38 protein-coding genes (2 of these 38 only partly in view) are annotated in these 57,671 nt (G+C 56.8%); 13 read left to right on the forward strand and 25 right to left on the reverse strand.

Features of this window, described 5'->3' with window-relative positions; genetic code table 11:
* Positions 1-1,875 carry the 5' portion of an efflux RND transporter permease subunit gene (locus Y5S_RS08450; protein ID WP_035232163.1) on the reverse strand. The gene continues 1,323 nt to the left of window position 1, outside the view, so only the first 1,875 of its 3,198 coding nucleotides appear in the window; it begins with the start codon at positions 1,873-1,875; the stop codon falls past the left edge of the window.
* Between the two features lie 108 nt (positions 1,876-1,983).
* A complete protein-coding gene (locus tag Y5S_RS08455; protein WP_035232164.1) occupies positions 1,984-3,183 on the reverse strand; it encodes an efflux RND transporter periplasmic adaptor subunit in 1,200 nt (399 codons plus the stop codon).
* 690 nt (positions 3,184-3,873) lie between these two features.
* Between Y5S_RS08455 and Y5S_RS08460 the strand changes: the two genes are divergently transcribed.
* Complete coding sequence (locus Y5S_RS08460) at positions 3,874-4,830, forward strand: AraC family transcriptional regulator (RefSeq protein WP_035232165.1); 957 nt, start codon at positions 3,874-3,876, stop codon at positions 4,828-4,830.
* A 134-nt stretch (positions 4,831-4,964) separates the two neighbouring features.
* Here the strand turns inward: Y5S_RS08460 and Y5S_RS08465 are convergent, their stop codons facing one another.
* Genes Y5S_RS08465 through Y5S_RS08475 form a run of 3 tightly spaced genes read right to left on the reverse strand, consistent with a single transcriptional unit; the run spans position 4,965 to position 7,345 of the window.
* Positions 4,965-5,726, reverse strand: coding sequence for an ABC transporter permease (locus Y5S_RS08465; RefSeq protein WP_035232245.1), 762 nt, complete (start codon positions 5,724-5,726; stop codon positions 4,965-4,967).
* 2 nt (positions 5,727-5,728) lie between these two features.
* Positions 5,729-6,682, reverse strand: coding sequence for an ABC transporter ATP-binding protein (locus tag Y5S_RS08470; RefSeq protein WP_197055116.1), 954 nt, complete (start codon positions 6,680-6,682; stop codon positions 5,729-5,731).
* A gap of 60 nt (positions 6,683-6,742) precedes the next feature.
* Positions 6,743-7,345 (reverse strand): NADPH-dependent FMN reductase, encoded by a 603-nt coding sequence (locus Y5S_RS08475; RefSeq protein ID WP_197055117.1) that lies wholly within the window; start codon positions 7,343-7,345, stop codon positions 6,743-6,745.
* A gap of 79 nt (positions 7,346-7,424) precedes the next feature.
* Here Y5S_RS08475 and soxR point away from each other — a divergent pair, with 79 nt between their 5' ends.
* Together soxR and Y5S_RS08485 are read left to right on the forward strand one after the other, a co-directional pair.
* The gene (gene soxR, locus Y5S_RS08480) at positions 7,425-7,874 is read left to right on the forward strand and encodes a redox-sensitive transcriptional activator SoxR (protein ID WP_156107659.1); all 450 of its coding nucleotides are present in this window, start codon (positions 7,425-7,427) and stop codon (positions 7,872-7,874) included.
* A 139-nt stretch (positions 7,875-8,013) separates the two neighbouring features.
* Positions 8,014-9,027 carry an isocitrate dehydrogenase gene (locus Y5S_RS08485; RefSeq protein ID WP_035232167.1) on the forward strand — a complete coding sequence of 338 codons (1,014 nt, stop codon included), beginning with the start codon at positions 8,014-8,016 and terminating at the stop codon, positions 9,025-9,027.
* A gap of 93 nt (positions 9,028-9,120) precedes the next feature.
* Here the strand turns inward: Y5S_RS08485 and Y5S_RS19130 are convergent, their stop codons facing one another.
* The 8 genes from Y5S_RS19130 to Y5S_RS08525 form a co-directional block, all read right to left on the reverse strand.
* Positions 9,121-10,761 (reverse strand): hypothetical protein, encoded by a 1,641-nt coding sequence (locus tag Y5S_RS19130; RefSeq protein ID WP_156107661.1) that lies wholly within the window; start codon positions 10,759-10,761, stop codon positions 9,121-9,123.
* A 159-nt stretch (positions 10,762-10,920) separates the two neighbouring features.
* Positions 10,921-11,568, reverse strand: coding sequence for a helix-turn-helix transcriptional regulator (locus tag Y5S_RS08495; RefSeq protein WP_035232168.1), 648 nt, complete (start codon positions 11,566-11,568; stop codon positions 10,921-10,923).
* A 149-nt stretch (positions 11,569-11,717) separates the two neighbouring features.
* Entirely contained in the window at positions 11,718-12,812 is a 1,095-nt protein-coding gene (locus tag Y5S_RS08500; RefSeq protein ID WP_035232169.1) for a hypothetical protein, read from the reverse strand.
* 42 nt (positions 12,813-12,854) lie between these two features.
* Positions 12,855-13,253 (reverse strand): hypothetical protein, encoded by a 399-nt coding sequence (locus Y5S_RS08505; protein WP_035232171.1) that lies wholly within the window; start codon positions 13,251-13,253, stop codon positions 12,855-12,857.
* Positions 13,254-13,324: 71 nt separating this feature from the next.
* On the reverse strand, positions 13,325-13,684 hold the full coding sequence (locus Y5S_RS08510) for a hypothetical protein (RefSeq protein WP_035232173.1): 360 nt from the start codon (positions 13,682-13,684) through the stop codon (positions 13,325-13,327).
* A gap of 71 nt (positions 13,685-13,755) precedes the next feature.
* Entirely contained in the window at positions 13,756-14,121 is a 366-nt protein-coding gene (locus tag Y5S_RS08515) for a hypothetical protein (protein ID WP_035232175.1), read from the reverse strand.
* A gap of 137 nt (positions 14,122-14,258) precedes the next feature.
* A complete protein-coding gene (hemH, locus tag Y5S_RS08520) occupies positions 14,259-15,338 on the reverse strand; it encodes a ferrochelatase (RefSeq protein WP_035232178.1) in 1,080 nt (359 codons plus the stop codon).
* A 357-nt stretch (positions 15,339-15,695) separates the two neighbouring features.
* Complete coding sequence (locus Y5S_RS08525) at positions 15,696-16,100, reverse strand: acyl-CoA thioesterase (RefSeq protein WP_035232180.1); 405 nt, start codon at positions 16,098-16,100, stop codon at positions 15,696-15,698.
* Positions 16,101-16,285: 185 nt separating this feature from the next.
* Here Y5S_RS08525 and Y5S_RS08530 point away from each other — a divergent pair, with 185 nt between their 5' ends.
* Positions 16,286-17,875, forward strand: a complete 1,590-nt coding sequence (locus Y5S_RS08530) for an ABC-F family ATPase (RefSeq protein WP_035232183.1) — start codon at positions 16,286-16,288, stop codon at positions 17,873-17,875.
* A 71-nt stretch (positions 17,876-17,946) separates the two neighbouring features.
* Positions 17,947-18,255: a DUF1244 domain-containing protein gene (locus tag Y5S_RS08535; RefSeq protein ID WP_035232185.1), complete on the forward strand. Its 309-nt coding sequence runs from the start codon at positions 17,947-17,949 to the stop codon at positions 18,253-18,255.
* Between the two features lie 208 nt (positions 18,256-18,463).
* Here the strand turns inward: Y5S_RS08535 and Y5S_RS08540 are convergent, their stop codons facing one another.
* From Y5S_RS08540 to Y5S_RS08555, 4 genes are all read right to left on the reverse strand, one after another.
* Complete coding sequence (locus Y5S_RS08540) at positions 18,464-20,347, reverse strand: choice-of-anchor I family protein (RefSeq protein WP_035232187.1); 1,884 nt, start codon at positions 20,345-20,347, stop codon at positions 18,464-18,466.
* 224 nt (positions 20,348-20,571) lie between these two features.
* Complete coding sequence (locus tag Y5S_RS08545; RefSeq protein WP_052041476.1) at positions 20,572-22,137, reverse strand: flavin-containing monooxygenase; 1,566 nt, start codon at positions 22,135-22,137, stop codon at positions 20,572-20,574.
* Positions 22,138-22,203: 66 nt separating this feature from the next.
* Positions 22,204-23,136, reverse strand: a complete 933-nt coding sequence (locus Y5S_RS08550; RefSeq protein WP_035232189.1) for a ferritin family protein — start codon at positions 23,134-23,136, stop codon at positions 22,204-22,206.
* 22 nt (positions 23,137-23,158) lie between these two features.
* Entirely contained in the window at positions 23,159-23,992 is an 834-nt protein-coding gene (locus tag Y5S_RS08555) for an SDR family NAD(P)-dependent oxidoreductase (RefSeq protein WP_035232190.1), read from the reverse strand.
* Between the two features lie 113 nt (positions 23,993-24,105).
* Here Y5S_RS08555 and Y5S_RS08560 point away from each other — a divergent pair, with 113 nt between their 5' ends.
* Together Y5S_RS08560 and Y5S_RS08565 are read left to right on the forward strand one after the other, a co-directional pair.
* On the forward strand, positions 24,106-24,717 hold the full coding sequence (locus Y5S_RS08560) for a TetR/AcrR family transcriptional regulator (protein ID WP_035232192.1): 612 nt from the start codon (positions 24,106-24,108) through the stop codon (positions 24,715-24,717).
* 31 nt (positions 24,718-24,748) lie between these two features.
* Positions 24,749-25,243, forward strand: coding sequence for a DUF4282 domain-containing protein (locus tag Y5S_RS08565; protein ID WP_035232194.1), 495 nt, complete (start codon positions 24,749-24,751; stop codon positions 25,241-25,243).
* Here Y5S_RS08565 and Y5S_RS08570 read toward each other — a convergent pair.
* Both Y5S_RS08570 and Y5S_RS08575 read right to left on the reverse strand, forming a co-directional pair.
* Positions 25,212-25,751 carry a hypothetical protein gene (locus Y5S_RS08570; RefSeq protein WP_156107662.1) on the reverse strand — a complete coding sequence of 180 codons (540 nt, stop codon included), beginning with the start codon at positions 25,749-25,751 and terminating at the stop codon, positions 25,212-25,214. The genes Y5S_RS08565 and Y5S_RS08570 overlap by 32 nt on opposite strands.
* Before the next feature lie 94 nt (positions 25,752-25,845).
* Positions 25,846-27,345 (reverse strand): flavin-containing monooxygenase, encoded by a 1,500-nt coding sequence (locus Y5S_RS08575; protein ID WP_035232197.1) that lies wholly within the window; start codon positions 27,343-27,345, stop codon positions 25,846-25,848.
* A gap of 539 nt (positions 27,346-27,884) precedes the next feature.
* Here Y5S_RS08575 and Y5S_RS08580 point away from each other — a divergent pair.
* On the forward strand, positions 27,885-28,127 hold the full coding sequence (locus Y5S_RS08580; RefSeq protein ID WP_035232199.1) for a hypothetical protein: 243 nt from the start codon (positions 27,885-27,887) through the stop codon (positions 28,125-28,127).
* 50 nt (positions 28,128-28,177) lie between these two features.
* Here Y5S_RS08580 and Y5S_RS08585 read toward each other — a convergent pair whose 3' ends face one another.
* From Y5S_RS08585 to nudE, 3 genes are all read right to left on the reverse strand, one after another.
* Positions 28,178-29,062, reverse strand: a complete 885-nt coding sequence (locus Y5S_RS08585; protein WP_035232201.1) for an alpha/beta hydrolase — start codon at positions 29,060-29,062, stop codon at positions 28,178-28,180.
* Positions 29,063-29,181: 119 nt separating this feature from the next.
* A complete protein-coding gene (gene cysQ, locus Y5S_RS08590; protein ID WP_035232205.1) occupies positions 29,182-29,997 on the reverse strand; it encodes a 3'(2'),5'-bisphosphate nucleotidase CysQ in 816 nt (271 codons plus the stop codon).
* 475 nt (positions 29,998-30,472) lie between these two features.
* Positions 30,473-31,018 (reverse strand): ADP compounds hydrolase NudE, encoded by a 546-nt coding sequence (gene nudE / locus Y5S_RS08595; protein WP_035232207.1) that lies wholly within the window; start codon positions 31,016-31,018, stop codon positions 30,473-30,475.
* A gap of 64 nt (positions 31,019-31,082) precedes the next feature.
* On the opposite strand from nudE, the gene yrfG reads away from it, so the two are divergent.
* The 5 genes from yrfG to Y5S_RS08620 all read left to right on the forward strand — a co-directional run bounded on the left by yrfG (position 31,083) and on the right by Y5S_RS08620 (position 36,515).
* Entirely contained in the window at positions 31,083-31,736 is a 654-nt protein-coding gene (yrfG, locus tag Y5S_RS08600) for a GMP/IMP nucleotidase (RefSeq protein WP_035232209.1), read from the forward strand.
* Positions 31,737-31,766: 30 nt separating this feature from the next.
* On the forward strand, positions 31,767-32,153 hold the full coding sequence (locus Y5S_RS08605; protein ID WP_035232212.1) for an RNA-binding S4 domain-containing protein: 387 nt from the start codon (positions 31,767-31,769) through the stop codon (positions 32,151-32,153).
* Between the two features lie 41 nt (positions 32,154-32,194).
* On the forward strand, positions 32,195-33,049 hold the full coding sequence (gene hslO, locus Y5S_RS08610) for an Hsp33 family molecular chaperone HslO (protein ID WP_035232213.1): 855 nt from the start codon (positions 32,195-32,197) through the stop codon (positions 33,047-33,049).
* A gap of 368 nt (positions 33,050-33,417) precedes the next feature.
* A complete protein-coding gene (locus Y5S_RS08615) occupies positions 33,418-34,962 on the forward strand; it encodes a phosphoenolpyruvate carboxykinase (protein ID WP_035232215.1) in 1,545 nt (514 codons plus the stop codon).
* Positions 34,963-35,222: 260 nt separating this feature from the next.
* Positions 35,223-36,515: an NAD(P)/FAD-dependent oxidoreductase gene (locus Y5S_RS08620; protein ID WP_035232216.1), complete on the forward strand. Its 1,293-nt coding sequence runs from the start codon at positions 35,223-35,225 to the stop codon at positions 36,513-36,515.
* A 181-nt stretch (positions 36,516-36,696) separates the two neighbouring features.
* Here Y5S_RS08620 and Y5S_RS08625 read toward each other — a convergent pair whose 3' ends face one another.
* From Y5S_RS08625 to Y5S_RS08635, 3 genes are all read right to left on the reverse strand, one after another.
* On the reverse strand, positions 36,697-49,938 hold the full coding sequence (locus Y5S_RS08625) for an isopeptide-forming domain-containing fimbrial protein (protein ID WP_156107664.1): 13,242 nt from the start codon (positions 49,936-49,938) through the stop codon (positions 36,697-36,699).
* A 434-nt stretch (positions 49,939-50,372) separates the two neighbouring features.
* Complete coding sequence (locus tag Y5S_RS08630; RefSeq protein WP_156107668.1) at positions 50,373-55,565, reverse strand: OmpA family protein; 5,193 nt, start codon at positions 55,563-55,565, stop codon at positions 50,373-50,375.
* On the reverse strand, positions 55,565-57,671 hold the 3' end of the coding sequence (locus tag Y5S_RS08635) for an isopeptide-forming domain-containing fimbrial protein (RefSeq protein WP_035232218.1). 2,630 nt of this gene lie beyond the right edge of the window; 2,107 of the gene's 4,737 nt are visible here — the last part of the coding sequence; its start codon lies beyond the right edge, outside the window — the gene reads right to left on this strand; it ends in the stop codon at positions 55,565-55,567. The genes Y5S_RS08630 and Y5S_RS08635 overlap by 1 nt, the downstream gene beginning before the upstream one ends.

Below are 57,671 nucleotides of genomic sequence, written 5' to 3' on the forward strand. Positions count from 1 at the left end.
AAACTGCAACGCGTTCAGGCCCGGAAATGCCACTGAGTGCGCCACGCCTTCCGTGCTCATGGCGATGTCGGTGACTTTTTGCAGCAGTTGATCAGTACGCTCCAGAGAGGCACCTTCCGGCAATTTCACCCCGGCGATCAGATACATCTTGTCCTGTACCGGAATAAACCCTGGCGGCACAATCTTGAAGATCAGACCGGTGCCAGCCAGCAACAAGGCGTAGATGACAAAGACCGCGCCACGGTGCCGCAGGGAACGGCCGACGCCATTCTCGTAACGCCCGGAACTGGCATTGAAGAAACGATTGAACGGACGGAACAACCAGCCAAACAAGGCATCAATAATACGACTAAGGCGATCCTTCGGCGCATCGTGTGGCTTGAGCAACATGGCCGCCAAAGCGGGTGACAAGGTGAGCGAGTTGACCGTGGAAATCACCGTGGAGATTGCGATGGTAACGGCAAACTGGCGGTAGAATTGCCCGGTCACCCCTGACAGAAATGCCATGGGAATAAAGACCGCACACAGCACCAGACCGATGGCGATAATCGGGCCGGAAACCTCTTTCATGGCCTGATGTGCCGCCGCCAGCGGCGTCAGCCCTTCCTCGATATTTCGCTCCACGTTTTCCACCACCACGATGGCATCGTCCACCACAATCCCGATGGCGAGCACCAGACCGAACAGGGTCAGGGTGTTAATGGAATAGCCCAGCATATACAGCGCAGCAAAGGTACCGACAACGGAGATGGGCACCGCCAGCAACGGAATAATCGAAGCACGCCAGGTCTGCAGGAACAGGGTGACAACCAGCACCACCAGCAAGATCGCTTCCAGCAGCGTCTTGACTACTGAACGAATGGAATCACTGACAAAGATTGTCGTGTCATAAACGGTTTCGTATTGCACCCCTTCCGGGAAACGGGTGGCCAGCTCATCCATGGCCGCGATCACGGTGTCACGAATTTCCAGCGCATTGGCATTCGGCGCCTGGAAGATACCGATGCCCACCGCATCCTTGCTGTCCAGCTGGGAGCGCAAGGTATAGTCACCGGCCCCCAGTTCCAGGCGCGCCACATCAGAGAGACGGACAATTTCTCCATCAGCACCGCTCTTGAGAACGATGTCGTTGAATTCCTCCACGGTGCGTAGTCGACCCTGCGCATTAATCAAGGTCAGGAAATCGCTGCCCGGCATGGGCTCTGCCCCCAACTGACCAGCAGACACCTGGATATTCTGTTCGCGCATGGCGGCCACAACGTCGCTGGCGGTCAGTCCCCGTGATGCTACCTTGTCCGGATCCAGCCAGGCACGCATGGCATAATCACCACCGCCAAAGACCTGAGCCTCCCCAACGCCATTGATACGCGCCAGCACATCACGCACATGCAGGCGTGCATAGTTGCGCAGGTACAGCGTATCGTAGCGGCCATCGGGTGACGTCAGGTGGACCACCATCAAGAACGTAGGGGATTGCTTCTGGGTGGTGACACCCTGCCGACGCACGTCTTCAGGCAAACGTGCCAACGCCTGGCTAACCCGGTTCTGCACCCTGACCGTGGCATCGTCGGCGTCAATTTCCGGACGGAACGTCACCGTCATTTGCAGTACGCCGTCGGAACCTGCCACGGATTTAAGGTACATCATGCCCTCGACCCCGTTGATGGCTTCTTCCAGTGGGGTGGCCACGGTTTCGGCAATGACTTTCGGGTTGGCACCGGGGTACACCGTACGCACCACCACAGACGGCGGCACCACTTCCGGGTATTCACTCACCGGCAGGCTGGGTATCGAGATCAACCCCACCGCGAAGATAATGATCGACAACACCGCCGCAAAAATCGGCCTGTCGACGAAGAAGCGGGAAAAATTCATGGCAAAAAGCTCCTGCCAGCAGCACCTTGTCATTCGGCGCTGCTGCCCTGTGTCGTTCCCAATGGATGCCGGGGTACAGTCCGGCGTGCGTGAATTGCTGCTATCGGATCACGGTTGTACCGCGGCCACCTCACTCGGGGTCTGCATGACCGGAGCTGCGTCCTGATCTTTCATTGCGACTTGCTGCGGTTGCACTGGCATGCCATCAAAAAACACCTTCTGCACACCATTGATAATCACACGGTCACCGCTGTTGAGACCGTCACGGATTACCAACAAATCATCCACCGAACGGCCGGGCGTTACCTGGCGACGGGCCGCCACATTGTCCTGGTTCACCACATAGACAAAACGGCGATCCTGATCCGTCAGCACGGCCTTTCGACTTACCAGCACAGCGGTTTCGAGATCGGCAACCGGCAACTGCACACGGGCAAACTGGCCGGGTTTAAAAATGCCATCCGGGTTGGCCAGCTCGGCCCGGTACTGCAGCGTCCCGGTACTCGCGTTGAGGCGATTGTCGATAAAATCCAGCTTCCCCTGGTGCGGAAACCCGGTCTCCCCGGCCAGCCCGATCCGCACCAGCGGCGACTTCCCCTCGGCAAGCACCTGTTGGCTATCCATGGCGGCCTGTTCATCCGCATCGAAATACACGTGCATCGGGTCCACAGACACCACGGTGGTCAGCAACGTCTGGTTGGCACTGGCAAGGTTGCCACGCGTCACCATAGCCCGCCCGGTACGGCCGCTGACCGGTGCCGTGACGCGGGTGTACTGCAGATCAAGCTGGGCGGTGTACCGTTCTGCATCCGCCGCATTCACCAGAGCTTTAGCGCTGAGAAGTTCGGCATTGCGCTGATCGTATTCCTCACGGGAAATTGCCCGGCTTTCCAGCAGCGACGTCGCCCGTTCAGCTCGACTTTGTGCCAGCGCCAGCTGGCTTCTGGCCTGTGCCAGCTGAGCCTTGGCCGCCTGTAATCTTGCCTCATACGGGCGCGGATCTATCTGAAAAAGCAGATCCCCTGCCTCCACCAGCTCACCTTCGTCAAAGGCAACCTTGTCAATATAACCACTGACACGAGGCCTCAGCTCGACGGTTTCCGGAGCGACGACCCTGCCCGTAAATGACTCCCATAACGTCACGGGCTCTTCGAGCACTTCCGCCACATCCACTTCAGGAGCAGGCATATGACCCTCAGCCTCACTGCGCGCATCGCAACCGGCCAGAAACACCACTGCGGCCAGCATCACTACCAGCCCCCACATCATTCCCGCACCACTGGCGGTCTCACCATTTAAACTTTCCATGCCTATACTCCCGCTGTACCCAGAACATGCTTCTCAGAATCAGTCGAACCCGACGGAGGCGAATCGACACCGTCCAGTAAAAGCCGGTAATAGAAAGCGCCGTCCGCTAGAGCATGCAGACTCTATTTCCTCAACCTAACTTGAGGTCAACTGCTATCATTGCGCGATTTTCCCTATCACCGTCATAGCCATATCGAATGCCGTTTTCTCAAAGAGGGGTCAGCACAAATCAGTGCATCCGGCGATTAACAGGCAGATGGATACAGTAGGGAATCGAGGTCGTGAGGTGATAGCGGGTTACTGCGCAAAGCTTGCCTGATTCTGTATAGCTAACGTCACAAGGGCAGGAAGCCACCCTGTCAGCGGCTTTGTTCCCGTACGATGGCAGTGTGGTTTCAGGCAAGTGACAAGCGGGAGCGCTCGTTGGCAATAGAAATACCTGATGCTCTCCGCCCCTGATTCACCCTTTAATTCAAGCAAATACAGTCGGATAGAGCGGATTGACAAATAGTGCGGAAATCAGCGCGACGCAGAATCCCGCCAGCCTTACAGGGTTGCCGAATCCCCCGCATCCGGCACGCCGGGTTGTCGGTTCCTGCGCAGTGATTGCCTAATTCTGCAGAAAATGTATGAATAACCCCACACCAGGTGGGGTGCAGGCCTATACTGCGCCCAACAGGAGGGCATGTCATGACATCCACGATTCCAGAGCTTCCCAAAAACCTTAGCGCCAGTCCGCAACGACAACTTGCCCAAATTGTTCATCGCTGGACAAGTGGTAATGGCATGCATCATAGCGCCATTGAAGGGGTCGATCTGTTCCGTTCGGATGCCTTGACCAGCTGCGCATCCACCGTTTATGAGCCTTCACTGATCTTTATTATTCAAGGCACCAAAACTGTCCAGCTAGGCGACAGGGAAATCGTCTACGGTCCACTAAGCTATCTGGCCAACTCAGTTCACCTCCCCGTGCTTGGGCAGATTGTGGACGCTTGCCAGGATCAACCCTATCTTGCGGCCAAAGTCGTCGTCGATACCCAGGAAGTGACCGATCTGGTACTCGAGCTGGGTGACAAGGTCGGCAGCTATGACCCCCATACACCCTGCCCGGAAGTCGGCTGCGGCCTGTGTATGTCACAGATGGATGATCGCATGCAGAACGCCCTGTTCCGCTTGCTAAGCTTGCTGGATTCACCGGATGACATCCCTATCCTTGCGCCGCTGGCACGCAGGGAAATTATCTACCGCGCCCTGATCGGTGAAATGGGCCCACGAATGCGCAAATTCGTTGCGGCAGACTCGCAGGCAAACCGCATCTCTCAGGTCATCTCTACCCTGAAAGACCGCTATGCAGAACCGTTACGGGTCAAGGAGCTGGCCGACGAAGCCAATATGAGTGAGTCGAGCCTGTTCCACAGCTTCAAACAAGTGACGCGCATGTCCCCACTGCAGTTCCAGAAGAAGTTACGCCTGCATGAAGCCCGCCGTTTAATGCTGAATGAAGGCTTGGAAGCTGCTACCGCCAGCTACCGGGTTGGTTATGAAAGCCCATCCCACTTCAGTCGTGAATACAGTCGCATGTTTGGCGCACCGCCCAAAGCGGATGTCATCAAACTGCGGGGAGAGCAGCTGGTAGTTAATAATTAATAATGAATAGTTAATAGCTCGCGGTTTTACTCCATCTCGCTTTAAACGCAAGAGGCCGCGCCCACAGGTTGGGCGCGGCCTCTTGCGTTTGAAGACAGGAAAAGTGATCTCGCGGAGTTATTAACTATTCATTATTAACTCTTAAGCCGATATCCCGTCCGAAATATCCACCAAACCAACCCCATGCACACCGCCAGGAAAAGCAATGTCATGCCCAGGCTGATGCCGATATGAACATCCGCTGAGCCAAAGAAGCTGTAGCGGAACCCGCTGATCAGATAAACCACCGGATTAAACAAGGTAACCGTTTGCCAGAAGGCAGGAAGCATGTCGATGGAGTAAAAGCTCCCTCCCAGGAACGCCAACGGTGTAATGATCATTAACGGGATAATCTGCAACTTCTCGAACGTATCCGCCCAAATCCCGATCAGAAAACCAAACAGGCTGAATGTAATCGCCGTCAGCAGCAGAAAACTGATCATCAATAGCGGATGCTCAATCTGATAATCCACAAACAATCGGGCCGTCACCAGTATCAGTATGCCCAGAATAGTGGATTTGGTAGCAGCTGCTCCCACATAACCGATCACGATCTCGACATAGGAAACCGGTGCGGATAGCACCTCATAAATGGTCCCGGAGAACGTTGGCATATAAATGCCGAATGACGCATTGGAAATGCTCTGCGTCATTAACGACAGCATGATCAACCCCGGAATGATGAAAGCGCCATAGCTGATGCCATCAATCTCCACCATGCGCGAACCTATCGCCGAACCAAACACGACAAAGTACAGCGAAGTGGAGATCACCGGAGAGGCCACACTTTGCATCAGCGTGCGCCAGGTGCGGGCCATCTCAAACTTGTAGATGGCGCGGATAGAGTAAATATTCAGTTTCATCCCGCCACCTCCTCAAGCTGGGACGGCTGGCCGTTATGCACCAGATCCACAAAAATGTCTTCCAGAGAGCTTTGCCGTGAGTGCAGATCCTTGAACTCAATACCCACGTCATTAAGTTGTCGCAATAGCTCCGCGATACCAGTGCTTTCCTGATTGGCATCATAGGTATAAACCAGAGAATAGCCCTCATCTGCCAGTTCCAGTGACAGGCCTTGCAGCTCAGCTGGCAGGATCTGCATGGGTTCGGCAAGATGAACCGTCAGTTGTTTACGCCCCAGCTGCTGCATCAGTCGCTCCTTCCTGTCCACCAGGATGATCTCGCCCTTACGGATAATACCAACCCGGTCCGCCATCTCCTCGGCTTCTTCAATATAGTGGGTGGTCAGAATGATGGTGACGCCTTGCTCCCGCAATTGACGAACCATTTCCCACATTTCCCGACGCAGCTCCACATCCACGCCAGCGGTAGGTTCATCCAGAAACAGAATCTTGGGCTCATGGGACAATGCCTTGGCGATCATGACACGTCGTTTCATTCCTCCTGACAACATCATGATCTTGTTGTCCTTCTTGTCCCATAGAGACAAAGACTTCAGCACTTTTTCAATATGGGCATCATTGCGGGGCTTGCCAAACAGACCGCGACTGAAACTCACCGTGGCCCAGACCGTCTCGAAGGAGTCAGTCGCCAGTTCCTGAGGCACCAGCCCAATAGCACTGCGCGCTTCACGGTAAGCCTTGATAATGTCATGACCATCCGCCAACACCGTACCGGAAGTTGGATTGACGATGCCGCAGATAATGCTGATCAGCGTCGTCTTGCCAGCGCCATTTGGACCAAGCAGGGCAAAGATTTCCCCTGACTGAATCTCCAGATCCACGCCCTTGAGGGCTTGAAACCCGGAGTCATAGACTTTGTTCAAACCCTGTACCGATATCACCGCACTCACTTCACTCTCCTCAACCTGCCACTTCATCCGCTTTGTTTGTCATTATGCCTGACAGCAACCTCAAGAGACCGACAGGTAAGGCCACTGCGCACGTCCCAGCCTGAGCACCCTGGCCCACCATGACAATTGATCCAGCTGCTGCTTCAGACTTCGTTCCGCCCGCAAGGGCTCCAGCAAGCCTTCCTGCTCGTCAAACAGCTCCCAGGCGTTCATGAAGCTCACTACCTTGCGCAGAGTCACTGTATGCAACTCTGCCAATACCAGACGCAACTGCTCCACCGCCCGCAACCCACCTGACACACCACCATAACTGATAAACGCCGCCGGTTTGGCCTGCCATGCTTCGCCTGTGACATCAATCACCTGCTTGAGTGCCGCCGGGAAGCTGTGATTGTACTCCGGGGTGACGACCAGGATGGCATCCGCCAGCTCAAGCCGCCGCTGTATTTTTTCAAGACCTTCATGGACACCAGAAGGAAAATGCGCAGGCAGGGCAAAGCCTCTCGGGTCAATCACATCCAGATCAAAGGCAGGATGCCGGCCAATACCGTCTTTGGCCCAGCGAACAACCTTGTCCGCAAATCGCCCTTCACGAGTACTGCCGATCAGTAGCGCCAGGCGCATCGCCCCCGGCTTCACGCTTTTGTCTTTTCCCACCGACATAATCTTCTCCTTTCTTGACCTGATGATGACGCCCAGTGTAGAACCTCAAGTAAACTTGAGATCAATTCAGGAACTGGCTATGACTCTGATCAATGCTGCCGATATCGACAAGGCACTTACCGTTGGTGAGGTCGCGGAACGCAGCGGTGTCGCGGTCTCCACCCTGCACTTCTACGAGAAAAAAGGGTTAATCAAGAGCTGGCGTACCGCCGGCAACCAGCGACGTTATCAGCGGGATATTCTGCGCAGGGTTGCAGTCATCAAGGTCGCCCAGCGCATCGGCATTCCGCTCGCAGAAATTACCGATGCGCTGTCCGCACTACCCGATGGCCGCTCGCCTACTGCACGTGACTGGAAACGCCTGTCAGCAAGGTGGCGTGAACAGCTTGATGAGCGTATCGAACAACTGACCATGTTGCGAAACCAGCTTAGCGACTGCATTGGTTGCGGATGCCTATCCATCAAGGCTTGCCGGTTGCGCAATCCCTACGACACCCTCAGCGAAGAAGGCCCCGGACCACATTTCTGAGTCTCCGTAGCCCTTTGTTTGTTTCCGCCATACCAATAGCCACATCGACCTTGGTCGGCATTCATTTTGCGGGCAGCGGCAGGCAAAATGGGAAGCCCCATTGAATTCATCCGCAGTGATTGCTCAAGCAGGAGGCAGTATGAACGACAACACCGTTACCGTAATTCCAGGCGATGGCATCGGGCCGGACATTGTGGATGCCACCGTCCGGGTACTAAAGGCGCTCGATTGCGGCCTCGAATTTGAGTACGCCATTGCAGGGCAAACCGCGCTTGATCAAGGGCTTGATCTGGTGCCCGAAGACACCCTGGCCACACTCAAGCGCAACCGCTTGGCACTCAAGGGGCCAATCACCACCCCCGTGGGAGGTGGCTTTACCTCCGTGAACGTAACCCTGCGCAAAACGTTTGATCTTTTTGCCAACGTACGCCCCGCCCTGTCCATCCCCGGAGTGAAGTCTCGCTACGACAACGTGGACATCATCACCATCCGGGAAAATATCGAGGGCATCTACTCCGGACTTGGCCAGACCGTCAGCGACGATGGCGAGACCGCCGAGTTACGCAGCCGCATTACACGCACCGAATCAGAGCGCCTACTTCGCTTTGCCTACGAAACCGCCGTGAAGCAGGGCCGCAAGAAAGTCACTGTGGTGCACAAAGCCAATATCATGAAATCCACTTCCGGCCTGTTTCTGGACGTCGCCCGCAAGGTACGCGAGGACTATCCACAACTGGAACACGAAGAAATGATCGTGGATGCCACGGCTATGCAGCTGGCCATGAATCCACACCGCTTCGATGTGATCGTCACCACCAACCTGTTCGGCGACATTCTCTCCGACCTCTGTGCGGGCCTGATCGGCGGGCTGGGAGTGGCACCTGGAGCCAACATCGGTGAGCACGGCGGCCTGTTCGAAGCCGTCCATGGCAGCGCGCCGGACATCGCCGGTAAAGGCATTGCCAATCCCACCGCCATCATTCTGGCCGGAGCCATGATGCTCGATTACATGGAACTGCATGACAAGGCGAAGCGGCTCCGCGACACCGTGCGCGATGTCGTCGGCAAGGGCGAGGTGGTCACACCCGATCTGGGAGGCCGCGCCAGCACCACTGAATTTACCGACGAGTTGATCCGGCATCTGACACAGTAACTCTACTATCCCCAGACACTCATTCACCCAGGAAGAACAACAAAAAAACGAGCCCAGCCGGGCTCGTTTTTTCTGTCATTGCAAGACCGTCGATTAATCACCAGGCGCAAGATCGCTCATAAAGAACCCTAGCAGGTTATGCGTTCCGCCATTGATATGACGGAAATCGACCAATGCTCTTGGCCCCTCTCCACCCTTCACCAATGCAAACTTCCAGGATCCCGTGCTCTGGTCCCCGGGGATAGTCTCAGTGAAGGAGAGCGTGCCACTCTGCAGGATATCCCAGGGCGCATTAATCATGGAGTCTTCTTCATCCTCCGTCCCCAACGCAAAGGTCAAAGTACCACTACCATCACCATTCAGGAAAACGGAACTCTTGTCGGCGTCGCCATCACCGTCCAGGTCTTCACCGACCATCTCAAATACAAAACCGAAACTGCCGCCATCGTCCGGGAATCCATCTTCGAGCAAGCGCTCTACGGCAACCGTGCTTGTCTTGCCGGAGAGATCCTTCAGTTCTACCGGGAAACGGCCAACACGGACGAACTCCACATTCTCCTCAGGCGAAATTGCCATCAAAAGGTCGCCGTAAAGCGTAGCTTCCACACTGGCAACAACGCCTTCTCCGGCATCAAAAAAACCACCCGGGCCATCCGTTTCAGTGACGTTGCCAGTAACCTGAAACTGGCCAGCACCAATACTGTATGTGCCCCATTCAGAGGAAACCGCAACCGCCTCACCATCATAGGCTTCAGTGTTATTGGAGTGAGCAATCACATAATTGCTACCATCCAGAATGGTCAGTACATTGAATCCTTCTGGTTCGGGAAGATACCAGGAACCAACATAAGGATTAGCGGAACTCTTCACCGCCACGAAAGGCGTCTGTGCCCCTTCCTCGCTGCCGAGATGCAGCTCATCCCCCACCAGCCTCAATGTATCAGTTCCTGTGCCAAGCCCTCCATCACCATCGGACTGGAATGACACTTCCGTATCCAGCTGCCCAGAGGCAGGGTCCCAGCTGTAAAACCCCCACTCCGCCGTAGCGGGGCCCTGATTATCATTGCCATACTTGTGGGCGACCACATAACGCTGCCCGTCCAGGAAAGTAATCACATTGATCTCTTCCCCCTCAGGCCCAAGACCATTGCTGCTCTCACCCTCCGGCTCAACAAAAACCCAACTGCCGCGAAGGTCTGCCTTTTGAGAATCATAAAAATGTTCATTGGCCGCCTGCTCAGATACTAACGCTCGGCCAATGGCGGCTTCTGCCTGAGCATCAAAGTCTCCAGACTGCCCTGTCACGTCCAACGCCACACCGGCCAAGACATTATGAGCTGCATCATTGATAGTAATGCCATTGTCCGGATCACCATCCTCATCCAGTGTCTGTAGCAACTGCAACACATTGGTTACTGCATCTGGGTCAGATGACATGTCTGCTGGCGTCACACGCCCCGTCGCCGCGACCGGAGGCAAGGTAGTTCCACCAATAGTGAACGTAACGGTGTCACCTTCCACATAGCGATATTCACCAAGCCCATTGGTCTTTCCACTCTTCCCGCCCGGTGCGGTGCTGTAGTTGATCCCTGCCACGGCACTGTCAGTAAACACACCAACATCTGAAGGCGTCTGAGATGAGCCCCCTCCCGTCCCACCGGACGAAGAACTATCCCCTCCACATGCGGCCAACATGACCGCCAATGACAGAGCACCATACTTGAATGATTTCATAATCCCTCCAGTTCTTAGCCTCAGAAACAGAACCAGACTAATGAAGGGCAATAAGCCTCACATCCCCCATGTTGGGGAGAAAAAAGCTTATCCTTCAAAATAATAACGAGGACGGAATCAATCGCAGAAAGGAGAGCGAGAACAGGTGCTCAAGCTAGCTCACGAAGAATGTTTCAGAACCAGTGCTGTCAGCTGGGCCTGGGAATGAACGCCCGTTTTCCGATAGATTTTCTTTATATGGTGCCGGACGGTATGCACCGACAATGCCATCACATTGGCAATATCTGCCGGGCGATACCCTTGGGAAATCAGGTTCGCCACCCTTTCCTCTGATTCCGTCAAACCAAACCGGGGACTGATCAGCCCAGCGTCATCACACGTTTCACGGCTTCCTGCCAAAAGAAAAATCGCTACCAGTCCATGGCAGAGAGAAAAATGCTTATCCCTCGTCTGCACAGTACTGACAAGTAGTCGGAATACGCTTTTATCGCCTCCCACAAGGGAGACAAAACCTGCTGTATTTCGCAAAAAGCAGTTTTCAATCAGGGCATCCAGTTCACGCTGCCTCTTGGCGTTCCGCAGTCGCAAACCTCCCTCCTCCAGCTTTACCTCTTCAGAATGAGACAATGCTGCCTCTACCCCGGAAGACCAGAACAACACATTTTTATTCGTATCCAATAGCAGCATGGCATCATATTCCGGCCGGGGAATATCCACCCGGGCAGCCCCTTCCTGTATGCATTCATGCCACAAAGCGCGCTCTATTTTATGAATCAATTTTTCTTCCACCGCCCGCTCACTTTCCACGCCCCCAGATCTCCCCCGTTTTCTTAACCACTTTAATCATGAAGCGACGCCTCCACATCACCCAAATAGGGGATAGATATTAAAACGCCCGCAAATGCGGGCGTCATGTTAAAGGCTGTCAATCGCTTTACTCAGCGAAAATGAGCTTATCAAGTCTCCGTAATTTCCAGGTCTGAATAACCCCTCTCTCTGATACAGGATCGAATATCATCAATATCAGGTTCGCGCGGGGTTCGGGCACCACGAACCATGACATAGTGATCGCTCAAATATTGGTAATCTTTATATACATCATCAGGGGCATCTGCATCCTCCACCGACACAGCACCATGCCTTAGATGATCAAAACGTTTTTCAATGCATGAGGCAACAAAATCCAGAGAACCTCTACCTTTATAATTAAATATATTGGTCCTCCAAATAATCACCTCCTGATCAGTATAGAAATTATCTGTCAGATTGGCGTTACAAAGTCTGCAGGTATATCGCAACCGGAAAGCCCCATCGTACTTACTCCTGTAGACCAGCGTTTCCGTTTCCTCTTTACCAATCTTGAACCCTTTACCTAAATAGACGCCATTTCTTATATTTAGAACCGATCCTGATAAAGCGTCACCCTCATCAATCCCTGAAAAATCAACCCAGTCATTCACTGTCCATGAATACGGACCTTTTCTCTCAGCACCTTTAAAACCCGTCAGCCCCATTTTGCTGACAGTTTTCCCATTCACAATCATATGAAAAATCAGGGATCCCTCTGCGTCTCGATAATTCCGCCCCTTAAACTTCACCGTTTGTACGCCCAGACTCTCATCCGGCAACGGCTTTGTTTTCTTATCCCATTCGTACACTTTGTAGCACCGCTCCTGCAAATCATCGGCAATTTGACGATCAAAGGTCGCAAACAAAACGGGGAACACGGTGACAACACTAAAAACGCACAGCGGAGGACTATAACGAATTGGCCCTCTTCGCTCATAAGACTCCTCAACCTTGACGGCATAAAGCGCCTTTTCCTGGGTGTAAACCTCAAAAGGATCCACCTTTACCTCAAGGTCTCCATCGGATATCTCGTAGCTCACATTCATATCGTAGTGTGAGAACTTGGCAGGAGACGTCGCATCGCCATAGTACCTGCTTTTTTCGTAAACACGGTCCGTCATATAGCTTGGACGTCCTGCATTGATGGTTCCACAACCTGACAGCAGAAATCCTATCGCGATAACAAGAAATGCGACCCTCATCTTCCCGTTCCCCTTTACCAACCTTTCACTCAACCCTGATGTTCAAAAATCGCTGTCTTCAGGATCAAAACCATACAAGCGCTTTACCGAGAACCCCTTCCTCACGAAATCTCTTTTGAAATCCTGATGACTCCTTGCCACCCCCGAAGGCGGATTATCATGGCACTCACAATCAGACTTCACACCCAGGGTGTACTTGAAATATTCAGGCACCTCACTACTGAAATAAGAGTGCCATTCATTCTTCGCATGGGTGCGCCCACTATCCAGTTGACAGCCACTATTCGATTGATAGTGAAAGCCGACCTTGGTGGATTCATAAAACACTTTCTTTTCATAGCTGTAGGCATAACCAATTGCCTCACACTGAAGGTAGTATGGAGAGGCCATGGCATTGGAAACCAACCCCAACGGTATCAACATCATCCAGAATAACTTCATTGCTCTTTCCTCTAGCCGTAGCGGCCTCACTATCATTCTCGCAACTGGCATCTCCCCCAAGAAGCTATGAATCAGTAGCTCCAGCGAACCCTGTGCACATCAAAGTCACGGTCACCCCAATTCGCAATCGCATCGCTTCTTTCATCTTCAGCATCACGCCTGGTGTCTTCCAGGTAGTACTCGCAAGTCACATCGTAAATCGTGCCTGAAGGAGAGTATCGCGACTCGATGAAGTCCCCGTAGCTATCGCTGACTTCACTGTCATAGATAGATGAAACACGAAACACATTGGAGATGTAGACCTCAAAGCGGTCGTCATCATAGGATCGGTATTCTGCTTCACAGAACAGGTAGCCACTGTCACCTGCCTGAGCAATGACAGCACAGGCCATCAGACTGCACCCCACCACACTTCTGGCTAAATTTCGCATTCCTCGTACCCCTTTCATTCATCACAGAGCAAGCCATCAACAGGCCGCTTATTTTGATTGCAGGCGATCAATCATTGCCGCCAATACAGCTTGTAGATTTGACCGCCGTCACCGTAGGACTGGCATCCTCCCCGCTCAACACCGCGAAGATGCGCTGCCGGGTACTGTTCGTTGTATTCCTGCAGCAAGGTCCATGCGATTGCCTTTGCGCAGGAGCACATTTCACTACGCGAAGCACCGCTGTCACTATCTGAAGGCTCAACAGCCGCGGCAAATGGCCGGCTTCCCACTGTTGTCTGGGTTTGGACAAAGAAACGATCATCCATGATGCATCGCCCTGCGCGATCTGCATTCGCCACTCCGGATATGCCCATACAGAGCATTATCATCATGAGCACGTCCCAGCCCTGCGTCATTCCCGCAATTATTCTGTTCATGTTGCCCCCATACGTCAGTTATCAATATGTCTGAGCCATGCTACAAAGGGCCCAACAGGCTCCGCATCCCCCATATTGGGGATATAACGAAAAACGCCCGCATATGCGGGCGTTTCAACAACTTATCGCTGGCAGCGTCACCTCAGCCTCTCAGCCCTTGCTGCACGAGCCTCCAGGGTGGAGCCTGCATTATCCCCACCTTCCCAGCCCTGCAGGTTCTCACTGATCAGCTGGGTTAAAGCATCCAGGTGCACGGGCTCGGCATTGAGCGCCGGAATATAGGCAAAGGACTCGCCGCCGGCCTGCTCGAAATAACCACGGTTTTCCATATCGATTTCCTCGATGGTTTCCAGGCAATCGGCAGAAAAACCGGGACAGAACACCTGCACGGATTTCACCCCATCGCCAGGCAGCGACTTCATTGTCGCATCCATGTAGGGCTGCAACCATTCTTCACGACCAAAGCGGGACTGGAAGGTGGTCATCCACTGTTCGTCGCTAAGACCCAGTGCGGCTGCCAGCAAGCGCGAGGTTTTGTGGCACTCGCAGAAATAGGGGTCGCCATTCAGCAGGTAGCGTTTGGGGACGCCGTGATAGCTGAAGATCAACTTGTCAGCACTACCATTATTCTCTCGAAAAGCGCGGATATGCTCGGCCATGGCCTGGATATAGGGCGGATAATCCGGGTAATGGCTGATGAAACGCAGGTCCGGAATCCAGCGGCGCTGGGTGAAATCCTTTGCCAGCGCATCAAAGGTGGAGCCATTCGTGGAACCGGAATACTGAGGGTACAGCGGCAACACCAACAACTGGCGTACACCTTCGTCTTCCATTTCCTGCAGCTGACTGGCGATGGAGGGGTTCCCGTAACGCATGCCCAGCTTCACCACCACATCATCGCCGCAGGTTTTCTGCAAGCGCTCACGAATGCCCTTGAGCTGATTTTCGCTGTGCACCAGCAACGGAGAGCCCTCCTCCGTCCATACCCTCTTGTAGGCGTGGGCAGAGCGTGGCGGACGAATCAACAAAATCACTTTAAGAATGAAGAACCAGATAAAACGCGGCACCTCTACCACTCGCGGGTCTGACAGAAACTCGCGCAGGTAGCGGCGCAGAGCGCCGGTTTCGGGGGCATCCGGGGTGCCAAGATTGGTGATCAGCACGCCGATGCGGCGAGGCTGACGATGGTCGAAATTGGGTTGTCCCTTGTAGGCCATCCGGTTCTCTCACTGAGGTAGATGCTTGAACGAGCCACTAGTGTAACCAGATAACGTCAAGACGCCATGATGCTGTTGGAATGAAGGTGGCCTGACGTCGGAAGTCTGACGACTGACGACTGACGACTGACGCCAAATTCAAAATCTGATATTTCCAGGGCATCGCCACACCCCCTCTGTGGGAGCGGTGGTTCCACCGCGATCCCGACAGGGCGCTACGCGCCATCGTGGTCGCACCCACAGGGCATAGCAAACGCCCACTCCCACAAAGACAGGGCAATAGCCTTGCCTCTGCAGCCTCACCCCCAGGGCTTTTGACTTTCCTCGCAGCTCGTAGCTCAAAGCTGGCAGCTGCTTTTACTCCGGCAACTCGCCAAGATTGCGCTCCAACTCAGCCCGGAAGCGCTCGGGAATTGGCGAGGAGGCTTGTTTGTCGTGCTCGAAATACACTTGCACCGCCTTGCCTCGGGCCACCAGTTTGCCGTTCTGCCAGGCTTGCTGGGCCACAACGAAAGAGCTGTTGCCAATACGCTCGATCCCGGTACGAATCAGCACATCGCTGCCGTAGTAAATCTGCCCGACAAAATCCACTTCCACCCGCGCCAGGATCAGCGGTAGCTCAGCCGGATTCTGCTGACCAGCCGCAAACAGCTGAAACAGGGGGCTGCGCCCGGTTTCGAACCAGCCCGTCACCACGGTGTTGTTCACATGCCCAAAGGCATCGGTTTCATAGAAGCGAGGAGTGACAGTCAGCTCATACATGGCAGCAATCCGGACAGGTAGACAGAATCGCCATGATACTCACGGTTGCGCGCAAGTCGACCTCTCGACCTGAACCGCCCGGCGGGACTGCGTTTTGCGACACGAACCGGTACAATGCCGCCACTTTTTCCATGCTCGCTGCGGCACCCAGCTTGCCGCACCGCTTTTCGCTACAGGACACTCCCTTGATCTCTACCGCCAACATCACCATGCAGTTCGGTGCCAAGCCGCTGTTTGAAAACGTTTCTGTCAAATTCGGCAACGGCAACCGCTACGGCCTCATTGGGGCTAACGGCTGCGGCAAGTCCACCTTCATGAAGATTCTCGGTGGCGAGCTGCAACCCAGCAGCGGGCAGGTGATGATTACCCCCAACGAACGGCTCGGTAAACTGCGCCAGGACCAGTTCGCCTTCGAAGAGCACACCGTGCTCGATACCGTGATCATGGGTCATGCCGAACTCGCCGAGGTTAAGGCCGAGCGCGATCGCATCTATGGCCTGGCGGAAATGAGCGAAGAAGATGGCATGCGGGTGGCCGAACTGGAAATGCAGTTCGCCGAAATGGACGGCTATACCGCCGAAGCCCGCGCCGGTGACCTGCTGCTGGGCCTGGGCATCCCCGAGGAGCAACATAATGGCCCCATGTCCGAGGTTGCGCCGGGATGGAAGCTGCGAGTACTGCTGGCACAGGCCCTGTTTTCCGATCCGGATATCCTGCTGCTGGACGAGCCCACTAACCATCTGGATATCCACACCATCCGCTGGCTGGAAAATATTCTTGTGGCGCGCTCCAGCACCATGATCATCATTTCCCATGACCGTCACTTCCTGAATAGTGTCTGCACCCACATGGCGGATCTGGATTATGGCGAGCTGCGCCTGTTCCCAGGTAACTACGATGAGTACATGACCGCCGCCACCGCGGCACGGGAACGTCTCTACGCCGACAACGCCAAGAAGAAGAAAGAGATCGCCGAACTGCAAAGCTTTGTCAGCCGCTTCTCGGCCAACGCCTCCAAGGCCAAACAGGCCACCAGCCGTGCCAAGCAGATCGACAAGATCCAGCTGGAGGAAGTGAAACCTTCCAGCCGGGTTAGTCCTTATATCCGCTTTGAGCAAACCAAGAAACTGCACCGCCAGGCTGTAACGCTGGAAAGCCTGAGCAAAGGCTATGATGATCTCACCCTGTTCCAAAACCTGGACATGCAGATCGAGGCTGGCGAGCGAGTGGCGATCATCGGCCCCAACGGCATCGGCAAAACCACCCTGCTGCGCTGTCTGGCCGGTGATCTGCAAGCTGACAACGGTAACGTGAAGTGGGCGGAAGCGGCAGAGCTCGGCTACTTTGCCCAGGATCACAGTCATGATTTCGAAGAAGACCTGATCCTGTTCGACTGGATGGCCCAGTGGACTGCTGATGGTGAGCAGGTTGTCCGTGCCGCCCTCGGTCGTATGCTGTTCTCCAACGATGAAGTGAAGAAATCCGTGAAGGTGATTTCCGGTGGCGAACAGGGACGCATGCTGTTCGGCAAGCTGACGCTGACCAAGCCCAATGTGCTGTTGCTGGACGAACCCACCAACCACCTGGACATGGAATCTATCGAGTCACTCAACCTGGCACTGGAAAACTATCCGGGCACCCTGATCTTCGTCAGCCACGACCGCGAATTCGTCAGCTCCCTGGCCACCCGGATTCTGGAGATCACCCCGGACGGGATTCGTGACTTCAGCGGCAGCTATGATGACTATCTGCGCAGCATTGACGTAGACGGCTGACGATCGGATTAATCCAGCTGTAGGAGCTACAAGATCGCAAGGCAGTAAACGTCCGCGAAAAGGAGACCCCCATGACCGACATCGACAAGGCAACACGAACCGAATTGGAAGCGGCCGCCTTTCGCCGTTTGCTGCAGCATCTGGATGAAAACAAGGACGTGCAGAACATCGACCTGATGATCCTCGCGGATTTCTGTCGTAACTGTCTGTCGAAGTGGTTGTCCGCTGCGGCCAGTGAGCAGAATGTAGAGCTGGATTACGAGCAAGCTCGTGAGTGGGTATATGGCATGCCTTACAGCGAGTGGAAGGACAAGTTTCAGCCGCCGGCCACACCGGAGCAGATGGCTGCGTTTGAAGCGAAGCAGAAAGCCAAGTCGTGATGAAAGAAAGAATGGTCGGACGTCTGACGCTAAAGACTGAAAACCAGGTCACAAGCATCGCAGTGGAACCACAGCTCCCACAGCAATGATGTCCTGGGTGATTTGGGTTGCTCGGACGTCAGATTTCTGACCTCCGGGCAACCCACCTTCCCCGCCAATCCGCCACCGAGCAGAAGCATTCCCACTGCGTCGGCGCGGATTCACAGTCTTACTCTTTTGAGATCTGCACTTCATACACGGCGGTAGAACCACTCACTTCATGGCCCACGACCAGCAGCGGCTCACCAGTGGGTGAATCTTCACCGCTGATGAAGACCAGCCCCTCCGGCCCCAGATCACCGTAGCCATCCAGGTTGCCGGCTTCCGGGTCCACATCCCAGGTGTTTCGGCTATTCAGGTAATCCTCGAACTCCGGCTCGCGGGGATCAGTAATGTTGTAAACCAGGATCCCACCCATGCGCTCCAGCCCCAGGAACAGGAAGGTATCGCCCTGAATGCGGCCAATGGTCAGCCCCTCCGGCTCCGGCCCTTTCGCATCGCTGCGGCTATCCATGGCATCGCCTTCATCGTGGCCGCTGTTGAAGTAATCGGCACACGGAATAGCACGGTCAGTGCCCAGCTTGCAGTCATCGCTGGCGAGGAACTGTTCAATGGCATCACCACTGTCGAAAATCTGATTGCCATCTTCATCCCAGATGGAGAAAGAACGACCACCATAGCTGTAGAGCTTGTCGTACATGATGTGGGTTCCCGCGGCATCTTCCACACCCGCATCGGTGTACATCACCGGGTCACCATTACCACCGGTCTTGTAACCTACGGTCCAGGTGATGTTCAAACGACCGAGCACATCATCTTCACGACAATCGCCGGGGTCGCCGGCAACCGCCCCGCAATAACCGAAAACGGTCGGGTCGAGTAAAGCACCTTCGCCCAGTGCCGCCAGTTGTGGCGGCAGATCATCGCCACAACGACGGTCGAAGCCGCTGGCATGCACAAGATGCTTCACGCGGAATTCTTCGACGAAACCCTGACTGGCATCAGGCTCACACAGCACCGGCGGATCCACTTCATCATCCGCTTCTTCGCCCCAGTACAAATCGTTGTCTTCACCCCAGGCACGGGCATCACCCTCATTGGCGGTGACCAGCAAGGTTTTACCAGCCAGCTGATAGGCATGAATCGCATCTGGCTGATACTGACCGACCACACCGGGCCAGGTTCTGATGTTGATGACCTCATCGTCATCGCTGGCATCGATACCAAAGCCTTCCACGCTGCGATCAATTTCACCCAGCGGCAGGATGTCGGTGACCGTGGCGGACGCCACATCCACTTTGGCCAGGGCATTGTTTTCCTGCAGGGTCACCCACGCGGTCTTGCTGTTGGCAGATACCGCTATGTATTCCGGCTCCAGATCCTGGGCCACGCTGGCATTGGGGCCGTAGATGCGAACACCGGATGCCTTGAGACTATCCGCCTGCGCATTAAAAGCAGCGAAATCGGCCGTGGCCACACTCAAATTTTCCAGATCGCGAATATCCACCAGGCTAATGGAGCCTTCCGGATCGACGCTGTAGTCATCGCTGGGCTCGCCTTCGTTGGCAGTCATCACCGTTTCGCCATTGGGCGTAAAGGTAATCATGTCCGGCTGGGCTCCCACCTGGATGCTGTTGACCAGGCTCAGGTCAGCCGCCTGATACAGGGCCACATAACCATTGTCCGTTTTGGGGTCAGCTTCCACCGCGATGGCAACCAGACCATTCTGCACCGCCACGCTGTTCACCTCGGCACCGGCTGCGATGGCGGACACATTGATGCTGCCGATTTTCACCGGCACGGCGGGGTCACTCATATCCAGTACGTCAAGCTCACCAGCTTCGGCATTCACCACGAACAGACGCTGGCTGGCCGCATCATAGGCGGGAATCTCCGCGGCGGACTCATCCAGAATGCCGGTCTTGTAGCTACCCAACCAGTTCAGCTTGACGCTGAAATTAGCATTGGCATTTTCTTCTTTCTTGTCGCCTCCACAGGCGCTCAAGGCAGCTGCCATCGCCAGGCAGCCTCCCAGCATCACGATACGTCGCATGGTTATCCCCAATCAGTTTCTGTTCATTCGGTCCGGTACGGGCGCGCGACAGTATGGGCAGGGCATTGTGTCGTCAGGGCGACGAAAATTTGACGATTTAGTGGCAGAAGGGAGCCCAGTGGGCTTGCGTGAGGCGCAAAACAGGTAGCCGCCGCAGGGCGAAATAAAAAAACGCGGGCCTTTTCAGGCCCGCGTTCACCGGACAAAACCAAGCCTGATTCACATCAGGCGGTTTCGTAATCGTCCTCTTTGAAGTCAGCCATCTGCGCCGCGTACTGGGTAGCAAAGCCTGGGTACATGGTGGCGTTGAAGCCGTCTTCGGTGAGGTACCAGCTCTTACAGCCGGAATTCCAGTTGGTCTTGGCGAGTCGCTTTTGAATGCCTTTGTTAAAACGCTGCTGAGCGTCTTCTCTCACATCCAGCACTTTCAGGTCTTCTCCAACAATCTTGCGGATGCCTTTCAGCGCGTATTCCAGCTGCGACTCCATATAGACAAGGGCGGAGTTGTGACCCGGGCCGGAGTTGGGTCCGAAGGTCAGGAACAGGTTCGGGTAACCTGCCACATTGATGCTCTTGTATGCCTGAGCTCCACGTTTCCAGTCATCCCCCATGACACGGCCGTCACGGCCCACCACCGGGAATGGTGTACCGGAATGACTCACATCAAAGCCGGTGGCAAACACGATGCAATCCACCTGATGTTCGATCCCTTCCACTGTGCGAATGCCTTTCTCACTGATGCGGGCGATGGGCCAGGTAATCAGCTTGGCATTGTCTTTCTGCAAGGCCGGATAGTAGTCGTTGGACACCAGCACCCGCTTGCAGCCAATGGTGAAATCCGGGGTGAGCTGACGACGCAGCCAGCGGTCTTTCACCTGACGGCGCAGATGCCACTTGCCAATGCGCTCGGCAATTCGCGTCAGCGGCGAATTCCAGATCACGGCCAGCGCCATGCTTTCATGGCTCCAATACAGCAGCTCACGCATGGCCTGTTGGCTGGCTGGCAGTTTGCGGAACAACAGCTTGTTCCATTCCGGGGTGGAAAAATCCGGGCGCGGCATCACCCAACCCGGTGTCCGCTGGAAGACCTTGACGTGTTTGGCCACTTTGACCAGCTCGGGAATGATCTGGATCCCGCTGGCACCGGTGCCGACCACCGCCACATTCTTGCCAGCAAAATCGTAATCATGATCCCAGCGGGCACTGTGAATTTTTTTCCCTTTGAAATCCTCAATGCCGGTAATCGCAGGAAAGCTGCAATTGGCCAGCGGTCCCTGAGCCATCACCGCTGCACGGCCAGTGAAGATGACGTCTTTGTCTGTGGTCGCAGTCCAGATTCCCTGTTTCTCATCAAAGCGCAGCTCGGCTACGTTCTGTTCGAAGCGGATATGCTTTTCCAAACCAAACTCAGCGACCAGGTGGTGCACGTAGTCGAGAATTTCTTCACTGCCGGAGAAGCTGCGTGACCAGTTTGGGTTCGGCGCAAAGGAGTAGGAATACAGGTTAGACGGAATATCGCAGGCAGCCCCAGGGTACTGGTTGTCACGCCAGGTGCCTCCCACCGCATTACCGCGCTCCAGAATAATAAAATCTTCAATGCCCGCCTGTTTGAGGCGAATAGCCATACCCAAGCCGGCAAAGCCAGCGCCGACAATCAGGGCCGACACGGTTTTTTCAGCAGCCTTCTTGCTCGTCGGAGCCTTGCGCGCGGAGGTCTTGCGTGCGGCTGCCGCCTTCTTGCGTGGCGCCTTGGGTTTCGCGGGCTTTTTGGAATTTTCGGTCGTACTCATAGCGTTCAAACTCGTAATACAGGATCGTGTCGCCCGGCGCAGGCCGGGCGGCATGCGGACAACGGATTAACGTGTCGTTGTGGGTTCGTAGGTCAGCTCTTTCACCCAGGACGGTACCGCAGGCAAGGCATTGCGCGGCACCATACCGGTGATTTTCACCAGCGCATCCACCGGCACGTGGTACATCTTGTTGCTGCGATTGGTCACCCAGCGACCGTGCTGCTTGATCAACTGGAACCAGGGGTTACGGCGGCCTTCTTCGGTTCGCCCACCAATGCGTTCAAACTTCTGCATGGCCTTGTAGAGTTTTTCTTCCGGCAGCCCCATGGCAATCACGTTGTCGCGCATCTTGTTGAGCAAAGGCATATAAGAGGCGATACCCAGAATCAGACGAGGATCCATCACTCGCGCCATCATCTGCACCATCTTGATATACGACGCGCTACGGCCCTGCATTTCCATCACGGTGAAGCCCACGCCCAGATGGCGGGACTCATCGTCGTTGATCTTTTCAAATGCCTGATGGCAAACCGGGTCTTTCACGGTCTCGAGCAGGAAGGTACACAGGGCACCGTCCAGGGCGATCTCCAGCATGGGCACCACGGTACCCAGCACGTACACGGGCATCTCATCAGCAAAGCGATCCAGCCACTCGATGATGATGCGCAGGTTAACGTTGGGCTCTGGAATCTCATCACCTTCCAGCATGCCCCAGCGACGCATCAACGCCATCTCCGCATTGGCATGGCGTTGTTCCTCCGCGTGAAAATAGGAATAGATTTCACGCAGCGTGTCGGTAGGCGCTTTCTTGGCCAGCGCCGCGAAAGCGCGGGCACCTACATGCTCGATCCACATCAGGTCGGCCATGAATTCCTTCAGCTTGGGCCACTGCTCTTCCGTGATCAGTTCCGCACCGGGTGCATCCCAGTCAATATCCGACAGGGCCCACTGGGTGCCTTTGATTTTTTCCAGCATTTTGTCCAGATCGATGGAAGCCATGCGTATGTCTCCGGGTGGTTTTTTATAGTTTCGCAGCGGCCAGGCGACTGAGCAGCCCGGCACCACGGGTATAAGTGGCTGGCAGGAAACGCTTGGCCCGCCAGATCATGCGCGCATCAAATTGCGGCAGCACATGCAGCTGGCCGCGATCGAGCGCATTGAGGGTCGTTTTTGCCACACCATCGGCTGACACTCCGGTCAACTCGATGAGGCGGTTCAAGACCGGAGGGATCCCGCCATGGATCCGCCCGGACGTGAAAATATTGGTGTTGACCACTGTGGGGCACAGCACGGTGACATTGACCCCCGTACCCGCCGTTTCTGCAGCCAGGGTCTCTGACAGCGCCAGCACCCCCGCCTTGGTCACGTTGTAAGGCCCCATCAGCGGGGCAGCCGCAAAACTGGCGGAGGAGGCCACATTAATAATGCCGCCACGGCCCAGCTTCTTGAGCCGAGGAGCAAACACATGACAGCCGTGGATCACTCCCCACAGGTTGATGCCCATGGTCCATTCCCAATCTTCCAGGGAAATGTCGCCGATATTCTTGCCGCCTACGCCCACACCGGCATTGTTGATCACCAGATTCACCGGTTCAGAGAGCAAGGCATCTGCCTGCTCGGCCAGCGCCTCCATATCCGAACGGACGCTCACATCACACTTCAACGCCCAGGCACGGCCACCCGCAGCCTTGATGCTGTCGGTGGTTTCTTGCGCACTTTCCAGGTCAATATCCGAACACAGCACTTCGCCACCGCGCCGCGCCAGCTCCACCGCAAAAGCCCGGCCAATGCCACTGCCCGCGCCGGTAACCACCGCAAACGCTCGTGTTGTCAGCTTTTTGTTATTACCGAACATCCGTTCGCGCTCCTGAAATTGCCGGCGCCCCTTGCACATGCCGGCAAATTAATGTCACATTGCATGATGTAACAATAGAGCGAATGCTCGTTCGGATTCAATTCGGATATCACATGGCCAGAAAACCCAAACAACAACGCTCAAAAGCCACCGTAGACGCGATCATCCAGGCCACCATGATGGCCATAGCCGAGCATGGCCCTGCCGCCCTGACGGCACGGCAAATTGCTGAAATTGCAGGGATCGGGGTGGGATCGCTCTACGAATACTTCGAGGACAAGGACGCGATTATCCACGCTGCCAGCATCCGTTTTGTGGAAGATACCGTAGGCATGATCAAGCCACTGGTCCCCGAACTGGTACAGCGGGATATCCGTGACGCCATCAAGATGCTGCTGTTCAGATTTCGCGAGTTTCTCGAGGAGAACAACCAGCTTTACCTCAAGTGCGCACGTCATGCTTTTTCCATGGACATGGTCATCTACCAGGAGCCCATCAACCGGGCGCTGATGGACTTCTTTACCCAGTACCTGATGCACCATCCGGAGCTACTCAAGCTACCCAACATCCCCACCGTGGCCTATTTCTATATCAATGGCGGCGTCTTCACCGTAGTACGCCACCTGTGTGAGGATGAGCCGATGCAAAGCTTCGAGGAATTGGCGGAGGTGTTCGGGGATGTACTGGCCAGCTACACGGAGCATAACCTGGCCACAGTAAAATAATTCGCGCCGGCGAAGATCAGGGAGAGCCACAATGAAAACGCCCAACCCCGCGTCACCGGAACCCACTCCCTCAAAGGGGCGTATTCCGAATCTGGCCGACTGGCGTTTCAACCGCTATCTGACCATGCAGTTGATGCCCCTGTTCTACCTTCTGCTGATTCTGGGGGCACTGGTCGTCGTGGTAGGCATCGTGGGGATTTGCTTCTGGTTCTCCATGCTCGCCGGGGCTATCGCAGCCGTGATTGCCCCACTGGCTTTTCTGGTGATTGTGGCGGTGATTCGCGCGGCCCTGGAATACATGATCATGGCCCACCGGATCATGCGCATCATTGAACGCATGGATGCGCTACCCGATCAGGTCGCCGATCTTTCGGTACGCGTGGACGGCATCACCGACCATGTGGATCTACTCAACGACCATGTACACGACATCCATGAAACCCTGATGCATGTGCAGCCATTGCTTCGTTCGGCCGGATTACCCAGCCGCCTGCTTAATGCCCTGCGCCCTCCCGGGAAGCGTTGAGGCGAGCCATCGCTCTCCCTGTCAGTTGCACCAAAACCCCCAGGATCAACACTGCCAGCACCGTGAATTTAAGCGCTGCTGCACTGCTCGCCACCTGGCCCCACAATGCCCACTGCGCTCCTCGCACCAACTGAATCAGGGCAAAGTTTTCCACTGCATCACTGAAGGCAGTAATCAACGCGAGCCCCACCAGCACCTTGAATCGCAGAGGACTGCGCCGCGCCATCGGCATGGCCCACAGCCAGGCAGTCACCAACAACGCTGGATACTGCAGCAAGAACAGATAATCCAAGCCCTGCAGCAGCATCAGTGTCTCACGCTGCGCGGCATTCCAGCTGGCCAGCATGGCAGCACATTGTCCCTGCCAACCACAGAACTCGAAATCCACGATACCACCTGCTACCAGCGGGTTTTTCAGCTCGGCATCCAGTATGGCCAGCACCAGGATCATTGGCACAATCAATACGCACTGTATCCAGAACCAGCGAGGCAATCCCCTTGCAAACATCTCTACGCTCCTTGCGTTTTCAACAAGCAATAAAAAACCGGGCCTTACGGTACCCGGTTTTTTATTGGTCGGCTTGTGCGTTTCAGGGACGCAATCAGGCTCCCAACAGTGACGCCACCAGACCTTTCTTTTTGACAGGCTGGAAATCACTGAACTCCAGCACATCATCTTCCACACTGCCGTAACGCAGGCGGGGCAGATCGTAGAAGTAATTCTGCACTACCTGCCATGGCGCGCGGGTGCCCTGACGGGGCAGCTCGTTGTTGGCACGCTGAATGTAGCCTGACTGCATCCCCAGGAAGTTACCCTCATCCTGACAGCCTTCATGGTCACGGGGAGTGACAACCTGAGCACCGGATTTTTCCATCTGGTTCAGCACACGACAGACATATTCACAAACCAGGTCTGCTTTCAGGGTCCAGGAGGAGTTGGTGTAACCGAAGATCATAGCCATATTGGGCACATCTTTCAGCATCGCTCCCTTGTACACCATGGTCTCACTTGGCTGCACAGGCTTGCCATCAACCGTACCCTGAATACCACCCAGCATCTGAATGTTCAGACCGGTAGCCGTAATGATGATATCCGCTTCCAGCTCCTTGCCGGACTTCAGCAGAATACCGTTTTCGGTGAAACGCTCGATGTGATCGGTAACCACCTCGGACTCACCCTTGCGCAGGCTCTTGAACAAATCACCATTCGGCACCGCACACAGACGCTCATCCCACGGATTGTAGCTGGGACGGAAATGGGTCATATCGTAATCTTCGCCCAGCTGACGACGCGCGGCGGCCAACAAGGCACGGCGCACCAGTTTTGGACGCTGCTTGGCCAGCTTGAAGACCATGCGCTGAAGACCAATATTGCGGGCGCGAGCCAGACGGTAAACCGCCATCTCCGGCAGGAAGCGACGCAACCCGGCAGAAATCGGATCCATTTCCGGAACGGTTGCTACATAGGTAGGCGAGCGCTGCAGCATAGTGACTTTAGCGCCTTTCGCCGCCATGGCAGGAACCAGGGTTACGGCGGTGGCGCCGGAACCAATCACTACGACTTTCTTGCCTTGATACTGCAGGTCTTCCGGCCAATGCTGCGGGTGAATAATCTGACCCTTGAAGCTTTCCTCGTTGGGGAAGTCCGGACGGAAACCCTGATCGTAATTGTAGTAACCAGTACAGGAGAACAGGAAGTTGGCAGAGAAGGATTCCTTCTCGCCGGTTTTCTCATTGGTGGTTTCCACCGTCCAGCGCTTGTCGGCACTGGACCAGTTTGCCGTCATGACTTTGCGACCAAAACGGATATGGCGGGTAACCCCGTTTTCCTTGGCGGTTTCTTCCACGTACTCACGAATGGATGCGCCATCGGCCAGTACACGGGACTGGGTCCAGGGCTTGAAGCTGTAGCCAAGGGTAAACATGTCGGAATCAGAACGGATGCCCGGGTACTTAAACAGATCCCAGGTGCCACCGATGCGCTCGCGGCGCTCAAGAATGGCATAGGTATGGTTGGGGCATTTGCGATTCAGGTGAACCGCAGCGTCAATACCGGACAGACCGGCCCCAATGATCAGCACATCAAAATGGTTATTGGACATTATTCTCTACCTCCGACAGCACGCTGCCTGGTCTCAGCTGCAAACAATGACATTGGCCAATGGCACAATTAACTGAGTGAGAGAATAGCCGTACCGACGAGTATGTAAAAGCCCAGAATGGGCCGATTATTGGCCGCAGAGCCGGCAAAAACTGCCGCTACAGACCGGAAAACTGGCCCAGCCTGCGAAAACTCAGGCCTGCGAGCAGCGTTAAGCCGAAAATGCCAACGCTTCCGGCTGTCCGACAAGACCTGATAGCCCCCAGGATGTTCCCCCTGGCTCAACCAGCTTCGCCATCCATCAGCACTCTCAGGCACACAATGCGCAACCACGCATATGAAAACAGCCTTTATAGCCCACTATTTTCATACCCGTTCATGCACGTTCGAACCAAGTTCGCAGAAGTTTTGATTTTTTGTGATTCCGGCCACACTGGCGCCATCTGACATTATGCATACTGCTGTCGGCCTCTCGGGGGAGAGGCCGATAACCTCTGAGCAATACCCGCCAGATCAAGAATAATAAGGAAGGGGGAACACATGCAGGGCTTCAGCGACTTACTTTATACCGTGGGCGACCATCCCTGGCTGGGCATACCGTTTCTGTACGCGCTGGTCTTCGCCATGCTGTTGTGGACAGGCCGCATCCGCCATCCTGCAGCCATCAATATGATCGCCATTGGTCTGATCTTGCCCTGTATCAATCTCGGCATGATTGCCGCAGGCATCATGCTGTCTGCCGACAAGCTACAGTTCGCCATGCACGGCCTGATGCCCTTCTAGAAAGCAGAATCACCAACGGTGGTCGATCAACCGACCACCGCAAAGTCCGCTTAGGCCAAAGACTCCAGGAAGGCCAGCTGATCTGCCAGACTGATCTCGCGGGGCTCTCCCTGATACACATCAAAGTGCCCCACCGGATAGCGCTTGACCGTGGCATTGGCCATGGCCGCCGCTGCTTTTTCCGCCGCACTGGCCGGTGCCACAGAATCCGTTTCACAGATCAGGATCAGAGCCGGACACGTGACCTTGCCGGCCACGGCCACCGGCCGGAACAGCGGCAACACCAAGGCAATACGGGCAGCTACCTCGTTGGGTACATGTGCCGGCATCAATGCGGTATAGCCATCCCAGGCATCCGCACTGGACATGGCCGCCAATTCACCGGGATGCCCGGCCGAGGGCAGCGTTTTGGCCCCCATACCCAGCGCACTGCTGGCCAGGTCCAGCAATCCCAGGCCGGACATTTTCAATGCCTGGCCGATACCCGCGTAACGTACCACCTCCAGCACTGACGCCAGACCATCCATCATGGGGCACTGGGAAATCACTCCAGCCACCTTTTCCCGGCCAGCGACTACCGTGACCAGACCACCGGAAAACGAGGTTCCCCAGAGAACAATCTTGTTGTTATCCACTTCAGGCTGTTTGCGCACACACGCCAACGCAGCCTGCCAGTCAGCGACCTCGCGGTTAGGCAACAACACCTGTCGCGGCACCCCTTCGCTTTCACCAAAATGACGATAGTCGAACAGGAACACCGCATAGCCCGCCGCCAGAAACGCATCCCGGAACGGGTCCAGCCCGCATTCCCTGGTGAGACCGAACCCGTGGGCCATGACCAACGTCAGGAAAGGCCCCTCGCCTTCCGGCAGGTAAAGATCACCACGGCAAGATTGGCCATCGCTGACAAATCGTAATTCGCGCATTTCACTCATGGGTTGCTCCATATTCAGGGCAGACAGAACGGTTAACCACAGAGGCCACAGAGTTCACCGAGAAAAGGAACACAACGCTTTTTCACTATGCGCTCAGTGATCTCTGTGGTGACAATGTCTTAACCGGCAATCGCCGGGGCGATAAAGCGCCATTCTTCTACGCTCTGGCCCAGCACCAAAAAGAACGGGTTAAGGATGTCTTCCTTGTTGTACTGCAGCGGCTCGAACGCGGTGTTGGTCACCACGCCACCCGCAGCGGTAACAACGGCATGGGCCGCCGCAGTATCCCACTCACTGGTAGGCGCCAGACGCGGATAGATGTCGGCACTCCCTTCTGCTACCAGGCACAATTTCAGGGAAGACCCCATGGACGCCCGCTCTACCTCACCAATCTCTTCGCGGATAAATGCTTCCAGCTTTTCCACTGCCTCACCACCATGGCTACGACTGGCCACCATCACCACCGGAGTGGTGCGCTCGCGACAGCGGATCGGCTGACGCTCACCAGCCACTTCCTTGAACGCCCCAACACCTTCGCCACCCAGATAAGTCACACCCGTCACCGGCACATGCACTACACCCAGCACCGGGGTGTCGCCCTGAATCAAGGCAATGTTCACCGTAAACTCGCCGTTACGCTTGATAAATTCCTTGGTACCGTCCAACGGATCCACCAACCAGAACTGAGGCCAGTCCTTACGATCGGCATAGGCGATATCACCGGATTCCTCGGAGTACACCGGGATATCCGGGGTCAGCGCCTTTAGGCGGGCTTCAATAATGTCATGCGCTGCCTTGTCAGCTTCAGTGATCGGAGATTTGTCATCCTTGGTTTCCACCCCATGATCATCCCGCTCGTACACGTCCAGAATGGCCTTGCCCGCGTCACGGGCGATCTCGGCGAGAGGGTTGAGCAGGGTGTTGAAGTCGGTCATTTCTATCATTCCTGTGTTCGAATTTCCTCATGACCCCGACACGGCGCCATGACTATTCATTTTCGAGTTTCGAGTTTCGAGTTTCGAGTTTCGAGTTTCGAGTTTCGAGTTTCGAGTTTCGAGTTTCGAGTTTCGAGTTTCGAGTTTCGAGTTTCGAGTTTCGAGTTTCGAGTTTCGAGTTTCGAGTTTCGAGTTTCGAGTTTCGAGTTTCGAGTTTCGAGTTTCGAGTTTCGAGTTTCGAGTTTCGAGTTTCGAGTTTCGAGTTTCGAGTTTCGAGTTTCGAGTTTCGAGTTTCGAGTTTCGAGTTTCGAGTTTCGAGTTTCGAGTTTCGAGTTTCGAGTTTCGAAGAGCAAAACCCGGACCAACCAAACACGAAAGTTTTTCAATATTTTGATTTTCGCAACTCGTTACTCGGAACTCGTCACTAAATCGCTCGCAGACAAACTCCCACAGCTGACACCACCGCGGTTTGCCGCTATCTCTGCTCCAGCAACCGCTTCGTCATCAACAACGCCGCGATTACCCTGGCCTCTGTCACATCATCGCGCTCAATCAACTGATCAAGCTCAGACAGTTTCCAGGGCACCACCTCCAACGGCTCAGGCTCATCACCTGGCAGCGTCTCTTCATAGAGGTCTTCAGCCAATACCACCTTGATACGGTGCCCCATGTAGCCGGGCGACAAGGTCATGTCTTTCATCAGGGTCAGTTTGTGGGCTCCGTGACCGGCCTCTTCCTTTAATTCCCGGTTGGCCGCCTCGCGCCAGTCTTCACCGTGCTCGAAGGCCCCTTTGGGCAAGGTCAGCTCGTAACTTTCGGTGCCTGCTCCATACTCACGGATCAGCAACACGGTATCGTTATCCAGCAACGGCACCATCATCACCGCCGCAATCGGCGGGGTACGCAGACGCTCATAGGTGCGCTCCTCGCCATTGCGAAAACGCAAATGCAGCTCTTCGATACCGAACAAGCGACTTTTCGCCACCAGACGGGTGTCGAGAATTTCGGGCTTCTCATCCATAATGTGCCTGTATCAAGGGCTTTCTTCCGGAGAGCGAAGACTAACCTGAACGACCGGGAATTGCATGATTGACTGGCAGTCTGTGGACACCGTGTTACTGGATATGGACGGCACCCTGCTGGACCTGCACTTTGACAACTGGTTCTGGCAGCGCCATGTACCCGAAGCCTATGCCCGTCAGCTTGGCCTGACACAGGAAAAAGCCGACAGCATTATTCATGACTGGATTGCCAGCCATCAAGGCACCCTCAACTGGTATTGTCTGGATTTCTGGACTGCAGAGCTGGGGCTGGAAATTGCCCGCTTGAAACGCGAGGCCCGTGACCGCATATCGGTGCGACCCGGTGCAGAGACCTTCTTGCAGCGGTTACAGCACTCCGGGAAGCAAGTCATCATGGTGACCAATGCCCACCGCGATGCCCTTGATGTAAAGGTGGCACAGACGGGTATAGACCAGTATTTCCATGAACTGGTGTCCAGCCATGACTACGGCCACCCCAAGGAAGCCCAGGCATTCTGGCAGCATCTGCAGCGCCATCTGCCGTTTGACCCGGCCAGGGCACTGTTGGTAGACGACTCCCTGCCGGTACTGCATAGCGCCAAACTGTACGGTATCAGTCAGCCAGTCAGCATCCTGCACCCGGATTCCAGCCTGCCCAGACGGGAACACACCGACCCGTTCGTGGCCATTGATGATTTCGAGTCGGTGCTTCCCTGAGCTCAAGCTCAGCCGGACAACAGAGAGACAATGGACAGCGTACGCATTGATTCCTGGTTGTGGGCCGCACGCTTTTTCAAGACCCGCACCCTGGCCAAAACGGCTATCGAAGGTGGCAAGGTGCATGTGGATGGCAGCCGCACCAAGCCCAGCAAGGCAGTGCAGCCGGGACAAACGTTGACCATCACCAAGGGCACGGAACATTTCGAGGTCATTGTCCGTGATCTGAGCAGCAAACGCGGCCCCGCCAAGATCGCCCAGACGCTTTATGAGGAAACCCCCGAGAGCATTGCCAAGCGGGAAATGAGTAGCGAACAGCGCAAGCTGGCCCGAGCCGCTGAAGCCGCCCCGGACCATCGACCCAGCAAGAAAGAGCGCCGAGATATCCAGCGTTTCAAACGCGACAACGACATGTAGCCTCCCAGCCCACCGGCCGGGACACGATTCAGGACATCATCATGCAAGACCACAAGCAGCGCTTTCTTTTTCCCGACTCAGACATCCGTGGTGAGCTGGTACAGGTAGAAAGCAGCATCAGCCGCATTCTGGAAGGCCACAGCTATCCACTACCGGTCCAGGGGCTGATCGGGGAAGCCGTCGCCGCCGTCGCACTATTGGCCAGCACCCTGAAATTCAAGGGGCGTCTGGCACTCCAGGCCCAAGGCCACGGCCCGGTATCCCTGCTGCTCGCAGAGTGCACCAACGGGGGAGAGTTACGAGCTGTCGCCCGCCACAGTGATGGCCAGAACTGGAATGAAGGTGATATCCGCACCTTGATTGGCGATGGCAACATGGTGATCACCATCATTCCCGAGCAGGGCCAGCAGTATCAGGGCATTGTGCCTCTCGAAGGTGACTCGCTGGCACAATGTCTGGAAGCCTATTTCCAGCAGTCAGAGCAGCTTCCTACCCGCCTGTGGCTGACCAGCGGTAACAACCGCGCTGCCGGGCTCCTGCTGCAACGCTTGCCCAACCAACTGGCGGGCACCGATGCCAATACCCAGATGTGGGAGCATCTGGAAGCACTGGCTTCCACGCTGACCATGGAAGAACTCCTGAATCTGGACGACCAGACCATCCTGCACCGCCTGTTTCACGACACCCCACCGCAACTGCCAGACTCAGACCACCTGCAGTTCGGCTGCACCTGCTCCAGGGAACGCAATCGCAACGCCCTGATCTCTCTGGGAAGCAACGAATTGCAGATGCTGCTGGATGAAGACGGAGAGGTGACCCTGACCTGCGACTTTTGTCGAAACCAGGAGAAGTTCGACGCGGTGGACCTGGCGGAGATGATCAGGGAAATCAGTTAACAGTTAATAGTGAACAGTTAACAGCGGCGCGAACCCCCGTCTTGGGGTTCCCAACTTCCGGAGGCCGCGCCCCCCCTTGGGCGCGGCCTCCAGCATTTCAGGGCCTGACGGCCCAAACCGCGCACTATTCACTGTTAACCGTTAACTATTCACTGCCCCTGGCGCATGACTGCTCAGTCCGAAGGGGAATCGCCACTGTTTCAGATTTCTGGCATAATCGCGCGCCTGTGCTGACTGGAGCCCGTCTTCGGTCACCTTTTGTCTTGCCCGCTGGCAGCAACGGGCACGAGACCGGCACTGTTTACCCGCAATGCGAACCCGGTACGCCACACCACGCCGTACCAATGGCTATTAGCCCAGGAATGACCATGACCGACCCGATTGTTTATAACGACCTCAGCCCAGCCCAGCTGGTAGAAATGGCTGTTCAGCGTAACGAAGGCCGCCTGTCCGACACCGGCGCCCTGGTGGTGGAAACCGGTCACCGTACCGGCCGCTCCCCCATGGATCGTTACATTGTTGACGAGCCGAGCACCAGCGAGCACATCCATTGGGGTGCTATCAACCGTGCCTTCCCCGCTGACAAGTTTGACGCCCTGTGGGATCGTGTTGCTGCCGCTACCGCGGAAAGCGACAGTTTCGTTTCCCACCTGCATGTAGGCGCCGATTCGGATCATTACCTGGCGGTAAAAGTGACTGCGCAGACCGCGTGGCACAACCTGTTCGCCAACACCATGTTCATCCGCCCGGAAAAATACAATCCGCGCAGCAAGGAAGAATGGCAGATCCTGCACGCCCCGCATTTCCAGTGCGAGCCCGAGCGTGACGGCACCAACTCCGATGGCTGCGTGATCCTGAACTTTGCCCAGCGCAAGGTACTGATTGCCGGCATGCGTTACGCGGGTGAAATGAAGAAAGCCATGTTCTCTGTGCAGAACTTCCTGCTGCCAGAGAAAGACGTGCTGCCGATGCACTGCTCCGCCAACGTGGGCGAAGACGGTGATGTGGCCCTGTTCTTCGGTCTGTCCGGCACCGGTAAAACCACCCTGTCCGCCGACCCTGACCGTTACCTGATCGGTGACGACGAGCACGGCTGGGGCAAGGACGTGGTCTTCAATATTGAAGGCGGCTGCTACGCCAAGTGTATCGACCTGAGCCAGAAGAACGAGCCGGTGATCTGGGACGCCATCAAGTTCGGTGCGGTTCTGGAAAACGTGATCATCAATGAAGAGACCCGTACTGCGGATTACGCTGACGTGTCCCTGACCCAGAACACCCGTGCCGCCTACCCGCTGGAAAACATCGACAAGAAAGTCGAAGCCAACCGCGCTGGTGAGCCCAAGCACATCATCTTCCTGACCTGCGACCTGACCGGCGTTCTGCCTCCGGTGTCCAAGCTGACCAAGGAAGCGGCCGCATACCACTTCCTGAGCGGCTACACCGCGCTGGTAGGCTCCACCGAAATGGGCTCCGGCGGCGGCATCAAGAGCACCTTCTCCACCTGCTTCGGTGCTCCGTTCTTCCCACGTCGCGCTGGCGAATACGCCGAGCTGCTGATCAAGCGCATGGAAGAATTCGGCTCCAAGGTTTACCTGGTTAACACCGGTTGGACTGGTGGTCCTTACGGTGAAGGCGAGCGCTTCAGCATCCCCACCACCCGTGGTGTGGTCACTGCCATTCTGTCTGGCGAGCTGGACGAAGCAGAAACCGAGCACCTGGACATCATCAATCTGGACGTGCCTAAAGTGGTTCCTGGCGTTGACAGCAACCTGCTGCAGCCCAAGAACACCTGGGCCAACCCGGAAAACTACGAAGCACGCGCCCGCGACCTGGCCGAACAGTTCGAAAAGAACTTCGCCGAGAAGTACGCGGATGTGTCCGACGAGATTCGCGCCGCCGGCCCCAAGGCCTGAGTGGTGTAAATCGCTGAAAGAGCCCGCCACCGGCGGGCTTTTTCTTTATCGCCCATTGCGCAGACCCGCGCTCTCGGGAAGATAAGGAATTTTCCGGTCTGGACCCGATCACAATGCGGGATCAGACTTGGTATTTCCGGTAACAGACTCCCTTCTGTGCCGGCCGCCCCAAAAGGGCCTGCCTTTGAAGAATAATTCAGAAACGCCAAATGAATTAGCACGGTCGCCTTCTGCAGACGGCGAACCTGACAGGAGCTTCAATGAGCAAACCCAAGATTGTTGTCGTCGGCGGCGGTGCCGGCGGCCTGCCACTGGTCACCAAGCTGGGCCGTAAACTCGGTCGTGTCGGTAACGCCGATGTCACCCTGGTGGATTCCTCCAGTATTCACGTCTGGAAACCGCGCTTTCATGAAGTGGCCACCGGCGCCATCGACGCAGACCTGGATGCAGTGGATTACCGCGCCCATGCGCAACTGAACCATTACCGCTTCGAGCCCGGCACCCTGACCCAAGTCGATACCGCCAATCAGCAACTCACTCTGGCACCGCTCAATGATGAGCAAGGCAAAGAAGTGCTGCCAGAACGCAAACTCGACTACGACTATCTGGTGCTGGCCACCGGCAGCCAGAGCAACGACTTCGGCACCCCGGGCGTGCGCGACAACTGCCTGTTCATGGACAGCCGTGCGCAAGCCGAGCGTTTTCGTGAACGATTCCTGAATGCCTGCTTGCATGCGAACCACGAAGGCAAGCCGGTCTCTGTCGCCATTGTTGGCGGCGGTGCCACTGGCGTGGAACTGGCCGCAGAACTCCACCACGCGGTGTCCATGCTCAACTTCTACGGCCATGACAAACTGGACCGCAAACACTTGCAGGTGGATATCATCGAGGCTGCACCGCGCATCCTCCCGGTGTTGAGCGAGCGAGTATCCGCCACTGCCACCAAGCGCCTGGAAGCACTGGGCGTGAAAGTACGCACCGGCGTCATGGTGGCCGAAGCCACCGAACAGGCTTTCGTTCCCAAGGATGGCGACCCGATCGAGGCTGATCTGCTGGTCTGGGCGGCAGGGGTAAAGTGCCCGGAATGGCTTGGCCAGATTCCCGGCCTGACCACCAATCGTATCAACCAGGTGGAGGTAGAGCCGACCCTGCAAGCCAAGGGTTTCAAGAACATCTTCATCATTGGTGATGCAGCGTTCCTGATCCCGGAAGGCGCAGAACGCCCCATCCCGCCACGCGCCCAATCCGCCCAGCAGATGGCCCAACACACCGCCCGCAGCCTGCAACAGTTGCTGATGAACCGCGAACCGCGCGCCTTCGAGTACAAGGACCATGGCTCACTGGTATCGCTGTCCAACTACAGCTCTGTCGGCATGCTGATGGGCAACCTGAAAGGTGGCAACTTCTTCGTTGAAGGCTGGCTGGCAAGAATGATGTACATCAGCCTGTACCGTATGCATCAGGCCGCGCTGTACGGCTGGCCGAGAACGGTAATGCTGCTGATCGCCGGGCGTTTCAACAAGCTGGTTAGACCGCGGTTGAAGTTGCACTGAGGCGGTAGCGAGTTTCGAAGAGCGAGACCCTGACCGCATCAGACTGCAATAGCAAAAGGCCGCCCCCAAGTTGGGGACGGCCTTTTTTGTGGGTTCTCCCTTAAGGGACGAATTCGAGCGACAGCGAGGCGGCGCTCCGAAGAACTTGCCAGCAAGCGATGTGATCGCCGGCAAGCAAGTTTTATTCCCCGGGCTTTCCGGTTCTCCAGAAGATTTCCGTCTCTATCTCCAACTCATAGGCATTACCCATCTTCGCCCACAGATCAGCGATACGCTCCTTCAATGCCTCAAGCCGTTTTTCCACCAGCTTCTTGCTATCCCTTTCTCCCATGTAGGCAAGTCGCAGAATCGACGGCCCGGCTTGCAACTGATCCATCAGCAACGGCAGGCGGGTCTCCCACTGCATACGCATCTCGACACTGTCTGGCTCGAATACCGGATCAGCAATATCCAGTCGCACGACCCGATGCAATGCCGCCCCGAAGTTGAACTTGATCATCTTGCCTCGGGTCGCACGACGCACCAGTGGATTCTCGGTGGTCATGCGATAACCGGAAGGCAGGGAGCGATCATCCACCTTGAGGATAAAGTTGGAACCGCGCAATTCGTTGGGCACAACGGCACAGGTAATGTGGAAGCGGCCGTACTGATCACTGGTCACGATCAAGCCTCGTGCCGTCACCGCACGCACATTGGGCAGACCCGCCTCACCGTCGTCTTGATAGCCATTCAGGTTGGCATCATCAAACACCTTGCCAATCACATCAGAACAATCGAAGTCCGGATCGGGCACCACTCTCACTGTTGCGCTGGCCTGGCCGGACACCGAGGCGGCACCCGCCAGCGATCTACTGGCCCTGCGCGTGGTCCGCGCCTGGAAGACCTGGGCACGGTTAACGTATTCCCCTTCGCCCACACCGGCACCGACAATGAACAACATCTTGAGGGTGTGCTCACCAGTGGCATCCAGATTCAGCCCCTGCCAGATCAGGCGACGCCCTTGTACCTCAGGCTCTACCGGCAAATCATTCAGCCGCGCCGAGCCTTCTACATATTTGAAACCGGCCGGGAAGTCATCAACGATGGCCAGATCGCTGAGGCGGCTACCGTAGCTGTTATTAATGCGAATCACATAAGGCACAAACTCACCGCGACTCACGTTAACGACCGACGCCACCTTGCTGATGGTGACCGCACCGCTCAACTTCGGGTCCACGGGGATGTGGTTGTTGAACATCTGCCGACCTTCCACCGTCGCACCGGCCAGCATCAGGTTCAGGTAGTAACCAGTCAGCGGGCTGTTGGCCGCCACGGACGTGGGTGGCGCGGCAGCGCTCACCTGTGCCTCACACTGTGCGGACGTGCTGATCGCATCATCACTGCACACCGGCACGTCATAGGCCGCCGTCTGCTCACCGGTGATCGGGGTAATAATGTTCGACTCGCCGGTGGTGAAACCGCCACCGGGCGGCTGCACCTGGATGCGATAGTCAGCCCCGGACAGACAGGACGGGTCGCTGAAATTCATGTCGAACTTGTAGAAACCCGAAGCCTGTGTCACCTGCCCTTGCTGTACAGGATCATCGAAACAGGCTGCTGCCACTGCTACCCCATTGGCCGCAACCAGACTCAGGGTTGCGCCCGCCACGGGTTCACGGGTAACGGCGTTGTAGACTACCCCATTGGGATCAATGGGCAGATTAAGGTTCGCTACCACTGCATCGGCAACCGCAGTAATACCCGTGATGCGCTGCAACCCATCAGTAAAGGCCGGGTCCGAATCCGTCATCCCCAGCGCAGCAGTGGTCACCGTGGCACCCGGCGCTACAAACCGCAGTTCATAACTCTGCCCCGGCTGGGTCTCCGGCAGGCCAGCCAGACTGTAGCTGCCATCATTCGCGGACTGGGTTACCCGCAGCAAGGTATTGTTGCTCCACACCTGAACGTCCCAGTCCACCAGCGCGGTTTCGGTGGCATCGAAGATATTGTCAAAATCCTCATCGTGCCATAACGCCCCACTCAGGGTCGCTGCCCCGGGAATGGCACCCACCTGAATATCCACCGTGCTGCTGGCGGTCTGGGTATTGTTGTTCCAGTACACCTCACCGGTGTTGCTGACAATGGCGTCCAGAGGAATGGCGCTATCCAGGGTGACCCGGAAACGCAACAACGCATTGGCACCAGGTGCCAGGTCGCCATAAGCCATGCCGTAATCAGCGACCAGCAAGGTGCCTTCGGTTACACCGGCAACGCCGCCATTGAGGGTCGCCGAGTTGGCAACAAACACTCCCATGGTGGCCAGCCAGGAAAGATCATCCTGAATGATGACCTGGGTCGCCGGCACGGTGCCCACATTGGAGACCTGTACGGTGTACTCAAGCTCGGACCCGGGCATCACTGCGCCGCCACCAACCACCACCACATTCTTCACAATCGCCAGCTGCTGGGCTTCGCCCACGATGATCTGGGTGGGCTGGTCACCATTGGAATCAATACCGTCCTGATCCGACAGTTCATCTGGCAGCTCTTCACTACTCATGGTGCCCTGGTTGATGATCACCGTACCGTTGGCGGTGCCGGTATTAATGGTGACCTGCAGGGTGACTTCGGCAGTGCTGTTTGCCGCCACGACACCCGAAGCTTCACCAACGGAATTCACCGGCATGCCGGACACCAGCGGCGAAGCACCACTGAGATCCGCCACCGCGGCACCGTTCAGGGTGGTGCTGGCAGGAACATAGCTGGTGTTAGCCGGTATCAGATCGGTCAGCATCACATTGGTAGCGGGCTGATCCGCCGTGTTGGTCACGGTAAAGGTGTACAGCAGGGTGTCGTCCGGATCCGGGGCGTTGTTGCCATTGAGATCATTGGCCAGCACCACGGTTTTCTGCACGTCCAGTAGCGGCAGGTTACCGACAATATCCACAGTGGGATCATTCAGCGCAGGCGTGGCCGGATCGTCGGAAGGCTGCTCCATGAAATCGGTGCCGCCGTTGCCCGTACCCAACACAAAACCCTGGTTGGCAATCAAGGTGCCCGGCAGCGCATCGCTGTCCACTTGCACGTCAAACGTCACTGTCGCCACATGATCAGCCGGTGCCAGACTGTCCGCCAGCAGCACGCCGGGAGTCACATCCACCGGTCCGTTGACCAGCATGCCGCTTTCAATGGCCGAGATCCCCGCCGCCGGGTCAGGGACCGGGCTACCATTCAGCGTGGTGGTTCCCGCCACGTAACTGGTGTACTGGGGAATGGCATCGCGCAGGAACACGTCACGGGCATCTTCATTACCAATGTTGGCCACGGTGAGGGTGTAGCGCAGGGTTTCGCCCGGCTCCAGCACGCTGGCATCCGCACTGATGTCGGCAGACACTTTCTGTACCCGCATCTGCGGTGCCGAATTCACCGTGATAGCAGTGGGATCTTCCGAGCCCGCCAGGGCGGGATCATCTGTGAGCTGCAGGGTGTTGCCCAGGAAGTCGATCCGCCCCTGGTTCAATACCTCAGTGGCATCATCCAGCACCGCCACCAGGGTAACGTCGAACGTCACCTGAATGGCGTCGCCAGCGTCGCCCTGGGCGGCAAGATTGAGATCGGCAATATCCACCAGGCCCTGGCCATTGGTGCCACCTGCCGGGTCAGAATTATCACTGCTGCCTGCGGGCAGGGAAACGATCACCAGAGACCCGGCTTCGAACCACTCGCCAGCATTCAGTGCGCCCAGATCATCAATGATCGAGAACCCGGTCAGCGACGCCGCGCTGGTGTTGGTCACATCAATCACATAGCGCAGGGTATCACCGGGGCTCGGTTGCCCATCGCCATCCGCATCCACCTGCACACTGACGGTCTTGTCCACCTGCATGGAAGGCAACACCGGGGTCAGGGTGTGGTAATCCTGCGGATCCGCCACATCCTCGATCACTTCCTGAAGGTCATGGTTGTAGGTGCGTCGCACTGGGGCCGCATCGTCCGCGCTGAACCACTGCGTGGCCGCTGCAAAATTGGTCAGGCTGGCGTCAGTGGGAGTGTCCTGATCCAGTTGCGCTTCATAGCTCACCACCAGGATCTGTTCCGGCCCCAATGCTGCCGTGGCGCTGACACCATTGATGACCAGCACACAGGGATCGCCTGGGGTAAAGCTCAGCGTGTAGTCCGTACTTTCTGCCAGTGTGTTCACCAGCGTGGTGGCATCGGATTCGTAGATACTCACATCGGTGACCACCGGCGGCACATCACACATGCCTCCCGCTGCCAGATTCGGGAGATAATCGGTCACCGTAATATCCCGCGCCGTGGCGACGGTGTCGGTGTTCTGGACTGACAGGGTAAATAGTCCCGGTGTGCCATAGGCCAGAGTGGCCGGGCCATCCTTGGTCATCACCAATGACGGCTCGACAATGATCATGTCTTCCGAGGTATCGGCCAGGGTGGCGGTATCTCCGGCGAAACTGCCGTAGGAATAGCGCGCGGTATTGTTGAAGGTCAGACCTGCCACATTGACCGGATCATCCTGCAGATAGACCGTCAGCTCCACCAGCATCTGTCCCGATGCCGGCACATCCACACCATTGCCGCTGGCCTGATCCACCAGATCCAGCGCGGTCGCCGTGCCCTGATTGCTCATGGCCGCCCAGCTGGTGCCGCCGTCGAGGCTGTAGCGGGCTTCACTGAAGGCCAGCACCGCCACAGAGGAGGACAGGTCATCCAGCACGTGCACATCGCTCAGGGCAATGTTCTCCGCCACTGCCGGCACGCGAATCTGGTAAGTGAACGGCACACCGATTTCAGCTTCGGGCTGGGTGATCGTTTTCTGCAGCGCGCCGGCACCAGGGGACGTGAGGCTGGCCGACTGGGCGGCGGTCGGGCCATAGTCTTCCCGCTCACTGGCATCGCCGTCGGTGGGCACATCACCGTTGTCGAAGGAGAAGTAGAGATTCACCAGCACGCTGTTATCCAGCGTCAGGCTGGCACCGAGATCGGCATCCCCCTGGGCCGTGTAGACCAGACGCAGGGTGTCACCTGCCGGGATAGTCCAGGCATCGGCAGCGCCGTCCAGATCCCACTGGGCCTGGCCCGTCACCGGATCATAGGTTGGGGCCTGTACCGGTAACGCCGCCCCGGACAACAACTCGATACTCTGGGTGGTAACACCTGCCACTCGTAGACCGGCAGGCAGCACATCCTGAATCTGCACGTCGTAGGCCGGTGCCTGACCGCTGTTCTGAATATCAACGGTGTAGGTCACCACTTCACCAGCGGTGACCACCGTATCTGCCCCCGTGGCGGTGGTCACATTCACTGCAGTGACGTCCAGCAAGGGCTGATGCACGTCGATGCTGGCCGTGGCGGGAACCGGGGTCACCGGACCACTCACCAGGGTATAGGTCAGCTCTGCACTGTTGGCCAGGGTCTGCACCAGCGGCTGCTGACTGAGCGCGTCCAGGTTCAGCACCCGTGCCTGATAGGTGATCACATAGACGTCGTTGCTGGCATCGCCATCCACCGGATTGGTGATATCACCAATGTCGAAAGTGACGGTCTGGCCACTCACCGCCGGGGCAGCCAAGGTCCCTGCCGTACCAAACTGATCCACACTGACCACTTGCTCGAACGCCATGCCTGCAGGGAGGGTATCGGTCACTACCAGATCGGTGTGGGAGCCCTCCTGCAGCGCTACCTGCAAGGCAAAGTTGACCCGGTCACCGACTCGCAATACGCCATCGTCATCGGGCAGATAGGTATCGCTGACCACCTGTTTGCTGAAGGCGGTGCTGTCGGTGGTGGTCACCTGACTGCTGTCCGTAGCCACATAATCATTGAAGGCCGGAGTTTCACTACCGGTCCGCTCGTAAGCGCTGCTGCCCGCCAGACTGGTCCAGCGCAGCACCAGGGTGTTGTTCAATGTCTGGCCGGCACCCACGCTGTCTTGCACAACCGCCTGATAGGTGAGATTGAGGTTGCCACCTTCCGCCAGAGTAGCCACGTTCCAGGTCAGCACCTGAGGCGTATTGATCCCGTCACCGGTGATCGTATCCGGATCCCCCAGGCTGGCACTGCCCGCTTCATACACCAACCCGATATCCAGCGTATCGGTCAGGGTCAGGTCATGGGCATCTGCGGCATTGGCACCGGTAGCCGCAGTGACCTGCACGCTATAATCCAGCACCGTACCGGCATTGATGGTGGCCGGCGACGTCACATCCTTGCTGACCGTCAGCTGCGGCTCGGCAATGGTCAGGGCGGCGGTGGCAGAACTGGTCAGGGTGCTGCCATTGAAGGTATAGCTGGCAGTATTCACGAAACTGTCGCCGGCATTGCTGTCGGCGTTGTTCACCACCCTTGCCACAAGGGTAATTTCCGCCTGTTGCCCCGCCGGGATCTGCGCCAGGTTGAGATCCACATTCTGGCCGGCACTGCCGTTGTCGGTGAGCCCGAATGCCGGGTCGTTCACCGTTGCCGAGACGAACTCCAGATCACTGTTCAAGGTATCGGTGATCTGCACATCACTGAGCGCCGCGGACAGGGTCGCGCCGGGTACAGTGATGGTGTATTCCACTGCTTCGCCAATCACCGCCTTGGTGGTGGGTGCCAGCAGGGTCTTCACCGGTACCGCCAGGGTGGCCGGGTTGCTCATCACAAATTCGGTCACTGCCACCGGCGCGTAACGCTGGCCACTGGTGGCCGGTAGCGACCAGTATTCGGTAATGCCAGCGCCATGGCTCCAGGTGGTATTGGGAGGCGTGTCGGTGTGGAAACCGATGTCGTAATCGATGGTCAGCACACTGCCCGGCATCACCGGTACATTCAGCTTGATACTCACGCTACCGCCGCGTGCTGCCGGCGGCGTATAGACAAAATCGGCGGCAGCCAACGGCGTACCATCGATGCTCAACACCGGCGTGGTCAGGGTGCTTTCATCCAGTTCATAGGCCACGTTACCGCTGATCAGCAAATCATAGGCCGGTGCATCGCCGTTGTTCTGTGTCTCCAGCCGGAACGCCATGGTCTCGCCCGCCAGATCCATGACGTTGTAGGGACTGGTGCGACCATTGCGCTCGGTCTTGACCACATCACTCATCAACGGCTGGTTAACGGTGATGCCTACCGTGCCTTGCATGCGGCCCGGATCCAGTGGCACCGGGTCGCCGCTCAGGGTGGCATAGGAAAGGGTCACCGCATTGTCCAGCCCCAGAGCCGCCTGATGCGCCAGCACATCCTCGACCACACGGGCACGGTACACCAGCACCAGGTCATTATTGGCAGAGTTATTGTCGTTGGCGTTGCTGATATCACCCAGGCTGAACGTCACTGTCTGCCCGCTGCTTGCATCACCGGCGACCGATGGCGCGCCAATGGGGGCATGGGTAAAGGGATACACTGAATCAAACGGCGGCGTATTATCGCCGTTAACGGACACAATCCGGTCAAATTCCATACCTGCCGGCAGCACGTCGGACAGCACCACACTACGGGTGGTGCTCTCGTTCAAGGTCAGGGTCAGCTGATAATCCAGGCTATCGCCTACCCGCAATCGGCCGTCGCCGCCGAGACTGCCATCAGCCGCCCAGGTGTCCACCAGGAACGCCTTGCTGATCGCCGTGTCATCGGCAGAGTCGGCGGTCGTGACCTGGGCGGAAATACAGTAATCGTCCGGGGCAGTAATCGCCGGACAGCCGTCACCGGTACGCTCGTAGACACTGACATCCTGCAGCGAGGTCCAGTCCGCGTTCATGATGTTGGTAAAGGTGCCGCCGGGAACACTGATCACCGCACGGTAGGTCAGCACCAGTGCCTGACCGGCAGCCAGATCCAGACTGCCGTCAGCATTATCTCGGCCCCAGATCCACTGACCACTGCCGCCATCCGCAGGGGCACTGACAAAGCCGGTCACCGCACTGCCATTGATGGTGGCCGTCGGGGTAAAACTGCTATCCAGGGTCAGCCCCGTGGGCAGGGTGTCAACGATGTTCAGATCATAGGCGGTGGCATTGCCGTTATTGGTCAGGGTCACGGTGTACTCCAGTACCGTCCCCCCGGTGAGCTGACCACCACTGATGTTGGTGTAGTTCTTGGTGGCAGACAGATCCGACTCAATGGCGGTCACCAGCGCCGTGTTGTCATTCAGGGTCGGGGCAGGTGCACCGGTCTGCCCATGGGTGTAATTCACCTGCACCCCATTACCGAGTGTGTCGCCACGGTCGGTATTGAGGTCGTTATTGATACGGCCGTAATAGGTAATGCGAATCTGCGGATTAAGGGTGGTGGTGCTCAGATCATCTTCTGTGGCGGTCACCACCGTACCCACATTCCACAGTACCGCGCCGCTGGCACCATCCGTCGGCAGCGCACTCATTGCCGCTTCGGAAGGCGCAGCACCGTTGATGCTGGCGATACCGGTGAAATCGTAGGTGATATCAAAGTCAGCGTTGTCCGCCAGCACATAGCTGACGGCACCACTGTTAAGAAAATCCTGAATCTGCAGGTTCTGGGTAGTGCCTTCCGGCAACAGGATATCCAGTTGAAAGGCCTTGTGAGCACCGATCTCGGGCGCCATGGCCGGGTCCAGATCAGTCTTGGTCAGGGCCAGCGGCCCCACGGTGGCCTGCACCGTGTTACTGATCGCTTCGTAGTCGTTGGGGGCGGAGGCAGAGCCATCCAGGGAACCGATACGCTGGCCATCGGCCGCGCCATCCGCACCGATCTGACCGGTGCTGTTGAGGGCGGTGCCTTGCCCCGGCAGAGAGGTCCAGTCTCCCCGCACCAGGTTTTGCAGCATTTGCAGCGGCTGCACCGCATCATCTACCCGTACCTGGAAAGTGAAGGTGCGGCTGGCGCCAGGTGCCAGCGGGTTGGCAGGCAGCCAGACAAACACCGGACGATTGGGGCCATAGGTGGTGGTATCCACCACATCGGGCGGATCGGTCCCTGACACGCTACCGGCAATAAAGGTCATTTCGCTGTCGAGCAGGTCTTCCCACACTCGCAGGTTATAGGCCGGCGCAGTGCCGCTATTGGTGGCGGTAATGGTAATGTCGATCAGGTCGCCACCATCCACCGGGTTGACCCAGACTTTGTCCAGGCTCACGTCCGCTTCCTTCACCTCGACGGCCACTTCATCGAAGGTCAGCACCACGGTGGCACCGCCCTGATTTTGATAGCTCAGCTGGGTGGTGGTTGCCGGGAAACCATTGGTGAGGGTGGTGCCATCATTGTTGCTGGCGCTGTTATCCACCCGGGCGATAAAGGTGAGCGGAAATTCAAAGCGGCTCTGGCCCGCCACCACGGACGTCAACGTCACATCTCCGAAATCCCAACGCACCTGGGTACCGCTGCAGGTCGGCGTAATTGGCGGTACCGGAGTCAGATCCGGGCGCTTGAAGCCGGCAGCCGCATAGGGCGGCTGACTGAGATCCACCACTGGCGCTTCGGCACAGCTAAGCCCTGCGGGTAATTGATCTTCCACCACCAGGTTACGAAGCACCGCCACCGGCAACTCTGCCAGTAACTGATATTCGATTTCCTCACCCGGGGTCACTTCCTGGGGGCTGCCCTGCCCCAACGGCGTTTGAGAGAGACGCAGAATTTCCTTTGGCTGGGTGAGCAGCGGAATGATCTCGATGGCGGCATCGGCTTCGGCACTGTTGTACTGACGGGCACCGCCCAGCTCACCGTTGCCCGGAGTCACCACAGTCTGTTGACCATGCTCGTTGGCACTGCCTTCCAGGCTGTCATACAGGGAGCTAAAGCGGTTGGTCAGCACCTGCTGCGGCGCAGCCCGTTCATCCGGGTCCACACGATAGTACAGCTCCACACTGTTGCCCGGCTCGATGCGACGCAAGCCGGTGCCATCCACACCGTGCAGGTGCGAGAAGGTGATTACTGCCGGGGTGCCGTTAAGCACCACATTGTCCGCCACGCTCCCTTCACCGTCCGTGTCAGCCCCATCAATCAGGCCATCACCGTCGTTGTCCAGACCGTCGGTGGCAAAGTCCACCACCAGCATCAGGTCACTGGCATCCAGATTGTCGGTGAGTTCCAGGTCGTAGGCTGGCGACCGCGGCTGGCCATCATCGGCGACGCGATTGCTTACTGTCAGACGGAAGATATAGCTGTGGAAGGTATCGCCTTCGTCCGTCAGATCGACCCAGTTGCTACAGCTCGGGCCGGCACCGTACAGGGTTTCATTACAGACCTGTTTTTCCACCTCGATAACGGGTTCAGTGACGACCACATCCGCACGACGGATCGGCTCTTCCGGGTAGCCTGTCGTGGTGCCTTGGGACAGACTCCCTTCGGCACCGATCAAACCGCTACCCAGGGTGTAGTTTTCCTGCAGCTGGGTGTTCTCGTTGAAGAACGCCGCATCAAAGGTGGAATCCAGCACATTGGTGCGATTGGCCGCATGCACGTTGGGTGCATTACGATCATCTTGGGGCTTGTTGAGAATGCGGGTGACGGTATCGAGAATGAACCACTCATCTGCCACTTCGATTCGGGTGCTGTCCGGCACATTGAAGCGCCAGCCAAACTCACCTTCCTCCAGCGGTGCACGGGCAGTATCCATGTTGACGCCAGTGATAAGCGGAGTGGATTGCAGGGTGTAGTCGGTATTGGAAATATAGCTCTGACCATCCGGCACCTGATCACGCACCTGGATGTTCTGCACGGAAATAAACGAGAAGCCGGGCGTCTCAAAACCGAACCAGCCGCCGGTCTCAATTTTCCAGGTACATTCCTCACCGATTTGTACGCGCTCACGATCCTTGCTTTGCCCTGGTGCAGGCGCCTCGTAGCTCACATCCGCCACGTTTTCATTACAGGTGCCCACCAGATTCTTGATCAGGTTGAAACCGATCACCCGCGCCCAGTGAGTGTCCAGCGAGTAGTTGTTGCCGCGATCAATCTCACCATCGGCCCGCAGATTATTGGTGCTGCCGGGAGCAGGAAACCACAATGGCAGGCCATCGCCACTGGCATTCAAACCACGTGCAGTAAAGATTTCACCAACCACATCGGCCCGGAAGGTCAGATCATCTTCTGCTATACCCGCCGGATCGTTGGTCTTGATGACTTCAAAGTCGTAATTAACGGTCTGCCCCGGTGCAAGGGGAGACGGCTCGTCACAACGGTAGACGGTGGCAGTGGAGGGAATCGCCACCGGATCCACCCAGGTCTTCCAGGGGGCGGGTTGAATCGGGCTGCCGGACACGGGCACTACCGAACATTGCGCCGGAGACGTGACAATTTCCATGGTGGCACCAAACGTGACGAACGCCTGGTAGTCCTCGGCATCATGTCCGCCATTGTTGGTAAGGATGACCCGCAGTGGCAGGCGCTGATTGCGATCATTGGTGAGAATGAAGGTCTGACCATCGATATTGATGTCCAGGTCTTCCGGATCTGCCGGCACCTGCCCGCGATCCTGATCAGCAATCGCGTAGTTGTTCAGGCTGTTGCCCGTCATGCTGCCGTTGTTGTTGTTACCCCGCAGGTCATATTCCTGAAGCCCCTGCGCCGCGCAGAGTGTGCGGAACTGAACATAGAGGCGGTTTTCCAGATCGGGGACTTTGGTGGGGTCGGTATTCGGTTCCGGTGAGGAAATTACATCCTCTTCCAGCACATCCAGGTTGGCCGACAGGTCGTAATAATCCGGATCGATCAACACCACCCGGAACTGGAAGGTCAGTTCATCACCATGACGCATCAGATGCCGGTCTTCTTCCGCCTGATCCGCATCACTGTCGGTGGTGGAGCTGGACAGCCGGAACTCCGGTGCCGTGTTGTTAAGGTAGGTGGTGGTATCGCTACCATTCAACGGCAGGCCGCCAGCACGGTTGATCCATTCCAGGGTATCAATGCGCCCTTCATAGTTACCGTACAGCTGCGACTCAGCCACAATCTGCGGAGTAAAGGTCGGGTCCATCACATACTCGGGCGGCAACACATCGCGCAGGTGCCAGCTGTCACCCTGATCGAAATAGACCGTGCCCCGCCCTTCATTACGCAGGGTGATGGTCATCAAGCCACGCGCCCCCACTGGCTGCACGCTATCAAGACCGGTGAGACGACGCTGGACCCGCAAACCGATATTGCTGCCACCGCCATCGGTTTCGCCGTAACGGGTGTACATGTTGGCATCACCGGTATCACTGGCGTTCAGTCCACCGGGGCCTGGCTGCGCCTCACAACCGTATTCCACATCCTGCACATCATTCTGCATCCAGCCCTGACGGCATGAGGCGTCGTTATAAATCTTGCCCACCATGTACAGGTTGATGGTCTGACCATTGTTGGCATCCACCAGATCCCCGTTCTCATAGGGCAGGTTGTCATCCCCTGCCCCGAACGGTGGCTCCACCACATAATCATTCAGCGGGTTACCGAGAGCGATACTGGTTGGCTCACAGTTGCCTGGCATGCCCGCGCCATTATTCGCCGCCACGGTATTCGCCGAGCCTTCGGAAGCACAGATGTGGGTAATTTCCATCAGGTCCGCATCGCTGATCACATCGTCCAGGCGCAGATCCTGTACCGGCGCATCACCGTTGTTGCGAATCTGTACACGCCAGACCACGTCATCATCGTTGTGACCGTACACCGTGTCGCTTTCGCTGGCGCGGCGCTGACCAGCATCATAGTTCCAGCCGGATTTGGCGATATCCAGGTTGGGAGAACGATAGTCCAGGGTTTCATTCCGATTGAATGGGCCTTCGTTATAGGGATCGGTTTCCCAGGTCCAGCCGGTAGGGAAGCTCCACTCACGGTCCCATTCCAATGCATTGGTGGCCGAGCAGCTGTCCTGCATGTCGAAATCGACAAGGCTCGCACTCACATTCTTCGAGGCGAATTCCAGCCCTTCCGGATTGGAGGGACGATGCACCGCAATACGCACCCGCATGGTAGTGGCACGACCGATCCCTCCACCGTTCTCGCGGTTGTTGCTGGTGTTGTTGTTCAGCGTGGGCAGGTTGGTAACGGTGACGGTATTGCCCGACTGGGAGACCGAACCGCCGGCGGTGTAGCCACCACCATTGATACTGTAAGAGACTTCCGGCACCGCCCCACCGCCGCCATACCACAACTGCAGACCGGTTGAACCGAGGTTGAACTCGATCTCGATATTGTCCATATCGGGATCACTGGTACCGTCGCCCCCATCCATAAAGGGATTGCGCACTTCAGCAGTGACATAGCCATAGCCGCACAGTTCACAATAATTCAGGTTGTTATTACCGACGAAGTCGAAAAGCTGCGGAGAGCCCTCCCGGGCATAACACTGCGCCCAGAGCTGCCCCCCGGAAAGCACTATCAACAGCATCGCCACTGCCCATTTCAGCGGAAATGTAAAATGGCGTGGACGCAGGGCGGCAAAAATCATCACCCAAGGCAAGGCTGGGCGGGCAGTCGTCGTCGTTTTCAAGAGGTCTTGTCTTATTGTCGTCGTGGGAGGTACGAATGCATTTGAAACCCATTCAAATACTGGTGCTATCGTCCTATAAATTGCACTACAAGAACGTGACCATGCTCCCACCAGAAGAAAGGACTACAGACTAAAGCGTGACGCAAATCATAAAAATAATAATAAAAAAGTATTAAAAGGTAGCCAAAGGCATCTCCCCTCCGACCAGCGGGGATTCACAAATCAGTAAAATCAGGTTGCTTCCAGAAAGTACCGGGTGCTGTTGCAATGCACGGAGGAGTGGCATACGCCGTGTTACGAGCAGCCCAAACAAAAAGACCGCGCCCAAATCATCGAGCGCGGCCTCTCCTTGTAAGCTTGGTACGCGGGCAGAGCAGGCGACGTTTACTGCCCTCCCCATCCGCGCCTTGTAACTTGAAGCTTGTAGCTGCTTTTTAGATCTTGCCAACCAGGTTGATAAACGCCCCTTCATGATCGTAATCCAGATCGGTCAGATCATCGGAGAAGGTACTGAAGTTGTAGCCCACACCTAATTTCAGATTATCGTTCAGATGGCGATAGATCGCTGCCAGCATACCGCTCTTGCTGTCCTCGGCATCAGGCAGATCCAGCAAGCGGCCTTCCAGAGTCGCATCCCACTTGCGAATGAAATGCCAATCAACTCGCGCCACATAGAGGCTGGCACGGCTGTCGAAAAATTCCGGATCGGCTCGGTCCTGGCTGATCTGGCCGAGACGGTAGGCGTACTTGCCACCGATACTCCAGCGGCGGGTCAGATCATAGATCGCATCCAGAGACAAAATATGACTCTTCTGAATAAACTCCGCGCTGGTGTTATTCAGCGTGACCTGATCGGCAGTGGGCAAGTTGTAGAAGTAAGTGTACTTGGCCAGCACGTTGAGGCGATCGTTATACACCGGGCGGTAACCGTAGCCGAAGATCGCTTCGATAAAGCGACCGTCATAAAAGTCTCCCAGTGAGCTGTCGCTGTCTGAGTAGTTCAGACGACCGATCAAACGCCAGTCCGGGGTGAACTGATACTTGAGGCTATTCTTGGTCAACCAGGTCTTGCGTTCGGAATCGCTCAGATTGGCGGCTTCCATCTTGTCGATTCGATACTCAAGAATACTCGCCATCTGCACGGCGTTGTGACCGTAGCCAACCTTGAAACCATAAGCCTGACGCTCTTGCTCAGCACCGGTTTGACGATCCCGCAAGGTGCCAAAATCCAGAGTGGCTCCGTAATTCCAGCGGTCATTCGGCGCGATGTCCACACCGGTAGCATGAGTCAGGCCGGTGGGCACATCACCATGGCTGTAGCGTTCTTCCAGATACACACTGGTGGTGTCCGAGTAACGGCTGCGCACACCGGTGGCCATGTCACCGCGGCGGGCACGCACACCGTTATCGCTACGCTCATTTTCCAACGCATAATTCAGATACAGGTTGCTGCGATCCGACACCTGGAACTCGGTCCCGGCTTCAGCCCCCACGCCAAGATCACCGCCGGATACTTCACCATTGGTGCGCCAGCGGTCGGTCAGGCGCAGTTCACCACCGGCACCGACGCGGCCATTGTCTTCCTGATTGCCATCCTTGGAAGCCGTGCTCTGGGCATAACCATAGGCAGCCCAGCGCTTGAGAGAATCATAGTCACCGCGCAATACCACATCGGTGCGATCCCCTTCCACCTGAGTCAGCGGCACTACCACAGAGTTATCTTCACGCTTCTCCTGACGCACCCCCGCACTGACTCGCCATTGTTCATTCAGGCGCTGCCCCACATTCAGTTCTGCAGCACTGGTTTCCAGCCCCTGCTCCTGCTCCAGACTATCCACCTTCACCGTCACGTCGGTGCTCTTGGTCACCGGCATCTGCAAGGTGGCACCCACCTGCTCGGTGTCCTTGGCGGTGATCTGACCAGGTGCGGAGTAACCGGCTTCCACTTCCTGACGATACGCGGTCACGTTACCGTCCACCGCCTTGTCCCACACGTCACGGAAGCCAACACTGGCATCTACCCGATTGGCATCGGCGGTGATGTCTTCGCCAGGCAATGCCCCATTGCTGACGCCGGCAAAGTTGTAACCGCCATCGGTGGAGAAGAAGGTGGAATCGTCAGAGCCCTCGCTGGTAGCAAATTCGGTTTTCACCCAGGTCCGGGCGCTCTTGCGCAAGGTTAAATCCACGGACCCCAGATCGCTGCTGGCCTCTTCACTGGAGTTACTACCCGTTACACCCAGTTTCACATGATCGCCAAACCAGTAGTGCATCCGGCCACCCTGAGACAGGTCGCTGGTTTCCTCAAAGCTGAAGGTGTACTCATAGCGAGCCACCAGGAAAACGTCGTTGCCGCTACCGGCATCGGTGGAGACCAGCAGCTCATCCGCCATCTTCGGTGACAGAGGCTCGTTGAGCATTACCCGGCCTTGCAGGTAATCAATATCGTAATCAACCCCGGGCACCAGATTCTTCACGGCCAGCACGATGCCGGAATCCTTGTCACGGACTTCCACGCGTACCCGGTCAGACCCTTCCAGCACATCCAGATGACGCAGGTAGTAAAGCGAACCACCTGTACCGCGGAATTCATCGCGGCCGGCAATGGTGCCTGGATCCGCCACAAAACCGTCGATCATAAAGCGCTGCTCACCGAAACTGGTGACGCCAGCGGATTCGTAGTGCAACTTACCCCCGTAGAGACTGCGATCCACCTGCGCCAACGTGGTATCCAGATAACTGGTGTGGAAGTTACCCCACATCCCGTAATCATCATCACGCTGCACTTTCAGGTAGAACTTGCCCAGGGTAGGCGCACCGTCTTCCACGGTGCTGTCATCGCCGTAAGTGGGGAAGTAATAGTCCGGATCAATACGACGGAACATGGCATCCGGGGACTTATCCATAAAGCCGGTAAACAGATCTTCCACCGGGCCATCCAGTGTGTCGGCACTGGAAGTCAGCTGCCAGTCCTCTCCAAACTTGCCTCGGGTGTAGAACGCCAGGCGGCCATACAGATTGAACTTGTCGTCGTAGTAATCGTCACCGGTAACCAGCTTGGCGGGGCCATCTGTATCACCGTAGGAGGCGGTGACATCAGCCACACCCACATAGAACCAGTCGTTCTTTTCCAGCTCCAGATCCCGCAGGAACAATTCACCGTTACCTTCGTTATCGATGACCGCGACTTCTACGGTATGCAAACCGGGAGGAAGAATTTCCTCGACCGCAAATTCACCTTCTGTCGCCACCGGCACGCTGCGCCCGGCAACAAAGACTTCGCGCCCTTCCGGAATCGCATTCCCGTAAACCCGGATGGTCCCGCCGTTGAGAGGGATCTCGGAACGCACCAGCCGGTTTTCCCCGTACCCCACTTTCAACTCTTCGTCGGGGGTCAGGTACTCATCCTTCTTGTCGGCAAGATCTTCCGGGGTCACTTCATCCACTACCCACAGGGTCTGCGGTGAAGTTTCGTCGTAACGGCCTTCCTTGTCGTAAACCCTTAGCAGATAACGCAGATCGGTACCGGAGGTTTTCTCACCCAGTTCCACCAGCCATTCACCATCGCCATTGACGGGCAATTCCACCACTGCCAGCGGCTCATCGCGGACAGACTTGCCCAGTTCGAAAATGCGTACTTCTGCCTTGTCTAGATAGGCCGGGTAGTTGCTGTAGGCACGGAACTGAACCAGATTGTCCGGGCCTTCGGTTTGCGGGTTGTCCTGCCCCGCCACGGTATTCGGCCAGGCACTCACGTTCAGGCGCGGTTTGATTTCCAGGTTGTCGAACTTGAACTGGATATCGGTATCTTCCAGTGCCACGTCGGTACAACGCTGCACATCCGCCGAGCTTTTCAGCGGGTCATCAATGGCCTTGCCATCCACGCTGATACGCATCAGGTTCAGCGCATAGGGATTGGCCATGTCGACTTCACGAGTCAGGCGCTGAATATCCACCCCTTCCAGATCATCCAGCACTGCCAGTTCGTCATAGACGACTTCGACGTCCACACGGGACACATCAGATTCGACAAAACCCGCATTGACCACATCATCGCTTTGCACGTGGCCGCGACCTTCAAACTCGGTCTGTTCTTCGGTGAGTTTCAGCTGCTGGCTGACCGCCTCCATCACCCGGCGGGCTCGCGCCGTAGACAGCCCTACGTCATCGCCGTAGACCATGGCAGTACGGCGATCCAGACGCTCATTGCTGGTATAGCCGATGAAACGCAGACGCACATTGGACTTGTCTTTCACATCCTCAAGGATGCTGGCCAGACGCGCCATATAACCGTCGGCAATGACCGGATCGCCCTGTTTGTAGATCACCGGACGAATTGCCCCTGAGGGCGGATCATAGGTTCGCGTGACGGTTTCGGCACCCGCCTCTTCCGGACACATCTGCGGCTCACTGGACAGGGACTGCAGGATATCGTCGTACCAGAATTCCACTTCAACCCGGCGATTGAGCGCCCGCCCGGATTCTGCTTCGTTGGAAGCAATCGGGTTACTGCTGCCCTTACCGGTACTTTCCAGCATGGTAGAAGGCAGGGATAGCGCATCCTGCAAGGCCAATAACGCCCGGCGGGCACGCGCTTTCGACAGACCTTCGTGGGTACCGTAAATACGCGCATCACGACCGGTAATCGTCGCATTGTCGGTGTAACCGATCAGCCGGATAACCACGTTGTCCTTGTCCGCCAGGTTTTCCAGTGCCTGCTGGATATGTCTCTGGAAAGATTCAGGAATCTCCACGGACTCATCATTAAAGTGCAGCGGCGGTACCAGATTCTTCACTCGGGTACGCTTGGAATGCCCTTCCTGATAGGTCAGCTTACACACCGTCTCCACCCGGCAGACTTTCACCCGGTTGAGTTTCTCTTCCACTACCACATCTTTCTCGACGGTCTTTTTCTCGACTTCGTCGTACCAGACTTCCACTTCCACCCGGCGGTTTTCGGCACGGCCCGCTGCCGAGTCATTGGACGCCAACGGCTGGGATTCCCCCATGCCTTCATAGGAAATGGATTCCGGTGGCAGATCCAGCGCCACCTGGAAGTATTCTGCGGCAGCACCGGCACGCTCACGGGACAGGCCAGTGTTGTCCCCAAGACGGGCGCGCAGGGCACCAAACAACGGCACGTTATCGGAGTGACCCACAAAGTGCAGGCGCACGTTCAAGCGTCCCTTCATGCCATCCAGTACACCACGTAGCCTCTCCACGTACTCAGCCGGGATTTCAGAAACCCCGGATTGATAGCGAATCGGCGGCACGACATTGGTCAGCTTGATGGTCTTGAGGTTTTCCACTTCTTCAGTCTGGGTCTCAATGCGATCCCCCAGATTCTGTTCGTAGCGGCTTGGGTCCTGCACCCAGGTCTGATAGTCCATATACAAGGGCAGCTGGCGTTCAACCGCCTCGCCGAGCGGCGCAGTTTCGCGAACTTGCGCTTTGGCCGGTTTCTCTGCAGCGGCTTCCTCGGTGGCCTCCTGGGCCTGCAGCGGTGCGCTCAGCCCCACTGCCAAACCCAGAGCACTGATACCCAGCGTCTTGCGCAGCAGCGGAGCACCTGCGACAAGCAGGGATAGCGTTTTCATTTTTGTCGTTAGCACGGTAAGCCTGTTCATTACTTGCTACCTCCTTTCAGAGGTGCGCCGGTTCGCCAGAAAACTTCCGTCTCTATCACCAGCTCGTAAGGGTTCCCCAGCTCGGTCCATTTGCGGGCAATCTGTTTCTTGATGGCCTTGAGGCGGTCTTCCACCAGGCCTTCATCTTCGGTTTCCGCCATGTAGGCGATGCGCAGAATGGACTGCTCTTCCACCAGCTGTTCCATCAGCAATGGCATGCGGGAGCTCCACTGCAACCGCATGTCGGCAGTGCCAGACTCGAAAACAGGATCAGCGACATCCAGCCTCACCACCCGGTGCAGCGCCGCACCGAAGTTGAACTTGACCATCTTGCCTCGGGTGGCACGACGCACCAGCGGGTTTTCGGTGGTCAGGCGGTAGCCGGAAGGCAGGGAACGATCATCCACTTTCAGAATGAAGTTGGAGCCACGCAGCTCGTTGGGCACCACCGCACAGGTGATATGGAAGCGGCCGTACTGATCGCTGGTCACGATCAGACCACGGGCGGTCACGGCGCGGACATTCGGCAAGCCTGCCTCTCCGTCATCCTGATAGCCGTTCATGTTGGCATCGTCATAGACCTTGCCAATCACGTCGGTACAGTCGAAGTCCGGATCAGGAACCACTCGCACCGTGGCCTGGGCTTCGCCGGAAACGGAATCCGCATTCGCCAGCTTGGCTCGGGTGGTGCGCGCCTGGAATACCTGGGCGCGGTTGATGTATTCGCCTTCGCCCACACCGGCACCCACAATGAACAGCAACTTGAGGGTGTGCTGTCCGCTTGCTGAAAGGTCCAGGCCTCGCCAGATAAGGTTGCGCCCTTGTACCTCCGGTTCCACCGGCTGGTCATCAAGACGGGCAGAGTCCTTCACATACTTGAAGCCCGCCGGGAAGCTATCCACGATGGCCAGGTCAGACAGGTCGCTGCCAAAGCTGTTGTTGATACGAATCACGTACGGTACGAATTCACCGCGGCTCACATTCACGATGGAGGCGGTCTTGGTAATGGTCACTGCGCCACTGAGCTGCGGATCTACCGGGATGTGGTTGTTGAAGATCTGGCGATCATCCGCACTGGCACCGGCAAACATCAGTTTCAGGTAATAACCACTCAACGGGCTGCCCGCACTCACGGAAGCAGGCGGTGCTGCTGCAGAGACCTGGGCCTCACACTCCGCCGTGCCCACGATGGCATCGGCGGAACACACTACAGCATCGTAGGCAGCCGTCTGCTCACCGGTCAGTGGCGGAATCACCGTGGATTCACCCGGCGTAAAGGCACCGGCAGGCGGCGTCACCTGGATACGGTAGTCCGCAGCTGACGGACAGGACCCGTCACTGAAGTTCAAATCAAACTTGTAGAACCCGGAAGGCAGCGTGACCTGACCTTGCTGGGCGGTGCTGTCGAAACAGCTGGCCGCTACCGCATTGCCGCTGGCGTCCACCATGGTCAACGTGGCGCCCGCTACCGCTTCGCGGGTGATGGAGTTATACACCACCCCATTGGGATCGATGGGCAGGTTAAGGTCCGCCACCAGACTATCGGCAGCAGCCGTAATGCCGGTGATCACCTGCAAACCATCAGTAAACGCCGGATCAGAGTGGGTGTAACCCAGCGGAGCCGTGCTCGCCGTGGCTCCCGGTGCCACGAAACGCAACTCGTAGGTGTCTCCCGGCTGCGTCTCCGGCAGGCCGACAATGCTGTAGGAACCATCGTTTGCCGCAATGGTGCTGCGCAGCAATACATTGTTCTGCCACGCCTGAATTTCCCAATCTACCAGCGCGGTTTCAGTGGCATCGAAGACGTCATCAAAATCCACATCGTGCCAGAGGAAGCCTGACAGGGTGGCAGTGCCGGGTATGGCACCGACCTGGGATGTCACACTGCTGTTGGCCGTCTGGGTATTGTTATTCCAGTTCACCACACCCGTGTTGGTGAAGGTGGTTCCGGCCAGCACGGTGTCGTCCAGCAGAATACGGAAGCGCAATACCGCGCTGTCACCCGGTGCCAGATCACCGTAGGCAGTACCGTAGTCTCCCACCAGAATGGCACCTTCGGTGACACCGGCCACGCCGCCATTGAGACGGGCAGAGCCTGCCACATAA

Source organism: Alcanivorax nanhaiticus (assembly GCF_000756665.1).
Classification (GTDB): Bacteria; Pseudomonadota; Gammaproteobacteria; order Pseudomonadales; family Alcanivoracaceae; genus Alcanivorax; species Alcanivorax nanhaiticus.

Excerpts from the sequence above, each read along its gene's own strand:
- Y5S_RS08455 (WP_035232164.1), bottom strand. The coding sequence starts at position 3,183 with ATGGAAAGTTTAAATGGTGAGACCGCCAGTGGTGCGGGAATGATGTGG.
- Y5S_RS08460 (WP_035232165.1), top strand. The coding sequence starts at position 3,874 with ATGACATCCACGATTCCAGAGCTTCCCAAAAACCTTAGCGCCAGTCCG.
- Y5S_RS08475 (WP_197055117.1), bottom strand. The coding sequence starts at position 7,345 with ATGTCGGTGGGAAAAGACAAAAGCGTGAAGCCGGGGGCGATGCGCCTG.
- soxR (WP_156107659.1), top strand. The coding sequence starts at position 7,425 with ATGACTCTGATCAATGCTGCCGATATCGACAAGGCACTTACCGTTGGT.
- Y5S_RS08485 (WP_035232167.1), top strand. The coding sequence starts at position 8,014 with ATGAACGACAACACCGTTACCGTAATTCCAGGCGATGGCATCGGGCCG.
- Y5S_RS19130 (WP_156107661.1), bottom strand. The coding sequence starts at position 10,761 with ATGAAATCATTCAAGTATGGTGCTCTGTCATTGGCGGTCATGTTGGCC.
- Y5S_RS08500 (WP_035232169.1), bottom strand. The coding sequence starts at position 12,812 with ATGAGGGTCGCATTTCTTGTTATCGCGATAGGATTTCTGCTGTCAGGT.
- Y5S_RS08505 (WP_035232171.1), bottom strand. The coding sequence starts at position 13,253 with ATGAAGTTATTCTGGATGATGTTGATACCGTTGGGGTTGGTTTCCAAT.
- Y5S_RS08510 (WP_035232173.1), bottom strand. The coding sequence starts at position 13,684 with ATGCGAAATTTAGCCAGAAGTGTGGTGGGGTGCAGTCTGATGGCCTGT.
- Y5S_RS08515 (WP_035232175.1), bottom strand. The coding sequence starts at position 14,121 with ATGAACAGAATAATTGCGGGAATGACGCAGGGCTGGGACGTGCTCATG.
- hemH (WP_035232178.1), bottom strand. The coding sequence starts at position 15,338 with ATGGCCTACAAGGGACAACCCAATTTCGACCATCGTCAGCCTCGCCGC.
- Y5S_RS08525 (WP_035232180.1), bottom strand. The coding sequence starts at position 16,100 with ATGTATGAGCTGACTGTCACTCCTCGCTTCTATGAAACCGATGCCTTT.
- Y5S_RS08535 (WP_035232185.1), top strand. The coding sequence starts at position 17,947 with ATGACCGACATCGACAAGGCAACACGAACCGAATTGGAAGCGGCCGCC.
- Y5S_RS08540 (WP_035232187.1), bottom strand. The coding sequence starts at position 20,347 with ATGCGACGTATCGTGATGCTGGGAGGCTGCCTGGCGATGGCAGCTGCC.
- Y5S_RS08545 (WP_052041476.1), bottom strand. The coding sequence starts at position 22,137 with ATGAGTACGACCGAAAATTCCAAAAAGCCCGCGAAACCCAAGGCGCCA.
- Y5S_RS08550 (WP_035232189.1), bottom strand. The coding sequence starts at position 23,136 with ATGGCTTCCATCGATCTGGACAAAATGCTGGAAAAAATCAAAGGCACC.
- Y5S_RS08555 (WP_035232190.1), bottom strand. The coding sequence starts at position 23,992 with ATGTTCGGTAATAACAAAAAGCTGACAACACGAGCGTTTGCGGTGGTT.
- Y5S_RS08560 (WP_035232192.1), top strand. The coding sequence starts at position 24,106 with ATGGCCAGAAAACCCAAACAACAACGCTCAAAAGCCACCGTAGACGCG.
- Y5S_RS08565 (WP_035232194.1), top strand. The coding sequence starts at position 24,749 with ATGAAAACGCCCAACCCCGCGTCACCGGAACCCACTCCCTCAAAGGGG.
- Y5S_RS08570 (WP_156107662.1), bottom strand. The coding sequence starts at position 25,751 with ATGTTTGCAAGGGGATTGCCTCGCTGGTTCTGGATACAGTGCGTATTG.
- Y5S_RS08575 (WP_035232197.1), bottom strand. The coding sequence starts at position 27,345 with ATGTCCAATAACCATTTTGATGTGCTGATCATTGGGGCCGGTCTGTCC.
- Y5S_RS08580 (WP_035232199.1), top strand. The coding sequence starts at position 27,885 with ATGCAGGGCTTCAGCGACTTACTTTATACCGTGGGCGACCATCCCTGG.
- Y5S_RS08585 (WP_035232201.1), bottom strand. The coding sequence starts at position 29,062 with ATGAGTGAAATGCGCGAATTACGATTTGTCAGCGATGGCCAATCTTGC.
- cysQ (WP_035232205.1), bottom strand. The coding sequence starts at position 29,997 with ATGACCGACTTCAACACCCTGCTCAACCCTCTCGCCGAGATCGCCCGT.
- nudE (WP_035232207.1), bottom strand. The coding sequence starts at position 31,018 with ATGGATGAGAAGCCCGAAATTCTCGACACCCGTCTGGTGGCGAAAAGT.
- yrfG (WP_035232209.1), top strand. The coding sequence starts at position 31,083 with ATGATTGACTGGCAGTCTGTGGACACCGTGTTACTGGATATGGACGGC.
- Y5S_RS08605 (WP_035232212.1), top strand. The coding sequence starts at position 31,767 with ATGGACAGCGTACGCATTGATTCCTGGTTGTGGGCCGCACGCTTTTTC.
- hslO (WP_035232213.1), top strand. The coding sequence starts at position 32,195 with ATGCAAGACCACAAGCAGCGCTTTCTTTTTCCCGACTCAGACATCCGT.
- Y5S_RS08615 (WP_035232215.1), top strand. The coding sequence starts at position 33,418 with ATGACCGACCCGATTGTTTATAACGACCTCAGCCCAGCCCAGCTGGTA.
- Y5S_RS08620 (WP_035232216.1), top strand. The coding sequence starts at position 35,223 with ATGAGCAAACCCAAGATTGTTGTCGTCGGCGGCGGTGCCGGCGGCCTG.
- Y5S_RS08630 (WP_156107668.1), bottom strand. The coding sequence starts at position 55,565 with ATGAACAGGCTTACCGTGCTAACGACAAAAATGAAAACGCTATCCCTG.